Source organism: Mesorhizobium sp. CAU 1732 (assembly GCF_039888675.1).
In the GTDB taxonomy this organism is placed as follows: domain Bacteria; phylum Pseudomonadota; class Alphaproteobacteria; order Rhizobiales; family Rhizobiaceae; genus Aerobium.
In genome coordinates, this window is sequence record NZ_JBDQQR010000002.1 from 488,454 (window position 1) to 546,124 (window position 57,671).

General features: G+C 64.3%; 47 protein-coding genes and 1 tRNA gene (2 of these 48 cut by a window edge). 20 read left to right on the forward strand and 28 right to left on the reverse strand.

Annotation, left to right across the window (positions count from 1 at the left end; translation table 11 throughout):
- Both AAFN55_RS20055 and AAFN55_RS20060 read left to right on the forward strand, forming a co-directional pair.
- Positions 1 to 1,727: the 3' portion of a hydantoinase/oxoprolinase family protein gene (locus AAFN55_RS20055; RefSeq protein WP_347800743.1), read on the forward strand. It extends 343 nt beyond the left edge of the window; the window shows 1,727 of its 2,070 coding nt (coding positions 344-2,070); the start codon falls outside the window, past its left edge; the stop codon is at positions 1,725 to 1,727.
- 208 nt (positions 1,728 to 1,935) lie between these two features.
- Positions 1,936 to 3,666, forward strand: a complete 1,731-nt coding sequence (locus tag AAFN55_RS20060) for a hydantoinase B/oxoprolinase family protein (protein ID WP_347801052.1) — start codon at positions 1,936 to 1,938, stop codon at positions 3,664 to 3,666.
- Here the strand turns inward: AAFN55_RS20060 and AAFN55_RS20065 are convergent, their stop codons facing one another.
- A complete protein-coding gene (locus AAFN55_RS20065) occupies positions 3,667 to 4,218 on the reverse strand; it encodes a TetR/AcrR family transcriptional regulator (RefSeq protein ID WP_347800744.1) in 552 nt (183 codons plus the stop codon).
- A 95-nt stretch (positions 4,219 to 4,313) separates the two neighbouring features.
- Here AAFN55_RS20065 and AAFN55_RS20070 point away from each other — a divergent pair, with 95 nt between their 5' ends.
- Positions 4,314 to 5,813, forward strand: a complete 1,500-nt coding sequence (locus tag AAFN55_RS20070; RefSeq protein WP_347800745.1) for an MFS transporter — start codon at positions 4,314 to 4,316, stop codon at positions 5,811 to 5,813.
- Here the strand turns inward: AAFN55_RS20070 and AAFN55_RS20075 are convergent.
- The 6 genes from AAFN55_RS20075 to AAFN55_RS20100 all read right to left on the reverse strand — a co-directional run bounded on the left by AAFN55_RS20075 (position 5,806) and on the right by AAFN55_RS20100 (position 12,965).
- Entirely contained in the window at positions 5,806 to 6,225 is a 420-nt protein-coding gene (locus tag AAFN55_RS20075) for a MarR family transcriptional regulator (RefSeq protein ID WP_347800746.1), read from the reverse strand. The two genes, AAFN55_RS20070 and AAFN55_RS20075, sit on opposite strands and share 8 nt — an antisense overlap.
- Positions 6,222 to 6,806: an amino acid synthesis family protein gene (locus AAFN55_RS20080; RefSeq protein ID WP_347800747.1), complete on the reverse strand. Its 585-nt coding sequence runs from the start codon at positions 6,804 to 6,806 to the stop codon at positions 6,222 to 6,224. Before AAFN55_RS20080 ends, AAFN55_RS20075 begins: the two co-directional genes overlap by 4 nt.
- The gene (locus AAFN55_RS20085; RefSeq protein ID WP_347800748.1) at positions 6,799 to 7,671 is read right to left on the reverse strand and encodes a UPF0280 family protein; all 873 of its coding nucleotides are present in this window, start codon (positions 7,669 to 7,671) and stop codon (positions 6,799 to 6,801) included. The genes AAFN55_RS20080 and AAFN55_RS20085 overlap by 8 nt, the downstream gene beginning before the upstream one ends.
- Positions 7,671 to 9,197, reverse strand: coding sequence for a 6-hydroxynicotinate reductase (locus AAFN55_RS20090; protein ID WP_347800749.1), 1,527 nt, complete (start codon positions 9,195 to 9,197; stop codon positions 7,671 to 7,673). Before AAFN55_RS20090 ends, AAFN55_RS20085 begins: the two co-directional genes overlap by 1 nt.
- A 172-nt stretch (positions 9,198 to 9,369) precedes the next feature.
- Positions 9,370 to 12,108: a molybdopterin cofactor-binding domain-containing protein gene (locus AAFN55_RS20095; RefSeq protein WP_347800750.1), complete on the reverse strand. Its 2,739-nt coding sequence runs from the start codon at positions 12,106 to 12,108 to the stop codon at positions 9,370 to 9,372.
- Positions 12,105 to 12,965 carry a xanthine dehydrogenase family protein subunit M gene (locus AAFN55_RS20100; RefSeq protein WP_347800751.1) on the reverse strand — a complete coding sequence of 287 codons (861 nt, stop codon included), beginning with the start codon at positions 12,963 to 12,965 and terminating at the stop codon, positions 12,105 to 12,107. Before AAFN55_RS20100 ends, AAFN55_RS20095 begins: the two co-directional genes overlap by 4 nt.
- Positions 12,966 to 13,102: 137 nt before the next feature.
- Here AAFN55_RS20100 and pncA point away from each other — a divergent pair, with 137 nt between their 5' ends.
- Positions 13,103 to 13,702: a bifunctional nicotinamidase/pyrazinamidase gene (pncA, locus tag AAFN55_RS20105; protein WP_347800752.1), complete on the forward strand. Its 600-nt coding sequence runs from the start codon at positions 13,103 to 13,105 to the stop codon at positions 13,700 to 13,702.
- Here the strand turns inward: pncA and AAFN55_RS20110 are convergent, their stop codons facing one another.
- The 6 genes from AAFN55_RS20110 to AAFN55_RS20135 all read right to left on the reverse strand — a co-directional run bounded on the left by AAFN55_RS20110 (position 13,703) and on the right by AAFN55_RS20135 (position 19,937).
- Complete coding sequence (locus tag AAFN55_RS20110) at positions 13,703 to 14,410, reverse strand: ABC transporter ATP-binding protein (protein ID WP_347800753.1); 708 nt, start codon at positions 14,408 to 14,410, stop codon at positions 13,703 to 13,705.
- Positions 14,403 to 15,161, reverse strand: a complete 759-nt coding sequence (locus AAFN55_RS20115; RefSeq protein ID WP_347800754.1) for an ABC transporter ATP-binding protein — start codon at positions 15,159 to 15,161, stop codon at positions 14,403 to 14,405. Before AAFN55_RS20115 ends, AAFN55_RS20110 begins: the two co-directional genes overlap by 8 nt.
- The gene (locus tag AAFN55_RS20120; protein WP_347800755.1) at positions 15,149 to 16,114 is read right to left on the reverse strand and encodes a branched-chain amino acid ABC transporter permease; all 966 of its coding nucleotides are present in this window, start codon (positions 16,112 to 16,114) and stop codon (positions 15,149 to 15,151) included. The genes AAFN55_RS20115 and AAFN55_RS20120 overlap by 13 nt, the downstream gene beginning before the upstream one ends.
- Positions 16,111 to 16,992, reverse strand: a complete 882-nt coding sequence (locus tag AAFN55_RS20125; RefSeq protein ID WP_347800756.1) for a branched-chain amino acid ABC transporter permease — start codon at positions 16,990 to 16,992, stop codon at positions 16,111 to 16,113. The genes AAFN55_RS20120 and AAFN55_RS20125 overlap by 4 nt, the downstream gene beginning before the upstream one ends.
- A 57-nt stretch (positions 16,993 to 17,049) precedes the next feature.
- On the reverse strand, positions 17,050 to 18,354 hold the full coding sequence (locus tag AAFN55_RS20130) for an ABC transporter substrate-binding protein (RefSeq protein ID WP_347800757.1): 1,305 nt from the start codon (positions 18,352 to 18,354) through the stop codon (positions 17,050 to 17,052).
- 158 nt (positions 18,355 to 18,512) lie between these two features.
- Positions 18,513 to 19,937 carry a hypothetical protein gene (locus tag AAFN55_RS20135; RefSeq protein ID WP_347800758.1) on the reverse strand — a complete coding sequence of 475 codons (1,425 nt, stop codon included), beginning with the start codon at positions 19,935 to 19,937 and terminating at the stop codon, positions 18,513 to 18,515.
- Between the two features lie 225 nt (positions 19,938 to 20,162).
- Here AAFN55_RS20135 and AAFN55_RS20140 point away from each other — a divergent pair.
- Positions 20,163 to 20,252 (forward strand) — tRNA-Ser (locus AAFN55_RS20140).
- Between the two features lie 36 nt (positions 20,253 to 20,288).
- Here the strand turns inward: AAFN55_RS20140 and AAFN55_RS20145 are convergent.
- The gene (locus tag AAFN55_RS20145) at positions 20,289 to 21,596 is read right to left on the reverse strand and encodes an MFS transporter (protein WP_347800759.1); all 1,308 of its coding nucleotides are present in this window, start codon (positions 21,594 to 21,596) and stop codon (positions 20,289 to 20,291) included.
- 108 nt (positions 21,597 to 21,704) lie between these two features.
- Between AAFN55_RS20145 and AAFN55_RS20150 the strand changes: the two genes are divergently transcribed.
- The 9 genes from AAFN55_RS20150 (at position 21,705) to AAFN55_RS20190 (ending at position 32,670) form a co-directional block, all read left to right on the forward strand.
- Positions 21,705 to 22,157, forward strand: a complete 453-nt coding sequence (locus AAFN55_RS20150; RefSeq protein WP_347800760.1) for a helix-turn-helix domain-containing protein — start codon at positions 21,705 to 21,707, stop codon at positions 22,155 to 22,157.
- Between the two features lie 329 nt (positions 22,158 to 22,486).
- Positions 22,487 to 23,539: a histidine kinase dimerization/phosphoacceptor domain -containing protein gene (locus AAFN55_RS20155; protein WP_347800761.1), complete on the forward strand. Its 1,053-nt coding sequence runs from the start codon at positions 22,487 to 22,489 to the stop codon at positions 23,537 to 23,539.
- A 72-nt stretch (positions 23,540 to 23,611) separates the two neighbouring features.
- Positions 23,612 to 24,001: a response regulator gene (locus AAFN55_RS20160; protein WP_347800762.1), complete on the forward strand. Its 390-nt coding sequence runs from the start codon at positions 23,612 to 23,614 to the stop codon at positions 23,999 to 24,001.
- A 173-nt stretch (positions 24,002 to 24,174) separates the two neighbouring features.
- A complete protein-coding gene (locus AAFN55_RS20165) occupies positions 24,175 to 25,947 on the forward strand; it encodes an ATP-binding protein (protein WP_347800763.1) in 1,773 nt (590 codons plus the stop codon).
- Complete coding sequence (locus AAFN55_RS20170; RefSeq protein ID WP_347800764.1) at positions 25,944 to 27,320, forward strand: sigma-54 dependent transcriptional regulator; 1,377 nt, start codon at positions 25,944 to 25,946, stop codon at positions 27,318 to 27,320. Before AAFN55_RS20165 ends, AAFN55_RS20170 begins: the two co-directional genes overlap by 4 nt.
- A gap of 248 nt (positions 27,321 to 27,568) precedes the next feature.
- Positions 27,569 to 28,534 (forward strand): TAXI family TRAP transporter solute-binding subunit, encoded by a 966-nt coding sequence (locus tag AAFN55_RS20175; RefSeq protein WP_347800765.1) that lies wholly within the window; start codon positions 27,569 to 27,571, stop codon positions 28,532 to 28,534.
- A 21-nt stretch (positions 28,535 to 28,555) separates the two neighbouring features.
- Positions 28,556 to 29,047: a DUF1850 domain-containing protein gene (locus AAFN55_RS20180; protein WP_347800766.1), complete on the forward strand. Its 492-nt coding sequence runs from the start codon at positions 28,556 to 28,558 to the stop codon at positions 29,045 to 29,047.
- Positions 29,041 to 31,104 carry a TRAP transporter permease gene (locus tag AAFN55_RS20185; RefSeq protein ID WP_347800767.1) on the forward strand — a complete coding sequence of 688 codons (2,064 nt, stop codon included), beginning with the start codon at positions 29,041 to 29,043 and terminating at the stop codon, positions 31,102 to 31,104. Before AAFN55_RS20180 ends, AAFN55_RS20185 begins: the two co-directional genes overlap by 7 nt.
- Before the next feature lie 417 nt (positions 31,105 to 31,521).
- Positions 31,522 to 32,670 (forward strand): LuxR C-terminal-related transcriptional regulator, encoded by a 1,149-nt coding sequence (locus AAFN55_RS20190; RefSeq protein WP_347800768.1) that lies wholly within the window; start codon positions 31,522 to 31,524, stop codon positions 32,668 to 32,670.
- A gap of 63 nt (positions 32,671 to 32,733) precedes the next feature.
- Here the strand turns inward: AAFN55_RS20190 and AAFN55_RS20195 are convergent, their stop codons facing one another.
- The 11 genes from AAFN55_RS20195 to AAFN55_RS20245 form a co-directional block, all read right to left on the reverse strand.
- Positions 32,734 to 34,260: a protein adenylyltransferase SelO gene (locus tag AAFN55_RS20195; RefSeq protein ID WP_347800769.1), complete on the reverse strand. Its 1,527-nt coding sequence runs from the start codon at positions 34,258 to 34,260 to the stop codon at positions 32,734 to 32,736.
- A gap of 105 nt (positions 34,261 to 34,365) precedes the next feature.
- Positions 34,366 to 35,451, reverse strand: a complete 1,086-nt coding sequence (locus tag AAFN55_RS20200) for a chemotaxis response regulator protein-glutamate methylesterase (protein WP_347800770.1) — start codon at positions 35,449 to 35,451, stop codon at positions 34,366 to 34,368.
- A 9-nt stretch (positions 35,452 to 35,460) separates the two neighbouring features.
- Positions 35,461 to 36,321 (reverse strand): CheR family methyltransferase, encoded by an 861-nt coding sequence (locus AAFN55_RS20205; RefSeq protein ID WP_347800771.1) that lies wholly within the window; start codon positions 36,319 to 36,321, stop codon positions 35,461 to 35,463.
- A 22-nt stretch (positions 36,322 to 36,343) separates the two neighbouring features.
- Positions 36,344 to 36,829 carry a chemotaxis protein CheW gene (locus AAFN55_RS20210; RefSeq protein WP_347800772.1) on the reverse strand — a complete coding sequence of 162 codons (486 nt, stop codon included), beginning with the start codon at positions 36,827 to 36,829 and terminating at the stop codon, positions 36,344 to 36,346.
- 1 nt (position 36,830) lies between these two features.
- Positions 36,831 to 38,657 (reverse strand): methyl-accepting chemotaxis protein, encoded by a 1,827-nt coding sequence (locus tag AAFN55_RS20215; protein WP_347800773.1) that lies wholly within the window; start codon positions 38,655 to 38,657, stop codon positions 36,831 to 36,833.
- 218 nt (positions 38,658 to 38,875) lie between these two features.
- Positions 38,876 to 39,361, reverse strand: coding sequence for a chemotaxis protein CheW (locus AAFN55_RS20220; protein WP_347800774.1), 486 nt, complete (start codon positions 39,359 to 39,361; stop codon positions 38,876 to 38,878).
- On the reverse strand, positions 39,358 to 41,454 hold the full coding sequence (locus tag AAFN55_RS20225; protein ID WP_347800775.1) for a methyl-accepting chemotaxis protein: 2,097 nt from the start codon (positions 41,452 to 41,454) through the stop codon (positions 39,358 to 39,360). The genes AAFN55_RS20220 and AAFN55_RS20225 overlap by 4 nt, the downstream gene beginning before the upstream one ends.
- A 26-nt stretch (positions 41,455 to 41,480) precedes the next feature.
- Complete coding sequence (locus tag AAFN55_RS20230; RefSeq protein WP_347800776.1) at positions 41,481 to 41,984, reverse strand: chemotaxis protein CheW; 504 nt, start codon at positions 41,982 to 41,984, stop codon at positions 41,481 to 41,483.
- Between the two features lie 8 nt (positions 41,985 to 41,992).
- Positions 41,993 to 44,020 (reverse strand): chemotaxis protein CheA, encoded by a 2,028-nt coding sequence (locus tag AAFN55_RS20235; protein WP_347800777.1) that lies wholly within the window; start codon positions 44,018 to 44,020, stop codon positions 41,993 to 41,995.
- A complete protein-coding gene (locus tag AAFN55_RS20240; RefSeq protein WP_347800778.1) occupies positions 44,017 to 44,385 on the reverse strand; it encodes a response regulator in 369 nt (122 codons plus the stop codon). Before AAFN55_RS20240 ends, AAFN55_RS20235 begins: the two co-directional genes overlap by 4 nt.
- Positions 44,382 to 44,702 (reverse strand): STAS domain-containing protein, encoded by a 321-nt coding sequence (locus tag AAFN55_RS20245; protein ID WP_347800779.1) that lies wholly within the window; start codon positions 44,700 to 44,702, stop codon positions 44,382 to 44,384. Before AAFN55_RS20245 ends, AAFN55_RS20240 begins: the two co-directional genes overlap by 4 nt.
- A 335-nt stretch (positions 44,703 to 45,037) precedes the next feature.
- Here AAFN55_RS20245 and AAFN55_RS20250 point away from each other — a divergent pair, with 335 nt between their 5' ends.
- Positions 45,038 to 46,738, forward strand: coding sequence for a chemotaxis protein (locus tag AAFN55_RS20250; RefSeq protein ID WP_347800780.1), 1,701 nt, complete (start codon positions 45,038 to 45,040; stop codon positions 46,736 to 46,738).
- Positions 46,739 to 46,784: 46 nt separating this feature from the next.
- On the opposite strand, the gene AAFN55_RS20255 is transcribed toward AAFN55_RS20250, so the two are convergent.
- A complete protein-coding gene (locus AAFN55_RS20255; RefSeq protein ID WP_347800781.1) occupies positions 46,785 to 47,837 on the reverse strand; it encodes an HD domain-containing phosphohydrolase in 1,053 nt (350 codons plus the stop codon).
- A gap of 503 nt (positions 47,838 to 48,340) precedes the next feature.
- On the opposite strand from AAFN55_RS20255, the gene AAFN55_RS20260 reads away from it, so the two are divergent.
- The 4 genes from AAFN55_RS20260 to AAFN55_RS20275 all read left to right on the forward strand — a co-directional run bounded on the left by AAFN55_RS20260 (position 48,341) and on the right by AAFN55_RS20275 (position 54,489).
- Complete coding sequence (locus AAFN55_RS20260) at positions 48,341 to 50,230, forward strand: nucleoside-diphosphate sugar epimerase/dehydratase (protein ID WP_347800782.1); 1,890 nt, start codon at positions 48,341 to 48,343, stop codon at positions 50,228 to 50,230.
- Entirely contained in the window at positions 50,230 to 51,180 is a 951-nt protein-coding gene (locus AAFN55_RS20265; protein WP_347800783.1) for an NAD-dependent epimerase/dehydratase family protein, read from the forward strand. The genes AAFN55_RS20260 and AAFN55_RS20265 overlap by 1 nt, the downstream gene beginning before the upstream one ends.
- A 235-nt stretch (positions 51,181 to 51,415) precedes the next feature.
- A complete protein-coding gene (locus tag AAFN55_RS20270) occupies positions 51,416 to 53,167 on the forward strand; it encodes a type I secretion system permease/ATPase (RefSeq protein WP_347800784.1) in 1,752 nt (583 codons plus the stop codon).
- Positions 53,164 to 54,489: an HlyD family type I secretion periplasmic adaptor subunit gene (locus tag AAFN55_RS20275; protein WP_347800785.1), complete on the forward strand. Its 1,326-nt coding sequence runs from the start codon at positions 53,164 to 53,166 to the stop codon at positions 54,487 to 54,489. The genes AAFN55_RS20270 and AAFN55_RS20275 overlap by 4 nt, the downstream gene beginning before the upstream one ends.
- A gap of 150 nt (positions 54,490 to 54,639) precedes the next feature.
- Here AAFN55_RS20275 and AAFN55_RS20280 read toward each other — a convergent pair whose 3' ends face one another.
- Together AAFN55_RS20280 and AAFN55_RS20285 are read right to left on the reverse strand one after the other, a co-directional pair.
- On the reverse strand, positions 54,640 to 55,908 hold the full coding sequence (locus tag AAFN55_RS20280) for a DUF2793 domain-containing protein (RefSeq protein ID WP_347800786.1): 1,269 nt from the start codon (positions 55,906 to 55,908) through the stop codon (positions 54,640 to 54,642).
- An 82-nt stretch (positions 55,909 to 55,990) separates the two neighbouring features.
- Positions 55,991 to 57,226, reverse strand: a complete 1,236-nt coding sequence (locus AAFN55_RS20285) for a polysaccharide pyruvyl transferase family protein (RefSeq protein WP_347800787.1) — start codon at positions 57,224 to 57,226, stop codon at positions 55,991 to 55,993.
- 280 nt (positions 57,227 to 57,506) lie between these two features.
- On the opposite strand from AAFN55_RS20285, the gene AAFN55_RS20290 reads away from it, so the two are divergent.
- Positions 57,507 to 57,671, forward strand: the 5' end (the start) of a protein-coding gene (locus AAFN55_RS20290; RefSeq protein ID WP_347800788.1) for an ABC transporter permease. It continues 660 nt past the right edge of the window; only the first 165 of its 825 coding nucleotides appear in the window; the start codon lies at positions 57,507 to 57,509; its stop codon lies beyond the right edge, outside the window.

Consider the following 57,671-nt stretch of genomic DNA (forward strand, 5'->3'; position numbering starts at 1 on the left):
GCGTCTTCGTGCCGGTGATCCCGCGCAACCTTCGGCTCGAAGTGCCCGAACGCCTGGAGGCGACCGGCGCGGTGCGTGTGGCGCTGGACGAAGAGGCGGTTCGCGATGCGGTGCGTGCGCTGCTGGACGCCGGCTGCGAATCCCTTGTGATCCATTTCCTCCACGCCTACGCAAACCCGGCGCATGAACGCCGCGCGGCGGAGATTGCGCGTGAAATCTGGCCGAACGAGCATATCACGACCGGCCACTCGCTCCTGTCGGAGGCACGCGAGTTCGAACGCGGCGTCACCGCTGCTGTGAACGCCTCCGTCCAGCCGATCCTGAAGCGCTACGTGTCCCGCCTCGCCGACGAGCTCAACGCGCGTGGCTATCACCGCGACTTTCTCGTCATGAACGGCAATGGCGGCATGATTTCCGCCCGCTTCGTCACGGACGAGGCGGCGAAGACGGTGATGTCCGGCCCGGCATCCGGCGTGATGGCGGCGGCGTATACCGCGCGGCGCGCCGGCTTCGACAATGTCGTCACCTACGACATGGGCGGCACGTCGACCGACGTCGCCCTGATCCGCAATGCACGGCCGGCGGTGTCCAACGAGATCGAGATCGAATATGCGATGCCGATCCATGTGCCGATGGTCGACGTCCACACAGTCGGTGCCGGCGGCGGATCGATCGCGCATGTCGACGATGCCGGATTGATCCGTGTCGGGCCGGAGAGCGCAGGCGCGAAGCCCGGCCCGATCTGCTACGGCCGCGGCGGCACCGAACCGACCGTGTCCGACGCCAATTTGGTGCTTGGGCGGCTGAACCCGCGCAAGCTTCTGGCAGTCGACAACCCTGTTTCCGTGGACGCGGTTCAGGCCGCCTTCGCCGGGAAGATCGGCAAGGCGACCGGCCTCGACGGCGTCGAGGCAGCCGGTGCGGTGCTGCGCCTCGGCAACCTCAAAATGGCCGGTGCCATTCGCATGGTGTCGGTGTCGCGCGGGCACGATCCGCGTGATTTCGCGCTCTTCGCCTTTGGCGGCGCGGGTCCGCTCCATGCATGCGCGCTGGCCAAGGAACTCGGCATTCCGCGCGTGATCGTGCCGGCGCGGCCGGGCATCACCAACGCGCTGGGCTGCGTCGTCGCCGATTTGCGCCACGACTTCGTCCGGACCGTCAATCGACCCGTGGCGGAGATCGATGAAGACGACCTCGCCGCTATCCTCGACGCGCAGTCGCAGGAGGGGCGCAGCCTGATTGCCAAGGAGGCGGTCCAGCCGAAGGAACTGCGGTTCCTCCATTCCGCCGACATGCAGTTCGTCGGGCAGACCCATCTGATCAACGTGACCCTGCCCTCGACGCGGATAGGCCGGGCGGAATTGCAGGCGCTTTTCGAGGCCGCGTATTTCGCGCGGTTCAAGGTGTCGTTGCCGGAAATCCGCGCGAACCTCGTCAACCTGAACACGTCCGTCATCGGCGTGCGCCCCGAGATCGACCTGGCGACGCTGATCGATCCCGCCGGCCACGAGGACACGCTTGAGAAAGCCCTGAACGAGACGCGATCCGTCTGGTTCGACGGCGCCTGGATCGACACGCCCGTCTATGCCCGCGAGAAGCTGCCGCTCGACGCGGTCGTCACCGGTCCCGCGATCCTGGAACAGCTCGACGCGACGACCGTCATCGAACCGGGCGACGTCGCGACCAGCGACCGCGACGGAAACATCATCGTGGAGGTGGGGAGATGAGCGTGACGTTCCGCGGTCCCCCGCGCCGACCTCTGCGCCGACCCCCACCCCTTACCCCTCCCCACAAGGGGGAGGGGGATTCTGGAGCGTGTATGCTCGGAGCCAAAATTCACGGAAGTGACGGGACACCAAGGTCTCCCTCCCCCTTGTGGGGAGGGGTAAGGGGTGGGGGTGCCTGGCGAGGTCCGTCCAGACAGCAGGGCTGCACATCATGACCATCGACGCGATCACCCTGTCGGTCATCGAAGCCGGGCTTCAGCAGATTTGCGACGAAATGGACCTCGCCTTCTCGCGCTCGGCCTTCTCGCCCATCATCGCCGAAGCCAACGACCGGTCGGACGGCATCTATTCGGCCGTGGACGGCTCGCTGATCGCGCAGGGCGCGGGCGGCCTGCCGGTCTTCGTCGGCGTCATGCAATACTCCACGCGCACGCTGATCGAGATGATCGCGAACGGGCGGTGCCTCGCGCCTGAGCCGGGCGACATCTACATCGTCAACGATCCCTATCTCGGCGGCACGCATCTCATGGATGTGCGGTTCGCCATGCCGGTGTGGCGCGACGGGGCGATCTTCTGCTGGCTGTCGAACACCGGTCACTGGCCGGATATCGGTGGCGCGGTGCCGGGCGGTTTCTCGGCATCGGCGACGTCGGTCGAGCAGGAAGGACTGCGGCTGCCGCCGGTCAAGCTGTTCAAGAAGGGCACGCTCGACCCCGAGATTTACGCCATCATCACATCCAACATCCGCGTCGCAGACCAGCGCATCGGCGACATCAGGGCACAGGCAGCCGCCTTGCAGGTCGGGCAGGACCGGCTGTTCGAAATGCTGGATCGTTACGGAGACGATACGGTCACCAATGCGATCGCGGAACTGCGGTCACGGGCAGCAGCCCAGATGCGCGCCAAGATCGCGACCATCGACGACGGCACCTATCAAGGCGTCGCCTATGTCGATTCCGATGGCGTGGTCGATCAGCCGCTGGAGATCAAGCTCTCGATCGATAAAAAAGGCGATACGCTGATCTTCGACTTCGCCGGATCGAGCCCGCCCTGCATCGGGCCGATGAATTCGGTTCTGGCGACGACCTATTCGTCCGTCTATCTCGCGATGCGCCACATCTTCCCCGACGTGCCGATCAGCGCCGGCGCTTTCGAGCCCTTGCAGATCATCCAGCCGGAAGGGACGTTTCTGGACGCCCGCTATCCGCGCCCGGTCTCCGGCTGCGCGGCGGAGGTGTCGCAACGCATCGCGGAAGCGGTCTTCTCGGCCATGGTGAAGGCGCTGCCCGGCAAGGTGACGGCCGCACCCGCCGGTTCGAGCGGCAATTTCGGGCTCGGCGGGTTCGATCCGCTGCGCGGCCGGCCCTTCGTGCTCTACCAACTTTCGGGCGGCGGCTATGGCGGCAATGACGATCATGACGGCCTCTCGAACGGCTGCTCGACCATCGGCATTTCCAAGTCGCCGCCGGTCGAGATCATGGAGCAGGGCTACCCGATCCTCTACAATCACTACCGCCTGCGCGAAGGGTCGGGCGGCGCGGGCCGCCTGCGCGGCGGCATGGGTCTCGACTACGAGATCGAGCTTCTGCGCGGCGAGGCGCGCGCCTCCTTCGTCATGGATCATGGGCGTTTCGGCCCCCAGGGCGCGCTCGGCGGCGCTGACGGCGCGGTCAACACGGTGACGGTGTTCCGCGACGGCGAGGCGCATGTGCCTGCGCATCTGTCAAAGGAGCAGGACATCGCGATGAAAGCCGGCGACCGCGTTCGCGTCGGCACGCCCGGCGGTGGCGGCTATGGCGACCCGCTTGAGCGTGACCCGGAAAAGGTGCTGCGCGACGTGACGCTCGGCTACTACACGGCCGAGCAAGCCCGAACCCTGTTCGGCGTCGTCATCGACGCCGACGGCATCGACCATGATACAGCGGCACGCTTCAAATAGTCAGCTTTTGCCGGATCGGGCCAGCTTCACGATATCCTCGAATACCGACTGCCAGGTCTCCCGGTCGAGATCGATCAGGTTGAAGGATTTGAGGAAGAACAGCCCTTCGATGGCGAAAAGCGCCAGCCTTGCGTCGCGCCCTTCCGGCGTCGACACATCCAGTCCTTCAAGCCTGCTGTTGTACCATTTGCGCGATTCCGCGACCTGATCGGGACTTTGCAGCAGCGCGGTCATCATCACCGCCGCGCGTGAAACCTCTGCGGCGTCCGGCGGACGGCTCGCCTCGACATGCCCCCGGATCACCGCCCGTGCATCCGGCTTTTCGCCGGCGAAATTCATCACGTCCTCTTCGAATGCATCCCCCCACCGCCGGATCATGGCGGCGATGAGGTTGTCCTTGGACCCGAAGCAGTACTGCACGCCGCCCTTGGTGATGCCCGCCTCCCTCGCCACCGCATCGATGGTCAGGCCGCTCGCTCCCGTGCGGGTGACGACGGCCTCGGCAGCATCCAGCACCTTGTCGCGGTCGATGGTTCTCGGTCGCCCCGCCATAAATTTTTCCTTTCAATTCCATACGCGCGTATTTATATAGCGATCACCCGGCGCCGACACAACGTTGCGCCCCGCATTCCATGGGAACAGACACAATGACTTCCGCCAATCGCTGGCTCGTCCTCGCCATCGTTTCAAGCGCGCTTCTCCTCATCGTCATCGACATGACGGTGCTCTACACCGCCCTGCCCCGCCTGACCCATGATCTCGGCGCAACCGCATCCGAAAAGCTCTGGATCGTCAACGCCTATCCGCTCGTCGTCGCCGGCCTGCTTCCGGGTCTCGGCACGCTGGGCGACCGGCTCGGCCACAAGCGGCTGTTCACGGCCGGACTGGTGGTGTTCGGCTTCGCATCGCTGATCGCAGCCTATTCACCGACGCCGTCGATCCTCATCGCCGCACGCGTGATGCTGGCCGTCGGCGCAGCAATGATGATGCCGGCAACGCTGTCGATCATCCGGCTTACCTTCACCGATGAAAACGAGCGCGCCTTCGCCATCGGCATATGGGCAGCCGTTGCCTCCGGCGGCGCAGCGCTCGGGCCGGTCGTCGGCGGCGTCCTGCTCGAATATTTCTGGTGGGGCTCGGTGTTCCTCATCAACGTGCCCGTCGTCATCGTCGCGCTGGTGCTGGCGCTCGTCCTGCTGCCGAACCGGCCCGGAAAGGCCGACCGGCCGTGGGATCTCATCGGCTCTGTCCAGATCATGGTCGGTCTTGTGGGCGTTGCTTACGCCATCAAGGAAGTCAGCAAGCGGGTGCCGTCGTGGGAAGCGGCTGCCATCGCTGCCGTCATCGGCGTGGTCGCACTCGTGCTGTTCGTCCGGCGGCAACGCGCAAGTGCTGCGCCGCTCATCGACTTCACCCTGTTCCGCAACCGCCGGTTTTCGTCGGGAGTCGCGACCGCGCTTGTCGCGTCCGCGGCGCTGATCGGCGTCGAGCTCGTGTTCAGCCAGCGCCTGCAACTGGTTCTCGGTCTGTCGCCGCTTGAGGCTGGCCTCTTGATCCTGCCGATCCCGCTGGCGGCGTTCCTCGCCGGCCCGCTGACCGGTCTCGCTCTGCCGCGTCTGGGCAACGAAACCGTGCTCTGGTCGTCGCTGGCATTATCCGGTGTCGGCCTCGGCGGCTTCCTCCTGACCTACGATCTGAACCAGATCGTGTGGCTCAGCTTGTTGGCCGTGATGGGTTTCGGCGTCGGCGCAGCCATGACGGCTGCATCCACCTCGATCATGCTCAGCGCGCCCGAAGACCGCGCCGGCATGGCCGCATCGGTGGAAGAGGTCTCGTACGAACTCGGCGGCGCAATGGGCATCGCCCTCATGGGCAGCCTGATGTCGGCGCTCTATACGGCCGCTCTGGTGTTGCCATCCGGCATGGATATCAGCGCCACCGCGCGCGACAGCCTCGACGAAGCGCTCATCGCGGCAGAGAGGCTCGACCCGGCAGCGGCGCAAACGCTGGCCGACCTGGCGCGCGGAGCCTTCGACTACGCCTTCATCAGCGTCGTCGCAGCCGCAGTGGTGATGTTGCTTGGCGCCGCACTCGGCATCCGGATCGCGGCAAGGCGTCCGGTTCGCGAGACGGCGAGCGTCAGCTAAGCTTTGCCAGCAACCGCATCAGCGTCTCGATCTCACGGGCGCTGAGCGGCCCGGTGGTCTCCCGCGTGATCGCATGGGCGAGCGGCAGCAGCGCCTCGACGGCCTGCCGCCCCTCCTCCGTGAGGCTGACGACGATCCGCCTGCGGTCTTCCAGATGGCGCTCGATGCTGACGAAACCGCGCAGCTTCAGCCGGTCGATCACGCCCTTGATGGTCGCTGCGTCCATCGCCACCAGCGTACCGAGCTGGTTCTGCGATGTCGCGCCCACTTCGGCCAGCTTGGCGAGTGCTGCAAACTGCGGCGGCGTCAGCTCGGCGATATGCCGCACGAAAATCGCAATGTGCCGCTGGCTTGCCTTGCGCAGCACGAACCCGATCTGCTCCTCCAGCCGATAGGGCGGCGGCGTGCTCACCGAAGCCCGTCCTCACCCTTCACGTCCCAGGCTTCGAGCCCGCCCATGCGCGAATGGATGCGCCCGCCGCAGGCCATCGCAAGCACGAACAGGATTTCGTCCGGCCTCGGACCATCGGGTGCGCGCACTTCGATCGCGTCGAAATGACTGCGCACATAGGCGGCGTTGGTGTGGCCCAGCGGAACGTCGAGCGCCGAGCCGAACGCGCCAACCTTCATGGCGGACGGAACGATCGCCTTCGAGGCGCCGAGGCGCTCGCGCATGGCGTAGCCGCCCGGCACGTGCCAGAGCGCGCCGTGCTCGATCTCGCCCTCCGTGCCGACGATCGCGCCCTTGCCGTAACCGTCGATGGCAGCGACGTCGCCGCCGAGCGCCTCGACCAGGCGTTCGGTCAGAATTCTTCCGAGTGGCTTGAGATCGTCCATCGCGGATTGCAGTTCCTCGGCATGCCGTCCGGCGAACGGGTTTTTCACCAGCGCCATCGACGCGCCGCGACGGCGTGGCGTTGCCGGCGCAGGGCCGCCATCATGCAGGATTTCCTCGGTGAAGACCGCGATCTTGCGGATGATGAAGTCAGGCATGGGCTTCCTCGATTGTTTTGGTCGGCACAGCGGCAAGAGTGCCCGCAAGGTGGCTCTGGCCATCCAGAAACAGCGCCGCCGAGACGATCAGGCCGCGCGAGACGAATTCCTCAGCGACGACAAGGCCATTTCGCAACGCCTCAGCGACGTCGTTGGAAGACAGCACGCCGACGGCGGTCGTCACCAGCCGGTCGCCCAGATCGCTGTCGGGGGCAAGTTCATGAGCCGGCTTTCGCTCGATCGCGGGATGACCCGGCAGATCGACCGCATTGGCGATCAGCGTCGCTGCCGCATCCGCCGCCGCGGCGTCGCGCGCAAGCACTGTCACCGCATCGGCAATGCCCAGCGAATGGCTGCGCCCGCGCCATCCGCTCGTGGCGACGCCGCGAACGGGATCGGTCGAGCGAATGGTGATGCGGTCGCCCATTCCATGGCCCGTTCCGGCAATCGCCGCCTTCATCTCCGCGCCTTGCGACAGGAACACGGCGATGTCGCCGCCATTGTTGACATAGGCGCGATCGAGGGTTCGTCCCTGGATCATCGCGGCCAGCACCTCGTCGGCGACGGAGCCGGCCACCGCCGCCATGGGCGTGATGAAGCGATCCGCGAGCCGGCAGACCGCCTGCTCCATTCGCCTTGCGGTCGGTCCCTGAAAGGGGCGCTGGCGCATCGCCGCCGGTTTCCGCAATTGCGGAAGCTCAGTCACCAATTCAGTCAGAACGGTATCGAAACGATCCTTGGCTTGCGTATAGGCGGCGGCGCATTCCGCCGGATCGCCGAACGCCTCGATGATGAGATCGATTGGCCCATGATTGAGGTGCAGCCGCCTGCCATCGGTCAGCATGGCGGCTTGGGGACCGTCCATCACCCGCGCTCCCGCCGAAGTTGTTGCGAGAGCGGCCATGGATTGGCATCGGGTGCGGGCTTCGCCTCGCGCGGGTTGAAATACTCGCCGCCTTCGGCAAGCACGTCATCGACGGAGCGGACGGCCGAGGCGTAGCCGCCAAGCTGCTCGTAATGATCGCGGCGAAGCGTGAACTCGATCGGCGCGACGAGCGCCGGCGTCGGGACGTAGCCGAACGCGTTGTCGGGCAGGCGCATGACGTCGACCATCAGCGTGATGCCGCCGCCCGGCCAGACATAGACCGGTGCGCCGCCACAGGTGACATAGGTCTGGAGCCGCTGCACGGATCGTGTGAGGTTGACCGGATTCTCGGTGACGCCCGCGCGCAGGCTGCCGCCCGCGCCGCCCATGAACAGCACGGTGCAGAGCGCCGGCTCGCAATTGTCCTCGATCAGATCGACCGACTTGCGCAGCCGATCCGGGAACGGTTTCGCGACCGGCGTGAGTGCGTCGTCCAGCTCGTAATAGGCGAATTGCTCACCTGTCGTGGAGACCATCAGCAGCGACAGGCCGGGACGCGCGCCCTTCTTCGGGTTCCACGGCCCGAGGATTTCGAGCGGGTCGGCAATCGTCGTGCCGCCCCAGCCAAGGCCGGGTTCCGACACCTTGAAATAACGCCCCGGCGTGGAACGCCGGCCCAAAATCTTGATGCCGGTCTCCGCCCAGTCGATCACCTTGCCGGCCTGATGCTCGGAGACGACGCCGGTGATGTGGTCGTCGACGACCACCACCTCGTCTACCAGCCCCTGCCACTGCGTCGCGAACATGCCGATCGTGGCCGACCCGCAGCCGACCCGCATGCGATGCTCGACCGTGCCGTCGATCACCGGCGGCTGCCCGGCCTGCACGATGATGGTCGAGCCGTCATCGATCGTCAGTTCGACCGCCTGCTTGTTGCACAGCGCCAGCATCGTGTCGCAGGTGACGCGGCCTTCGCTCTTCGACCCGCCCGTGAGGTGTCGCACGCCGCCGAGCGACAGCATCTGCGAGCCGTATTCCGCCGTGGTCACATGCCCGACAGGCTCGCCCTGCGCGCGCACGATCGCAGTCTCGGAGCCGATATGGCGGTCGGTGTCGATCTTCACCTTCACGCCGCAATAGGAGAAAATGCCCTCGGTGACGACGGTGACCAGATCGACGCCTTCCACCTCCTGGGCGACGATGAACGGCGCGGGCTTGAAGTCGGGATAGGTGGTGCCGGAGCCGATACCCGTCACGAAACGCCTTGTTGGGTTTACCGGATTGCCGTCCCATTCTCCTTCGCCGGCGAAGGACACGAGTTCGCCGCCGGTCTCCACGCGGTGTTCCAGGATGGTGACCGGGTCGGAGCGAACGATACGGCCGCCGAAATTGCCGTAGCGATCGCAAGCGCCGGTGCGCCCTTCGGCGATGTAGCACATGACCGGGCAGGCATCGCAGCGCAGCTTTTCACCGGCGCGCGCCTCGCCCGGCTCGTGGGTCTCGAAACGTTCGGACAGTTCGCTCATGAATAGCGCCCCTGACGCAAAACACCCCCTCCACCGCCTTCGGCGGTCCACCGTAAACGGGGGAGGATCTGCCGCTGCGGCCGGTCTCCACCGTGGATCCTCCCATGCGAAGCGGGGGAGGGGGACCGCCGAAGGCGGTGGAGGGGGTTTGCAAAAAAGTGCTGATTAAATCTCACCGCTTCGCCTCCCGGATCGCAGCCAGGACGCGGTCGGGCGTTGCCGGTACGCGTTCGATCTTGGCGCCCGATGCGTGCCGGATCGCGTTGAGGATCGCCGGTGCGGTCGGGATCAGGACGTGCTCGCCCAGCCCCTTCGCGCCGTAGGGCCCTTCCGGGTCCGGAACCTCGATCAGGATCGTTTCGATCGGCGGCACGTCGCCGATCGTCGGGATGAGGTAGTCGTGCAGATTCTCGGTTCGGCCGGGCACATACTCTTCCATGAGGGCGAGCCCGATGCCCTGTGCGATACCGCCCTCCACCTGGCCCTCGGCCAGCAGCGGGTTGATGGCGCGGCCGACATCGTGCGCCGCCGTGATCTTGATGAGCTTGACCGTGCCGAGTTTCATGTCGACTTCGAGTTCGGCCATCTGCGCGCCCCAGCCATAGACGGCGTAAGGCTTGCCCTGCCCCTTGGCGTCGAGCGGCACGGTCGGCGGGTCATAACTCTCGCTGGCGGCGAAGACGAAGCCGTCCGCATCGACCGGCAGGCCGCCAAGCGCAATCGTGCGGCTCGCCTCGCCTTCGCGCACCACGACCATCGCGCCATCGAGCGACAGTTCGGCGGCATCCGAAACATTGGCGTAGCGCAGGATCGTTTCACGCAGCGCGCGCCCGGATTTTTCGGCCGCCTTGCCGGAAATATAGGTCTGTCGCGAGCCGGAAGTCTTACCGGCATCGGGCGTCACCGCCGTGTCGCCATAGACGTAGGCGAAATCCGACAGCGGCAGGCCAAGCGCTTCCGCCGCGATCTGCGGGATGACCGTGTTGGACCCCTGCCCGATATCGACCGCGCCCTGATGCATGATCAGCCTGCCGTCGGTCGTGATGCCCATTTTGATGGTCGACGGGTTGGGGATGCCGGTGTTGCCGCAGCCGTACCAGCAGGAGGCGACGCCGATGCCGCGCTTGATATGCTCGTTCCCGGCGTTGAAACGTTCCGCCTCGGCGAAGGCGCGCGCCCACGGCTCCCGTAGCGCCTCCAGGCAGGCGGTGATGCCGATCCCCTCGTCCATCACATGGCCGCAGACGGTCGGCTGGCCGTTGCGCAGCGCGTTCTTCAGGCGAAATTCCAGCCGGTCGATGCAGAGTTTCCCAGCGAGCTCGTCGTAAAGCGTCTCCTGCATCAAGGCTGCCTGCGGTACGCCGAAACCGCGAAACGCGCCAGAGACGGGACCATTCGTATGAACCGCACGGCCAAGCGCATAATAGGCCGGCGTGAAATACGGACCCGAAGCGTGGACAGGAACGCGCGTCGCAACCGTCGGCCCCCAACTGGCATAGGCACCTGTGTTGAAATCGCCCTCGAAGTGCATGCCGGAGATCATGCCATCCGCATCGGCACCGATCGTCGCGGTCATGACGGCCGGATGGCGCTTCGTCGTGGAGGTCATGGAATCCTGCCGCGTGTAGGTCAGCGCGGCCGGCCGCCCCGTCTTCAGCGCGACGAGGCCGATCAGCGGCTGCACGGACAGGTCGAGCTTGGAGCCGAAGCCGCCGCCGGTCGCGGTCGGGATGATCCGCACCTTGTCCTTCGCGAGGCCGAGAGTGGCGGCCGTGTCGTCCCGGTCCATGATCGGCGCTTGGGTGCAGGCCTTGATGACGAGCGTATCGCCATCCATGAATGCATAGCCGGCTTCCGGCTCGATATAGGCATGCTCGACATAGGACGTTTCGAGCGAGCCGGTGACCGTCGCGGCGGAGCCGGCCAACGCGGCTGCAACGTCGCCACGCTCGACCAGACCCTGCGTCAGAATATTGCCCTCGCGGCTCGCATGAAGGCGGTCGAAGCCGTTCATCGCCTTGGCGGTCGTCAGCGCGTGGGGCAGTTCGTGCCATTCGATCGGGAAATCCGCGATCTCCAGTTCCTCGATCGCATCGCGCTCGCCGGCGACCAGCGCGACGGCCTCGCCGCGGAAGAGCGCAGTCCCGTCTGCCAGCGCTGGCTGGTCGGCGAATGGCGGGATCACGCCGAACCGGTTGACGCCGGGAATGTCCCTGGCCGTGAACACTGCCTCGATGCCGGGGCGGGCAGCTATGAAGGCGTCCAGATCACCGAACGAAAACCGCGCGTGCCAGAAGGGCGAGCGGATCACCATCACGGACAGCGCATCATCCGGCCGCTCGTCCGCGCCAAACAGGTCTGTGCCGCGCACCTTCGTCTCGCCGTCGAGACGCGGAATTGCCGCCCCAACCGCATGTCCATTGATCGCCGGTTCGTGCCGTTCGCCGGGCTCCAGCGCCTCCATCACCGCCGCCACGATCTTGCGGTAGCCGGTGCAGCGGCAGAGCACGCCGCCCAGCGCGTCGCTGACCTGCTGCTCGCTCGGGTGCGGGTTGACGTCGAGCAGCGCGGTCGCGGTGATGAGCAGGCCGGGCGTGCAGATGCCGCATTGGGCCGCGCCATGGCGCAGGAAGGATTGCTGCAGGGCCGACAGGCTGCCATTTGCGAGCCCCTCGACGGTGCGGATTTCGGAACCTTCGGCGCTCGCGGCCGGTACGAGGCATGAGCAGACCGGCGCGCCATCGACCAGAACGGTGCAGGCACCGCAGTCGCCGGCGTCGCAGCCGACCTTCGTGCCGGTGAGTTTCAGCGTATCGCGCAACAGCGCGGACAGCCGCATCACGGGCGAGACATCGACGCGCACGGCGTCACCATTGACCGTCAGCGAGATCGGTGCGGATGCCATGCTCATGCCGCCACCTCCTCTGCGATTCCTGCCGACGCGGCAGCGCCCGCCAGCGCGCGGCAGACGATTTCGCGCGCCGCGTCACGCCGATATCCCCCGCTTCCACGCACGTCGTCGATGGGCGAAAGCTCGGCAAAGTCGTAGGCCTCGACGATCTCCCGCACCGACGCGACGGGATGCCCGACCAGATGCTGCTCCAGTGCCTTGAGCCGCACCGCAACCGCGGAACATGCACCGACCGCAATCGCGGCCTCTTCGATCGTTCCGCCCTGCCCGACGACAACCCGTGCGGCGACCATCGCGATCGAGATGACCAGATAGCGCCGCGCGCCGAGCTTGACGAAATGGGACGTGCCGCGCGCGGCCGCTTTCGGTACGCGGACCGCCGTCACCATGTCGCCAGTCCTCAACGCCGTCTTGCGATTGCCCAGGATGAAATCCGAAAGCGGGATCGTTTGCGTACCGCCCAGCGAGCGCAGCTCGACCTCGGCATCGAGCGTCAGAAGCGGCGGCACGCCATCGGCGGCGGGCGATGCGTTGCAGAGATTGCCGGCGATGGTGCCGGTGTTCTGGATCTGGATCGACCCCACCTCACGCGCGGCCTGCTTCAGAGACGCGAAGGCGGGCGGCAGGTCGGCCCGGATGATATCGGTCCATGTCGCGCGCGCGCCGAACACGACATGCGTCGCGTCTTCGTGAATCCCGCGCAGATCGGACAGGCCGTTGATGTCGAGGATGTTGTCCCGGAGCGGGCGCGAGCCCTGTGCTGGATAGAAGTCGGACCCGCCGGCGAGCATGCGCCAACGGTCTTCGCTCAAGAGCGCGAGTGCCTCGTCAATCGACTTCGGTTTCGCGTAGCGCATATCCTGCTCCCACGGCTGAGAATGCGACGAAACTCATTCGCATGCAAATGATATTGCAAGCCCGATGCTTGCCAAGCGGCCATTTTCCCATCAGCCTGATGCAGGCATTGAACTGCGCCGGCTTGAGAGAGGACATCATGAGCGACAAAGCCCTGATCGTGATCGACGTGCAGAACGATTTCTGTCCGGGTGGATTGCTCGCCGTAGAAGGCGGCGACCAGATCGTTCCGGTCGTCAATCGCCTGATCGAGGGCTTCGACCACGTGATCCTGACACAGGATTGGCACCCGGCGGGACATTCCAGTTTCGCTTCGTCACACGCCGGCAAGGCCCCGTTCGACACGGTCGAGATGCCCTATGGCGCGCAGACGCTCTGGCCCGACCATTGCGTGCAGGGAACGGCCGGCGCGCAGTTTCACTCAGGACTTCAGTGGACCAAGGCCGAACTCGTGATCCGCAAGGGGTTTCGTCCGTCGATCGACAGCTACTCCGCCTTCTTCGAAAACGACCACGAGACGCCGACCGGCCTTGCCGGCTATCTGCGCGAGCGCGGGATTTCCGACCTGACGCTCGTGGGACTGGCGACCGATTTCTGCGTCGCCTATTCGGCGCTCGACGCGGTGCGTTCGGGCTTCACCGCCACCGTCCGGCTCGATGCCTGCCGGGCGATCGATCTCGGCGGCTCGCTGGATGCCATGACGGCGAAGATGGCGGACGCGGGCGTCGCGCTCGCCTGATCAGCTTACGCCGACATACCGCCTGACATAATCTGGATCGGCGCGAACCTGCTCGACCGGCACCGTCTCGCGGTTCTGGCCGTTCTCGATGAAGGCCACGCGGTCGGCAAGCGACAGCACCGCATCGACGCGCTGCTCAACCAGGATGGTCGAGACCCCGCGTTCGCGAAGTGCGGCCACCGTCTCGCGGATCTTGGCGATCATCGACGGCATCAGGCCTTCCGTCGGCTCGTCGAGAAGCAGTACGTCGGGCTCGATGCACAGGGCGCGCGCCATGGCGAGCATCTGCTGCTCGCCGCCGGACAGCGTGCCCGATTGCTGTGAAAGCCGCTCGCGCAGAACCGGAAACAGGTCGAGCACGGATTCGCGCGTCGCGCTGCCCTTGCCGCGCGTCATCAGGCCGATCTCGATGTTCTCGGCCACGGTCATTTCGGCGAACAGGCGACGCCCCTGCGGCACATAGGCCACGCCGGTCTTCGGGATGTCGTGCGCCGCCAGTCTGCTCAGGTCCGCGCCATCCTTCATGACCGCTCCCGCGCTCACGGAGACGAGGCCCATGATCGCCTTCAGCGCCGTGGTCTTGCCCGCGCCATTACGCCCGAGCAGGCAGAGAACCTCGCCCTTGCGCAGATCGAGCGACAGTCCGCGCAGCACCTGCACATTGCCGTAGCCTGCATCGAGGCCGGAGATCGAGAGCGCCTCAGCCATCGGCGGTCGTCCCCAGATAGGCGTCCTGCACGGCCGTGTTGGCCCGGATGTCTTCCGGCGTGCCTTCCGCGAGAATGCGGCCCGAACTCATCACGGTGATCTTCTGCGCAAGCTGCATCACGACATGCATGTTGTGTTCGATGAGAAGGACGGTCGCGTCCTTTGCGATGTCCCGGACCAGCGCGACGAAGGTCTCGATCTCGCCATCCGACAGGCCTTGCGTCGGTTCGTCGAGGATCAGCAGGCGCGGTTCGAGCGCCAAGCCCATCGCGACCTCCAAAAGCCGCTGATGGCCATAGGCCATGTTGCCCGCGAGCGTCGTTGCGCGGTCGGCAAGACCCACGCGGCCGAGCGCCTCGATGACGCCGTCATGAAGCTCGGCGGGCTTGATGCGGCCCTTGGTCAGGAGCCGGCGCTGAACCGAGAGCGCGACATTGTCGTAGGCCGACAGTTTTGGAAAGATGCTGGTGATCTGGAACGTGTAGGCGATGCCCGCCAGCACGCGCTTGTGCGCGGGCATCGCCGTAATGTCGGTCCCGTTGAAGGCGATCGTGCCGCTGCTTGGCGCGATGCGACCGCAGATCAGGCTCACGAATGTCGTCTTGCCGGCCCCGTTCGGGCCGATGATGGCGCGGATTTCGCCTTTCTCCAGCTTGAAATCGACGCTCTCGACAGCCTTCAGCCCGCCGAAATGGCGCGACAGGGCCCGCGTCTCGATGAGAGGCATCCCAAGGGGCGTCAGGGCAGCCATGGCAGCCACCTCTCGCGGATCGTACCGAGCAGTCCCTTCGGGAAGAACAGCACCAGCAGGATGAGCGCGACGCCGACGAACAGGAGATACGCCGTCGTCAGGCCGGACGTGTAGTCGATCACATAGAACATGAAGAGCGTGCCGATCAGCGGCCCGAGCGTCGTCGCCGCACCGCCCGCAAGCACCCAGAGCAGCGGAAGGATCGAATACTGGATCGTCGCGAAGCCGGCCCCGACATAGCCGAACAGGATGGCGTATGCCGCGCCGGCCGACGCGCAGAACAGCCCTGACAGAACGATCGCGGACAGCTTGGCGCGAAACACGTCGTAGCCCAGCATGCGCATCCGCTCCTCGTTCTCGCGGATCGCGACGAGCGTGCGCCCGAAAGGCGACCGCACCAGTTTGAGGATCGCGAGCAGTATGACCGAGAACAGGGCCAGCGCGATCAGGTATCGCGTCGAAGGATCGGACAGGCTGATCGCGGTGCCGCCGAGATCGATGCTGCGCATCTGCTGGTTCAGCACCAGCCCTTCCTCGCCGCGCGTCCATGTCGTGAAATAGAGCGAGCCGAGATAGAAGACCTGCGCGAACATCATCGTGACGATCATGAAGGCGACGCCGGTCGTGCGCAGTGCCAGAAGCCCGACGATCGTCGCGACGCCGACACCTGCGACGAGCCCCGTCCCGAACGAAAGCGGCACGCCCCAGCCGAGATGATAGAGCGGAAGCCCCGCGCCATACATGCCGGCGGCGAAGAACATCGCGTGGCCGAGGCTCAGAAGTCCGGTGTAGCCGAACATCAGATTGTAGCCCATCGCGAAGACGGCCAGCACGAGCACGCGCGAGAACACCCCGCGATGGTACTCAGGCAGCAGGAAGTTGGCTGCGAGAAGCACGCCGATCACCGCGAGATGCAGCAGGACGACCTTGCTCGAATTCTGCGCGCCGTTCATCGGGCAGTGGTCCCGAACAGCCCTTGCGGGCGGAAGACGAGCACCATGGCGACGAGGCCTGTCGCCAGCATCTTGGCGAGCGTCGGCGAATAGAACATCGAGATGATCGAATCCGACAGGCCGATGAGCACAGCGGCGACGACGGTGCCCCGCAGGCTGCCCAGCCCGCCGATGATCACGACGATGAAAGACAGAAGCAGCGGGTCGCGGCCCATCAGATAATGCGCCTGCTGGATCGGCACGATCAGCACGGCGGCGAGTGCGGCCAGCATCGCCCCCAGCGCGAACACGCCCGCATAGACACGATCGACGGGAATGCCGAACGCCTGAGCCGTCTCGCGATCGTACTGCGTGGCGCGCATGACGAGACCGATCTTCGTCCGTGTCAGCACGAACCAGGTGACGATCATCATGGCGATCGCGGCAAAGATGACGAACAGCTTGTAGCCCGAGAACCCGAACCACGGCAGCGGAATGCGGATGTTGAACGGCGGCTGCACCGGCCGCGCATCCGCGCCGTAAAAGGTGAGCGCCAGTTGCTGGATGATGTAGAGCATGCCGATCGTGGCGACGATCGTCGCCTCCGGATCGTAATTAAGCCGGCGAAGCACCAGCCGTTCCGACAGGAGGGCCGCGGCCCCCACGACCAGCGGCGCGACCAGAAGGGCGGCCGTGAAGCCGATCGCCGGATGCCCCGCAAACGCCGTCGAGACGCCCCAGGCCAGCACCGCGCCGAGCATGAAGAACTCGCCATGCGCGACATTGACGACGCGCATGACACCGAAGACGAGCGACAGTCCGAGCGCCGTCAGCGCCAGAACGGCCGCTGTCACCAGCCCCTCGAGAGAGGCGAGCAGGAGATAGGGACCAAACCCCATCAGCCGGCCTGGAAGCGCTGTGTGCGCCCTTCGAACACCATCCTCACATCGATCCGATCAGAAGGACTGCGTGGTGTAGTCGGCCTCCGCCTCGTACATGCCGTCTTCGATCGTCGTGCGGTGAACGACGTTGAGCTTGCCGCCCTCGACCACCGAAATGCTCTGGCTGCCATAGACCTGATGGTTCTTGCCGTTGAACACCTTCGCGCCCTGCGGATGCTCGGGCCCGGCCGGCAGGTCGGTCATCGCCTCGGTCGCCTCGATCAGCTTCGCGCGATCCTCGGGGCCCTTGTAGTCGGCGGCTTCCATCGCGGCCTTGATGACGTAGAGCGTCTCCCAGCAGCCGAACATGTGCGCGGCGGTCGAGACGTCCTTCGCGTCGTTGACGCTGGCGCCATTGTCGTCGAGGCCGACGGCAGTGCGATAGGCTTTCTCGTCTTCCGACGCGTCTGCCTGCAGGTAGCGCGGCATGCCTTCCCAGAAATGCGTGCCTTCGAGGAATTCGAGACCCGGGCTCTTGATGTCGACCGCCTCGAGCGAGTCGATGAAGCCGAAGAGCTTCGGTCCGCTGTTGCCGTAGAACTCGCCGAGTTCCTTGACGAAGGTGAGCACCGCCGGCCCCACCATCACGTGATAGATCACATCCGTGTCGGACGGGATCTGCGGCAGGTAGCGGGTGAACGAGCTTTCGGTCGGCGGGATCGGGATCTGCGCGACGATCTCACCGCCCTGCTCGGTTGCCGCGGGTGCGAAGAAGTCGCGATGGTCGTGGCCGAACGCATAGTCGGGATAGATCATCGTGATCTTCTTGCCGACATTCGACGTGATCCAAGGGGCCACCGCGCGGCACTGCGCGCGCACGTCGGTGATGCCCGGCTGGATCACGTAGCGGTTCATCTTGCCCGACGCCACGTGATAGCCCTCGCTGACCACGTAGTACGGCATCTTGAGCTCGCCCGCAGCCGGCGCGGACCCGACGACGACATGGCTGAAAAGCGTGCCGTAGACGATATCGACCTTGTGCTGGTTGGCGAATTTCTCGATCACCTCGGCGCCGCGCGCAGCGTCCGTGCCGTCATCTTCGGTGATAATCTCGATCGGCCGTCCGTTGATGCCGCCGCCATCGTTGATCAGCTTGACGGCAGCACTCGTGGTCCGCTCATACCAGCGGCCATAGGCGGCGCCGATGCCCGTGCGATGCGCCTGGAAGCCGATCTTGATCGGCGCGGACGACTGCGCCTGCGAATAGCGCACGAAGCCGGGCGCCGTGCCGATCGCGGCGGCGGCACCCAGACCCTTGAGCGCGCTGCGTCGTGAAATACCAGTCGTGAGGAGGCGTGATGGCTTGAAAATGTCAGTCATGAGGGTTCCCCTTGTCGCGTACCGTTGACCGAACGTTTCGCCGATTTTCCGGACAGTTCCCGATGCCCGAAAATCGCTTGTGTACAAACTAAATCATCAAACCATTCACGTGGCAACTGCTCTGTTTCCGCAGCGGAAGAAGATCGCGACATCGCGCCTCATCCCGCCGTCGGTGACGACAGCAGCCACAGGCCGAAAACGGTGTAGGCCACCATCAGAATTGCCAGTGGAAGCTGGCTGCGGGTTGCCGCTCCGCCCGTGCCATGCAGGCGCAACGCGATCACATGCGCGACCAGGATCGCAAGCAGATGCCCCCCAATGATCGCCGCCGCCTGCAGGTTCCAGACGAGCCACGCGCCATCGGCCCCCATCAGGATGCCCGCCTGCACGTTGAACGTCACCGTTCCCAGGAGGTCGGCGCCCGTCGCGAAGGGGTCGGAGAGTGCAGCCAGCGCATATTGTCCGTTGATTACCAGCGCCGCGAGATAGTGCGAGAAATGGTAGGCCATCGAGATCGGGATGATCGACCAGACCAGCGCGCCCGCCGCATCCGCCACGGCTCGGTTGCCGGACATTCGCGCCGCCAGCGCGACCGCGCCGAAGAATGCAGATGCGAGAATCGTAGCCGTCAGGAGCAGGCCGTAGCTGCTGATCCAGAGAACGGCGGTGCGCCCGGGAAATTCGAGCGGGTTGATGCCATTGAGGCCGAGCCAGAAGAACGTGCGCATCAACCCGTCGAACGACACAGACCCAAGCGCAAGGAGCAGGAACACGACACCCGACAAGGGCAGCGGCGCGGCATCGGCGAGTTTGGCTCCGGGCAGGCACAGCGCGATGGCGCGCCGCTTGCCGACAGGCCGGCTGCCATCGACGATTGCCAGCCGCGAGATCATGCGCAGGAAGACCGACAGGCATTCGCCCTGCCGCATCCAGGCCTCATAGCCGAAGGTCAAGGCGGCAAAGAGGTTCAGCACGAAATAGACCGCGAGCACGGTGGCGAGGCGCGCGGGATCGTCGGGCGCGGGATAGACGAGTTCGAACCAGGCGAAGGCCGCGAAGAGGGCGACCGCCGGCCAGTAGCCGACCCGCCCCGGCAGCTCAGGAGCCTCTCGCCGGCCCGTGACACGGGAAAGAATGCGCCACGGTGCGTACCACGGATTGATCCACCACCAGATGTTCCCGAACACGCCCTGCGCCAGCGTCAGGCCGACCCAGAACACCGTCCAGACCATCAGCGGCAGCGGATTGGACAACGGGTCGCGACTGCCGAACCACCCCGCCACGAGAAGCCCGACGAGAAGGAAAAAGCAAAGCGCGCTCGCCGCAAGCCTCGGCCATGTCGGCAGACTGCCGATGCGCAAGCGCAGCCGCGCGAGATCGTCGAGCGGTCTGGCCGGAACGAGCGCCAGGACCAGAAAGGTCAGCGCCACCGCAATCGCCCCGCCGAAGATGTAGTGGCCCGTCGGCAAGAGCAGCACATGCCCGCGGTCGCCCGCATGCGCAAACGCGTCGCCGGCCCATATTACGGTCGAGAGCGTGAAGGATGCTCCGGCGAAAATCTGCAGGCACCGCCTCACAGCCACCGGGCGTACCCGTTCGATCGTCTCGTCATGCGCCGCCCCATCGACTCCCCGCGCCGTAATGCATGGCGGCAGACTAGGCCATCTGCGCGCAATCTGTGAACCGCCAATCGTGACGACCGGCAGCGGCTGCGAAATTCGCCACGCACTGCGCCGACTTTGCTCTTGTCGGACGCCGCCACAATGGTTATGTGTGCGCCGCGCCGGAAACGGCTGACCAAGCTCCGCGGAGAGGTGGCAGAGTGGTCGAATGCACCGCACTCGAAATGCGGCATGGGTGCAAGCCCATCGGGGGTTCGAATCCCTCCCTCTCCGCCATTTGCCCGCATCACAGGGCACGGATGTGCCTATATTTCACTCCACGACCTTTTGGGTGGCCACAGCAGGTATCCACCGTTGGGTAAGTGCCCAAAAAACGATCGTGGTGAGGCTGATACCTGCTCCTGCAATGCAGACACCTTCCCATCCGACATAGGCGTAGATGATCGTTGAGGTGGATGAGCCAATTGCGCTGCCGATCGAATAGAACATCATGTAGGCGGCCGTGAGACGATTCTGCGCTTCCGGCCTGACGCGATAGATCATCGCCTGATTGGTGACATGGGTCGCCTGCAGCCCGAAATCGATGATGATAACCCCTGCGATCAGCCATAGGATCGAGTGATCCAATAGCGAAATCGGCAGCCAGGCGACCAGCATCAGGCCGAGCGCCACCCCCGTGGTGCGTTCGCCGTGCCCCCTATCGGCCCAGCGTCCCGCTCGCGCCGCACCGAGCGCGCCCGCCGCGCCCGCAAGCCCGAACAGACCGATCGCGGTGTGGGACAGGGAATATGGCGGCGCGCTCAGCGGCAGGACCAGCGGTGTCAGCAGCATCGTGACGTTGGCGAAGATCAGCATGGCGATCACGGCACGGATGCGCAGGACCGGCTCCTCGATCAGGAGCGTAACGAGAGACCTGATGAGGCCCGTATATGTCAGGCTCGTGCGCGGCCTTTCCTGTCGCGGAAGCGCTCTCCAAAGCAGCAGCGCCACCACGAATGTCAGCAAAGCAGAAACCAGGTAAACCGTCCGCCACCCGGAGAGATCGGTTAGAACCCCCGCAACGCTACGGGCCAGCAGGATACCGAACACGATCCCGCTCGTGACCATCCCGACGAGATGGCCGCGTTCGGATGGCCGTGCGAGGCTGGCGGCATAGGCGACCAAGGCCTGCGTAACGACGGCCAGAAACCCCATTGCCGCCATGGAGACCAGCAACATGGCCGCGGTCGTCGAAAAACCCACGCAGATCAGGACCAGAACGGACAGGAGCGACTGTGCGACAATGAGCTTGCGACGATCGATCAGATCACCGAGCGGCACCAGCAGGACAAGGCCCAAGCCATAGCCAAGCTGCGTCATCCCCACGATCAGGCCTGCCAGACCGTGCGAAAGCCGAAGATCGGCGGTCATAACGTCGAGAAGCGGATGCGCGAAATAGGCGTTGGCGACGGCAAGACCGCTGGCGACAGCAAACAGGAAAATGGTGAAGCGGGTAACCGGCGGCGTGCTGGCTGGAGATACGCCGGCAGGCCCGTTCGCATCGCCAACGTCCTGTCTGGCCCGGGCGCGCGCGCCATTGCCCGCGCCGCCCGCAGGCGACGCGCCTTGTTCAGTGCTCATTGCAAGCTCCTGTCGAATGGTTTAATAATGAAACCATCTTCGGGTAACTTGATCGGTTTAATTATGCAACCATATTTTTTCCCCCTGAATCGAGTTTCGGACTAGGCGATGGTCGCGCGAAAGAGCCTCAAGGGTGACTATTGCCCCAGCGCACGCTCCCTGGACGTAATCGGGGACTGGTGGTCATTGCTGATCGTGCGTGACGCTTTTGACGGGCTTGCGCGCTTCGGCGAATTTCAAAAGAGCCTCGGCATCGCCAAGAACATTCTCACCGAACGCCTGCGGGCGCTGGTCGCGAACGGCATTCTCGAACTCGTATCGGCGAGCGAAGGCGGGACGCGCATGGAATATCGTCTGACGGCTAAGGGAAAAGATCTGTTTCCGGTGATGGTGGCGCTCAGGCAGTTTGGCGAGCGCCACCTGTTTGCCCCCCAGGAGGCGCATTCGCTCCTGGTAGAGCGTGCAACCGGCCAGGCGGTTCGACTGGAGGTCCGAACTCAGAGTGGCCGGCCGATTAGCCCCGACGAAGCTGTGATCCTGAAGGTGCCGGAAGGGGAATAAAGCGGCGACCGGAGGATTTAAGGAGAACAATGGAGGGCTAAGCGGTGCGCTTGCGGTACGGCTAAAACTGCGGTTCACGCCCCCCAACCGGACGGTATGGCCTGCGGATAACCGCCGGTTGTACGCCAAAGCGGGGAGATTTCGAGGGTAATCACGGTTCGCAGAATGCGAGATACAGTTGGTCTCGGCCCATGCCTATTAAGTGTGGTGCTGGTCAGTAGCGAACGTGATAGGGTGCCTTAGAGCGTCAGCCTTAGGGTCTGTGTTTGACGGCGTTCCTGCCGAGTGATGGCTCGCCCCGCGAGTTTTCGGCCCACAAGGGCCATTTCATGCCAAAAGAACCGATTGCGCATTTCGAAGCGGCGAGCACGCTTGCCGTGGTGGTTTCATCGAACGAGCCGCTGTTATTCCTGTCCGCAGACCAGAAGGTCATCGCAGCGAGCACATCGTTCTGCCGCGTCTTCGAAATCGATCCGGCGACAATTCCCGGTCAGCCGCTCAGTGAGCTTGGAAACGGAGAATGGGCGATGTCCAAGCTCGCCTCGCTGCTGAAAGCGACGGCTTCGGGAAGTGCCCAGATCGAGGCCTACGAACTCGACCTCAAGCGGCCAAACCAGAAAACACGGAACCTGATCGTCAATGCACGCACGCTCGATGACGGCATCAAGGATCACGTTCGCCTCCTGCTGGCGGTCACCGACGTGACCGTCGCGCGCGCCCAAGCTCGGCTGAACGACGATCTGCTTCGCGAGAAGGCCATCCTGATTCAGGAAGTCCAGCATCGCGTCGCGAACAGCCTTCAGATCATCGCGAGCGTTCTCATGCAGAGCGCACGACGGGTCCAGTCGGAGGAAGCGCGCGGGCACCTGCAAAACGCGCATCATCGGGTCATGTCCATCGCAGCCGTACAAAAGCAACTCTCGACATCGCCAGGCGGCAATGTCGAACTGCGCCCCTATCTGACGCAACTCTGCGAAAGTCTTGCCGCATCGATGGTCGCCGACCCGGATCATCTCTCGATATCAGTGACGGTCGATGACAGTGCCGTGGAGGCCGACACGTCCATCAGCGTGGGACTTATCGTGACGGAACTGGTGATCAACGCCATCAAACACGCCTTCCAGGATCAGCCAATGGGCACGATCGTGATCGACTACAGCTCGGCCGGCACCGATTGGACTCTTTCCGTGACCGACAACGGTATCGGCATGCCGACCGGCAGCGATGCGCCCAAGGCAGGATTGGGCACCGGCATCGTCGAAGCGCTCGTCAGGAACCTGCAGGGCGAAATCCAGTTGAGCGATGCAGACCCAGGCACCGCCGTGACGATCACTCATCGTGGGGCACCGATCGCCAATGCCGACCTTCCGCCAGCCGCGTAGGAGCTATCATGCCGCCGAAGCGCTATGCTACCGGGAGCCGAAGAAGCTCCTCGTCTCCTACACGAGTGACAGATGAACGAAGGTAAGGCAGTCGTCCTCGTGGTCGAAGACAGCGCGCTCATCAGGATGGGCGCGGTCGACCTGGTGGTGTCCGCAGGTTACGAGGCGCTGGAGGCACACGATGCGGATGAGGCGATCCGCATCCTGGAATTGCGACCCGACATCGACCTGGTGTTTACCGACGTGCAGATGCCGGGGACGATGGATGGCATCAAGCTGTCCCGCTACATCCGCGACCGATGGCCCTCGGTGAAGCTGATTCTCGCTTCCGGCACGGCAATCCTCGAAGAGAGCAGCCTTCCCGAGGGAAGCCGATTTTTCTCGAAACCCTATACCGACCATGCCATTGCAGACGCGATGGCTCGCATGCTTTCGAACGAGAACAGCTTTCCTGCAACTTAGCGTGAGGCGCGAGGATCGTCCGGCGGCAACCGCTTTCAAGACGGGACCAGGCCGTCCCGCCGCAATCGTCGATCGCGCGCGGTTTGTACTCCGCTACCCTGATGATCTATATCCGGCCGGTGCCAGATTTTTCTTCCCTTCGACGCCCGGTGCTTGCGCTTCTGGGGCTTGTCTTGATTGTCGCGTCCTCGATCGCGGCGGCGATCGCCTGGGAGGCTGCTGCCGAGCGGTCGCTGCGGTCTGCGGGCGATCAGCGATTGAGCCTTGTCGCTGCGTCGGTGCGCTCCACGGTGATGCAGAACGATCATCTGCCGCTCGCCATCGCCCTCGACCCGGATTCCCGGCAGGCATTGCTGACGCCCGGCGCCCCCCGGATCATCGGCGCGCTCAACCGGAAGCTGGATCTCCTCTCCAACGCATCGAGCGCGGCGGCGCTTTACGTCATGGACATGAACGGGCTCACCATCGCGGCCAGCAACTGGAACGAGCCGACATCGTTTCTCGGCCAGAACTACAGCTTCCGGTCCTATTTCACCCAGGCGATCGAACAGGGGCGCGGCGCATTCTACGCGATCGGCGCCACGACCAGCCGGCCCGGATACTTTCTGTCCCGGTCCATTCAGGATGGCGACCGGACCATCGGGGTTGCCGTGGTCAAGGTCGAGTTCGACGATGTCGAGGCCGTGTGGGCCGCGGCGGATGAATCCGTGCTGGTGACGGACGGCAACGACATCGTGTTTCTGGCGAGCGATACCGGCTGGAAATACCGCGCGCTCTCGCCGCTCACCGAAGACGTGCAGGACGACATCGCACGCACGCAGCAATATACCGACCTGCCGCCGACAGCCATGTCGATGGAAACCGTGGGCGGAAGCGCCGAAGCCCCGCATCTGCGCATCGACGGGCGGGAGGATGTCTTCCTGTCGCAATCCGCGCCGCTGCCGGAACTGGGGTGGGTCGTCCATCATTTGACCGGAATCCATCCGCTCGGCCTCGCCCGCCGTGACGGCGCCATCATCGGCGGCAGCGCCTCGGCGTTGCTGCTCGCATTGGGACTGGCGTTCCTGCAACGCCAGCGGATTTTGAATGACGAGCGACACGCCCGTGGTCGCCTCGAGGAGCGCGTCGGCGCGCGCACCATCGAACTCACCGAGGCCAACCGGCAATTGCGCACCGAGGTTGCCGAACGCGAGCGCGCCGAAGCCGGGCTGCGGGCAACGCAAGCCGAACTCGTCCAGGCGGAGAAGCTTGCCGCCCTCGGGCGCATGTCGGCGGCGATCGCGCATGAGGTCAATCAACCCTTGAGCGCCATCCGTACATCGGCTGCGAGCGCCGCCCTCCTCGTCGAGCGCGGCGATGCATCGGAGGCCGGCGCGACGCTGGAGCGGATCGGCACGCTGGCCGCGCGTGCTGCGACCATCACCAGTCACCTGCGCGCCTTCGCGCGCAAGGGCGGACAGGGCGTACGCAAGCCATTCCGTGTCGATGTCGCGCTCACCCGGGCGCTCGATCTTTCGCGCGACGCGATCGAGATGGGCGGACTGGACCTGGCGACCGAGATCGCGCCGCTCACCGCTCTGGGAAGCGATGTCCCGTTCGAGCAGGTGGCGGCGAACCTGATCCGAAACGCCGTCGATGCCGTCGCGCAGACGACAGCCCCTCGCATAGAAATCAGTACGGCACTGGTTGCCGACCACGTGTTCGTCACGGTCAGCGACAACGGGCCCGGGTTCCCGGAGGCAAGCCTCGACAAGGTGTTCGACCCGTTCTTCACCACGAAGGATGTCAATGAGGGGATGGGCCTGGGGCTGTCGATCGCCTACGGCATCATCCGGGAGTTTTCCGGCTCCATCCGCGCGGAGAACCTGCCCGGCGGCGGCGCGCGGGTGACGGTGACGCTCGACGCCGCACCGGGACTATCACCATCCAAGGAGATGACGCGATGAGCCAGAAAGCGGACGTGCTCTTCGTCGACGACGATCCGGCCATGCGCCAGTCGGTCGAGCAATTCCTGCGGCTCGCCGGCTTCAATCTCACGGCGATCGATTCCGGCGCGGACGCGCTCGCCCGCCTGTCCGCGAACTTTCCGGGCATCCTCGTCACCGATTTGAAGATGCCGGGAATGACCGGGGCGCAGCTTCTGGACGAGGCACTGGTCATCGATCCCGAACTGCCCGTCGTGGTCATCACCGGCCATGGCGATGTCGAGACCGCCGTCGAGATGATGCGGCGCGGGGCGTATGATTTCATCGAAAAGCCGTTCGATCCGGTTCGCTTTTCGGAAATCCTGACGCGGGCGGCAGAGAAGCGGCGCCTCGTTCTGGACAATCGCCGGCTTCGGCGCGCGGTATCGGACGGGTCGCTTGCCGGGCGCATTCTGGGCACGTCGCGCGCCGCGCAAACCCTGCGCGACGCCGTCGCCGAGATCGCCGCGACCGATGTCAGCGTCGTCCTGCTCGGCGAAACAGGCGTCGGCAAGGATCTCGTCGCGCGCGCCATCCACGAGACGAGCCGCCGCGCCGCCGGCAATTTCGTTGCGATAAACTGCGCGGCCATTCCTGAAACCATGGTGGAGAGCGAGCTCTTCGGCCACGAACAGGGCGCGTTCACAGGCGCCGTGCGTGCGCGCACCGGGAAGATCGAGCACGCCGATGGCGGAACGCTGTTTCTTGACGAGGTGGAGTCCATGCCGCTGGCCATGCAGGCCAAGCTGCTGCGCGCCCTGCAGGATCACGAGGTCGAGCGGCTCGGCTCCAACCGGACCGTTTCGGTCGATCTGCGCACCATTTCCGCAACCAAGAGCGACCTCTTCCAGGCCGGCCGCGCGGGTACGTTCAGGTCCGACCTGTTCTACCGGCTCGCGGTCGTCGAACTGCGCATCCCTCCATTGCGCGAACGCAAGGACGACCTCCTTTTGCTGTTCGACCATTTCGTCGCGCGCGCGGCGCATGCGCATGACCGTGAACCCAGGCCCCTCACCGACGCCGTCGCGGCCAATCTCCTCGCGCACGACTGGCCCGGCAATGTGCGCGAACTGCGCAATGCCGCCGAACGCTTTGCACTTGGCTTCGCCAGCTCGGCAGCGATCGGCGGCGTGGCATCGCCATCGGACGAATTGACCAACCCCACCCTTGCCCAGCGGGTGGAGGCTTTCGAACGGTCCGTGATCGAACGCAGCCTTGCGGAGGCGAAGGGATCGATCGCCGACGTCATGGCGGCGTTGCAGGTTCCGCGCCGAACCCTGAACGAAAAGATGGCGCGTCATGGGCTGTCGCGGCCTCGTCCGGACGGCGTCGATCGGCAAGATTCCGCCGACTGAAACTCGCCTGTCGGCACAAATCCGCCGACCACGTCACGGAACCCGCTGAAAACACGTCGCTTTTATGCTGGCACGCCCCTTGCTCGGTGATCGGCGAGGGCCGCTTTGCGGTCATCACCGCCTTGGCACGCGCCGGGGCACGACATGGGGAGGAGGTCCGGCTGCGCCGGACGGTTCGAAGGGTCTTCGAACGGCCTCCAGTGGCTGTCGCGAGCGTGCCTGAAAGAAAACCCAAGGGAGGTTTCAGCATGAAAATCTTGAAAGCGGCGTTGATCGCCGCATCCGTCGCGATTGCCGGTCCGGCACTCGCGCAGCAGCAACTGTCCGTCGCAACCGGCGGAACCGGCGGCGTCTACTATCCGATCGGCGGCGGTCTGGCGGAACTCATCAACCAGCACATCGAAGGCTATGCCGCCGTGGCCGAAGTCACCGGCGCCTCCGTGGAGAACGTCGCGCTGATCCATCGCGGCGACAGCGACATCGCCATCGGCCTCGGCGACAGCGTCTATCAGGGCTACACCGGCACCGGCCAGTTCGAGGGCCGACAGGCGGATTCGATGCGCGTTCTCGCGTCGGTCTACCCGAACGCGGTGCAGATCGTCGTTCCGGCCGATTCAAACATCCAGTCGCTCGAAGACCTGCGCGGCAAGCGCGTGTCGGTCGGCGCACCGGGCTCGGGCACGGAACTCAATTCCCGTGCGCTTCTCGAGGCTGTCGGCATGACCTATGACGACCTCGCATCCGCCCAGCGCCTCAACTTCAACGAGACCGCCGACGCGCTGCGCGACAACGACATCGACGCAGGCATCTGGAGCGTTGGGCCGCCCACCTCCTCGATCATGAACCTTGCCGCGACGCGCAACATCCGCCTCATCCCGGTCACCGAGGAGCAGGTGGCGGCCGCGCGCGAGATCGAGCCGATTTTCGCGCCCTACACGCTGCCTGCCGGCATCTATGACGGCGTCGCGGAAGACACCGGCACGGTCGGCATCCCCAATGTCTGGTTCGTCAGCGACGAGATGGACGAGGAACTGGCCTATGCGATCACCGAGATGATCTACGAGCGCCATGCCGATCTGGTGGCCATCCATCCGGCCGCGAACGACACGACCGTGGAGTTCACCATGGCCTCGAGCCCCGTGCCGCTGCATCCCGGCGCGATCCGCTACTACGAGGAAATCGGCGCGGACATCCCGGACAATCTGCGGCCGTAAGCGCGGCCACAGGTACTCGCCATGCAATGGCGTAGACGGCACCACGCGAGGTGCGGGCTCCTGCCCGCCCTCGCTCTTTCGCTTCTGGCGAGCACCGCTTCTGCCGGAACTGTCGACGTCGTCGACGCCACCGGCACGCGCATCGCGCATGTCGATGCAAGCCGGTGGTGCATCGTCTGGAACCACTCGGTCGCAGGTTTTGAAGTCAGCGACTGCTACGAACTGCGCGACGACCAGATGGTTCTGTCACGCAGCCACCAGCCGGATTTCGCGGCGGGTCTCGGCCACATCGCCGGTCGAGGCACGCAACGCTCGGACGGCGCCGGTGGATACTGGATAGAGGGCATCGACGAGGTCGTGCCCGGAAACTGCTACCGCCTGCGCGTCGGATCGGCCTTCGTCGATCACCGTATCGTCGCGGGCGACACCACAATCAGCCTCTCGGCACTGGCAGCGGGCGAAAGCGTCGCCATACGCGCCGGCACTGCCACAAAGGGAAAACGCACATGTTGAACAGGTTTTGGGGATCGCCCCAGGCGAAATCCGCCGTCGCCGGCGATGTCGGTGCCGGACTCGTCGAGCCCCCTGCACTGCAACAGCCTTGGCTGGTGGCCAAGCTGATCATCGTCCTGTCTGTAGGCCTTTGCCTCTTCCAGCTCTACGGGGCGGGCATTCAGCCCATGAGCCTCTTCTACCAGCGCTCGATCCATCTGGCGTTCATCATGATGATCGCCTTCCTGATGTTTCCCGCATTCGGGCGGCATAAGGAGCGCGGCATTTCCGGCGCGCTGATCGACACGGCGTTCTTCATCGCCGCGATCGTGTCGGGCTTCTACATCACCCTCAATCTCGACGCGATTTTCGCGCGCGCCGGTTTCTGGACGCAGACGGATATCGCCGTCGGCGTGCTGGCAGTGGTCACATTGCTCGAAGCCAGCCGCCGTGTCGTCGGGCTTGGCATCACGATCATCGGGCTGGTGTTCATCCTCTACGCGCTGGCAGGCCCGCGCGGGACGTTGCCATGGCTGGGCGAGTGGTTGCCGGGCATCCTTTCGCATCGCGGCTACAACGTCGAGCGGCTCGTGGCACAGCTCTATCTCGGGCAGGAAGGCATCTTCGGCCTGCCGCTCGGTGTGGCTGCAACCTATGTCTTCATCTTCGTGCTGTTCGGCGCGGTTCTGGAAGTCACCGGTGCCGGCAAGTTCTTCATCGATCTCGCCTATGCCGCGACCGGCCGCAAGCGCGGTGGTCCGGCCAAGGCGGCCGTGCTTGCATCATGCGGCATGGGCTCGATCACCGGCTCGGCGATCGCCAATGTCGCGACGACCGGCCCCTTCACCATCCCGTTGATGAAGCGCCTCGGCTACAAGCCCAGCCAGGCGGCCGGCGTCGAGGCCGCCGCGTCGACCGGCGGCCAGATCACACCGCCGCTGATGGGCGCAGGTGCGTTCCTGATCGCTGAATATACGGGCATTCCGTATATCGAGATCGTGATGGTCTCGATCTATCCGGCCTTCCTCTACTTCCTCACCGTCTATCTCTTCGTCCACATCATCGCCATCAAGCAGGGCATGAAGGGGCTTCCCGCCAGCGAACTGCCTTCGGTTCCGAAGGTCATGCGCGAGGGCTGGCATTTCCTGGCACCGCTCGCGCTGCTGATCTGGTTGCTCGTGATGGGGCTGTCGCCGATGCGCGTCGGCTTTTATGCGATCCTTGCGATCCTCGCCGTCACTGGCGTGCGATTTGTCGTGGATATTGCCATGGCGCGCCGGCACGGCTCCACGCCTGCGGCCCGTCTCGCGGATTATGGCGGCTCGCTGGGCATCGCGCGCAACACGACATCCAAGCTGATCGAGGCCTGCGAGGTCGGCGTGCGCTCGGCGCTGACCGTGTCGCTGGCCTGCGCCGTCGGCGGCATCATCGTCGGCGTCATCGGGTTGACCGGCCTCGGGCTGAAATTCTCCTCGCTGATGATGAGCTTCTCGCAGGGCAACATCGTGCTCGCCCTGCTGCTGGTCCTGATCGCCAGCCTGGTGATCGGCTTCGGCCTGCCGGTCACGGCGAGCTACATCGTGCTGATCATTCTGGTCGGTCCGGCCATGAGCGCCGAGTTCGGCATCCCGCTGCTGATCGTCCATCTGGTCGTGTTCTGGTACTCGCAGGATTCCAACGTGACGCCGCCGATCGCGCTGGCGGCCTTCGCGGCATCGGCGATCGCCGGATCGAAACCGGTGGAGACCAGCTTCCAGGCTTGGAAGTTCGCCAAGGGGCTCTACATCATCCCGCTCTTCATGGTCTTCAACCCGGAGATCATCATCGGCGGCCCGGTGCCGTTGGTGATCTGGAACGGTGTCGTCGCCCTGGTTGCGCTGGTGGCGTTCGTCGCTGTGCTGGAGGGCTATCTCTTCGAGCGCATAGGCCTCATCGAGCGCGGCATTCTCACGGCCGCCGGCATCGGTTGCCTGTGGCCAAGCATCCCGGCCGAGATCGTCAGCGTCATCGCGATCGTCGCCATCCTCGGCCGCAACTACGTGACGGCACGCCAAACCGGCGCGCTGTTGGAGGTTTAGCCGACGCGCTCAGCCACCGACGCTGAAAACAAGCGGCGCATGCAACGCTTTGGCAGGCATGCGCCGCAACCAGGAACTGGGCATCCTGGAAAGACGGTCAAATTCGACATGACCAGGATCATGGCGAAGATCAAGGCGCGCAACCGGGTCGAGGCATCGTTGATCGCGCGGCGGGAATGGGGAAACGGCGACTGATGCAGGTCGCCAACAGCAGCCCCACATCCGAGTTGCAACCGCTCCGGGAAAGATACATCATTTGCATGATGCGAGGCCCATTTGCCTCGTGGAAAGTGCTCATCGATTGAGATTGCTCGTCATGAATCCCTTCGAAACGCAGTCGGATACGACTGTTCCGCCAGTTGCGTTCGAGGCACATGCCGAAAATCGTCCGGGTTCGGGTTTCGGGGAGACGTCATCTTGCAACGGTGGAATGTCGAGCAGATCGTCAAGCTTGCCGGCGACATCTACGAGGTCGCCAACAACCAGAGTGAATGGATCGTGGCGCTCGACCGGATGTGTGACGCATTCGGCGGCTCGCGTACCTGCATCCAGCGCTTCGACGGCATCGCGATGCCGGGGCATAGCGAAAGCAACGTTCACGAAACCAGCGGCTTGAAGGAAGAGCTGGCTTCCGGCGGTTATTCCTACGTGATGCCGCTGACCCAAATCCTGATCTCGATGCCGCACGGCTCGACATATCACGAACGCAGCCGCATCGATTGCAAAGCCTGGCACAGTACGCCCGTATGGCAGGATTTGATGGCGCCACGCGACATGTATGGCGGCGCGGGCTGCCGGCTGAACGGCGCGCACGGCGCCGACGAATGGTGGATATTCGACATCCAGCGCGGGCGCAGCCAGGCGGACTTCAGCGCGGAGGACATGCGCGTCCTCGACATGTTCGTTCCAGCATTGAGCAGGGCCTTTCAGATCGGGCCGACCGCACGGCACGACCGGGCTTCCGGCTTCATCGAAACCCACACCTTCGATCGGCTGCCGACAGGGATGGCAGTGGTATCGAAGGACCTGAAGACCCTTCGCCTCAATCAGGCCGCCGAAACCCTGATCGAACGCTATGGACTGCGCGTCTCCCACGGAATGTTGATGACCGGAGACGCGGCTGCGACGCGGCAGTTGCATGCACTGGTCTCGGACGCATGCTACGTCATCGACGGTCTGCCGGGCTCGGGCGGGGACATGCTGCTGAAGAGCCGCGATGACGAAACGGCGGGGCTGATCCTGTCGATAGTTCCAATGGTCAGCGGCAGCGGACACGCGCAGTTCAACCCGACGGCGGCGATCTATATGCGCGAGACGCACGCGAAGCCGGACGCAGGCTTCGCGCGGCGCGTATCCAGCCTGTTCGGCCTGAGCCAACGCGAGAGCGAAGTTGCCGAGCGCCTCGTCGAAGGCCTGTCCCTGAAGGAAATCTCGGAAGCCCAGGCGGTGAGCATCACCACCGTGCGCACCCACGTCGCCAGCCTGTTCCGCAAGACGGGCACGAACCGGCAAAGCCGCCTCGTCGCCATGCTGGGCCGCATATCGGAACTTCACCACATCCACTGAAGCAGCACGTATGGGCCTCGGAGGGGTGTCGTCACATGCCGGCGCGGTACGGGTTGCGCACCCTCACGTCCCGCAGAAGGTCTGCAGCACCCGTTCATGCATCTGCGGCGGCTCGGCATAGGCTGCCATGTCGGGCTGCTCGTCGAACGGTTTCGTCACCACTGCCAGCAACTCTTCGAACGGCTGATAGTCGCCTTGGTCGACCGCAGCCGCGATCACCGCCTCGACGCGGTGGTTTCGTGGGATGTACTTCGGATTGACGGCGTTCATCGCCGCGCGCCGTGCCGAAGCATCTCCCGGCTCTTGCGCCAGTCGATCCCGCCACAATGCCGCCCAGGCGTCGAAAGCCGCCGGGTCCGAGAACAGCGCCCGCGTCTTGCCGTTTGCCGTCCCGTCGGCAAGCGCCAGGACGTCGTCTCCGAGTGACCGGAAGGTGAGCGTGAAGTCTGCGCCGCCTTTGGCCATGGTGTCGAAAAGACCGCGAGCCAGTGCGCCGTCTTCCTCGCGTTCGGTGAGCAGGCCGAGTTTGGCCCGCATGCCTTTCAGGAACGTCTCTTCGAACCGCGGTTTGAACTCGCCCAGTATCGACTGTGCGCGCTCGACGGCAGCATCCTGGTTCTCGGAGAAAAGCGGCAGCAGGGTCTCGGCGAAACGAGCAAGGTTCCACTGCCCGATCGGCGGCTGATTGGCGAAGGCATAGCGGCCATACTGGTCGATCGAGCTGAACACGGTCGCAGGGTCGTAGGCATCCATGAACGCGCACGGCCCGTAGTCGATCGTCTCGCCGGAGATTGCCATGTTGTCGGTGTTCATCACGCCGTGGATGAAGCCCAGATGCATCCAGCGCGCGATGAGGTCGGCCTGCGCATTCACGACCGCCGCGAAAAGGGCCGCGTAGCGGTCCGCGCCCTGCGCCAAAGCGGGGTAGAGGCGGGCGATGACATGATCGGCGAGGATCTTGACGCCATCGGTGTCGCCGCGCGCGGCAAAATACTGGAACGTACCGATCCGCACATGACTGGCGGCCACGCGCGTGAGGATGGCGCCCGGCAGCCGCTGCTCGCGATAGACCGGATCGCCGGTCGCGACTGTGGCCAGCGATCGCGTCGTTGGCACGCCGAGCGCCGCCATCGCCTCGCTGACGATGTACTCACGCAGCACCGGCCCAATCGCGGCCCGTCCGTCGCCGCCGCGCGAAAATGCCGTCTGGCCCGAGCCCTTGAGCTGGATATCGCGCCGCCTGCCGTGAATGTCGGTGACTTCGCCGAGCAGGATGGCGCGGCCGTCCCCCAGTTGCGGAACGAAATTGCCGAACTGGTGTCCCGCATAGGCCATGGCGATCGGCCGCGATGACGCCGATACGGCGTTGCCGGAAAACAGCGCCGCGAGATCGTCTGTCGCGAAGCCACCGAGATCGAGCCGCAGCTCGTACGCCAACGCCTCGTTGAGCTTGATGAGCATCGGCGCCGAGACCGGCTCCGGCAGGGCGCGCGCATGGAAGCGGTCGGGCAGCGTCGCGTAGCCTTCGACGAGCCCCGGGAGGCTGGGGCCCGTTACCGCTTCCCGTGCTGGCGTTTGAAGATCGGTCATCTCGAAGTCCAGTTCCGGTTCCCGCCGCGCTGCCCACGCCGTCGATGGCACTGCGCCACATATGGGTAGCAATGCGCCGTCGAGAAAGGGCTAAGGCTTGATCGGCTACCAGCTTTCCGTGGATTGCATGATCTCGCGCGCCATATGTTCCAGCGGCAGGACCTTGGCTGCCGCGCCGCGTGCGATCGCCTCCCTGGGCATGCCGAAGACGACGGATGTGGCCTCGTCCTGCGCCACCGTATGCGCGCCGGCATTCTTCATCTCCTCGAGGCCGCGCGCGCCGTCGTCGCCCATGCCCGTCAGAATGATTCCCACGGCATTCGCGCCGGCAGACCGCGCGGCCGACCGGAAGAGCACGTCGACCGATGGCCGGTGCCGCGAGACCAGCGGCCCGGTTCGGACGGAGACGTGATAGCGCGCGCCCTGCCGCTCCAGCAGCGTGTGGCGATCGCCCGGCGCGATGAGGACATGCCCGCGCAACACCGGGTCGCCATGTTCGGCCTCCTTGACCTCGACCTGGCAAAGGCTGTTCAGGCGGCGCGCGAAGGCGGCGGTGAATTTTTCGGGCATGTGCTGGACGATGACGATGCCGGGCGCGTTGGCCGGCAACGCTTCCAGCACTTCGCGCAGGGATTCCGTGCCGCCGGTCGATGCGCCGATGCAGACGACCTTTTCCGTCGTCTTCGCCATCGCCCGCCCGGTCGGCGGCGGCAGCACCGCATCGGCCGTCAGCTTCTTCGTCGTCCCTGATGCGGACGCGCCGTGTGTGCGGCGCACGTTTCCGAGGCGCGCCTGCGCGGCTGCCTTGACGACATGCCTGATACGATCGCCGATCTCGTTGAGGTGGTCGGCCGCGGCGATCTTCGGCTTCAAAATGACATCGACCGCGCCGGCTTCGAGCGCCTGCATCAGCGTTTCCGACCCCATTTCGGTCAATGACGAGCACATCACCACCGGGATCGGCTTCTGCGACATCAGCTTGCGCAGGAAGGTGATGCCGTCCATGCGCGGCATCTCGACATCGAGCGTGATGACGTCCGGAATTTCCTCCTGGATGCGCCGTGCGGCGACGAAGGGGTCAGGAGCAACGCCCATGACCTCGATGTCGGGGTCAGCCTCGAGAACGGAGACCAGCGTCTGGCGGACGCTTGCCGAGTCGTCGATGACGAGAACGCGTATCTTTTTGCGCATGCGGGGCCTTCAGGTGCGCTGGAAGACCGTGTTCGCCACGGTGCGAACCGGCAGGTCGAGGCCGGCGATGGTTTCGGAATGCCCGATGAAGAGATAGCCGCCCGGCACGAGACAGTCGCACAGCCGGTTCAGCACCTCGCCCTGCGTCTTCTTGTCGAAATAGATCAGCACGTTGCGGCAGAAGATGATGTGCATGGGTTCGCCGACATTGTAGCGCGAATCCATCAGGTTGAGCCGACCGAAACCGATCTTGGAGCGCAGATAGGGTGTAACCCGTACATCCCGCCGCGTCTCGTTGGCGGCCTTCAGAATGTATTTGCGACGCATGTCTTCCGGCACAGGATCGACGATCTCGCTGGCGTAGATGCCAAGCCGGGCCTTCTCCAGCACATCGGTGCTGAGGTCGGTTGCGAGGATGGAATACGAGCCGTCCCGCTTGTTCTCGAAAAACGTGTCGAGAACCATGGCCATCGTATAGGGTTCGGCCCCGGTCGAGCAGGCGGAGCTCCACGTCCTGATCGATTTGACGCCCTTGCCGACGAGCGCCGGGAGTGCAAGGTCCTTCAGGTAGTCGAAATGCTTCGGCTCGCGAAAGAAGTCGGTCTTGTTCGTCGTCACTGCATCGACGAGATGGACGAGTTCCGTCTCCAGCCCGCCATGGTCGAAGACATAATCGCAGTAATCATCGAAGGCCGGAATGCCGGTTGCCCGGAGACGGCGACGCAGCCGCCCCTCAAGCATCGTATGCTTGGCCGGAGGCATCTTGATGCCGCTGTAACGGTAGATGAATGCCGACAGTCTGTCGAAATTCCGCTTGCTGAGCCGATCATTCATCGGCTGTAATCTCATTGCTGCGGTTGCCATACTCACACCCAAACGCTGTACACCTGAATCAGGCCGCTTCCGGCTGGCGCGCCAGAAGAACCGTGTCGTGCTGCGACAGGAGCTTGGCGAGATCGACCAGGACGACGAAGCCCTGGTCGCGCCGCACCACGCCGGCGATGTAGTCCGAGCGCCAGTGGCTGCCGATGTCGGGAGCCTGCTCGATCTGGTCACGCCGGAACGGCGTGACCTCGTAGACCCGGTCGGCGACCATGCCGAGCGTCAGCAGCCTGTCTTCCATCGGAATGTCCATGACGAGCACCCGCGTATGCGGCGTCGGCACGGTCCTGGTCAGTCCGAGCTTGAGCCGCAGGTCGATCGTGGGCACACCTTGCCCACGCACGTCCCTCAAGCCCAGTAGGTAGTCTGGGCCATTGGGAATCTTGAAGGCTTCCTCATGGTCCAGGATTTCCCGCACGACTTCGACAGGCACCGCGAAGACTTCATCGCCGAGGCTGAAGGTGACGAACTGGGCTTCGAGAGACGTGGCGGACATCTTATGCAGACTCCTTGAAGTCGACGTCGTGCTCGTCGGGGCCGCCCATGGCCATGTCGAGCGCGAAGCCCCTGACACGTTCCTGCTGCGCGGAGACGGAGTTGCGGGCCGGCGCCGCAGGCTTGCGGTAGGTCGGCTTCGCGGACGGCTTGATATGCGCGACCGTGGGCTTGGCGGCAGCCGGCTTCTGGGCGGGCGCGGCACGACGGGTGCCCGCATTGTCGGTGCGGAAGAAGGCGATCGATGCCTGGAGCTCTTCGGCCTGCGCCGCCAGCTCTTCGGACGTCGCCGACATCTCTTCCGATGCGCCGGCATTCTGCTGCGTCACCTGGTCGAGCTGCTGGATCGCCTCGTTGATCTGGGCCGCCCCTATATCCTGTTCACGGCAGGCCGCGCTGATCTCGGAGACAAGTTCGGCTGTCTTGCGGATATCGGGAACCAGACGCGTCAGCATCTCGCCCGCTTCGGCCGCAACCTTGACCGTGTCGTCGGAAACGGCGCTGATTTCCGCTGCTGCGGTCTGGCTGCGTTCGGCGAGCTTGCGCACTTCGGACGCGACGACCGCAAAGCCCTTGCCATGCTCACCGGCGCGCGCTGCTTCCACCGCAGCGTTGAGTGCGAGCAGATCCGTCTGGCGTGCGATCTCCTGCACGATGCCGATCTTCTCCGCGATGGTGCGCATCGCCTGAACGGCGCGGGTCACCGCCTCGCCGCTGGCTTCCGCGTCCTTGGAGGACTGGCGGGCCATCTTCTCGGTCTGGGCCGCGTTGTCGGCGTTCTGCTTGATGTTTGCGGCCATCTGCTCCATCGAAGACGATGCCTCTTCGGCAGCCGATGCCTGTTCCGTCGCGCCTTGCGAGAGCTGTTCCGAGCTCGACGACAATTCCTGGCTTCCCGACGAGACGTTTTCGGCAGCCGCCGCAGCGTCCGCCACGACGGAACGAAGACGTTCGACCATGCTTTGCAGCGACAGGCCGAGCGTGTCCTTGTCGGAGAGCGGCGTTGGACGAACGGTCAGGTCGCCTTCCGAAATCTGCTCGGCGATGCGCGCCGTCTCGCGCAGGTTCGCCGTCATCGTGTTGACGTTGTCGACGAGGTCCTTGATCTCGTCGTTCGTGGTGACATCGACCTTCTGGTTCAGATCGCCGATCGAAACGGCCTTGGCCAGATCGATGACGCGGGCCAGACCGCGGCTGATGCCGAGCGCAATCCACAATGCGATGCCGATGCCGGCCACGAGCGCCACGCCGGTGATCGCAAAGACGATATTGCGCGTGTTGGCGTATAGTTCGTCGGTGACGCGATCGGCTTCGACCATCGCGACCTTGTTGGCCTCTACCTGCGTGCTGATGATGCCTTCGATCGCATCGGTGATCGGGCGGCCTTCCACGCGCGTCAGGCGAACGGCTTCGGCAGTGTTGCCGGAACGCGAGGCGCTGCGGATGCGGTCGTCCACCTGAACCAGCCGGTCGAATTGCGTGCGAACGTCAGCCCACTGGCGGGCGGCGTCCTCGCTGGCTGAATTGTCCCGCAGCCACTGGACTGTCTCCAGAAAATTCTGACGGTTACGGTCGCTCGCATCCGTATAGCTCTGGATTTCCGCAGGCGTCTCTGAATTCGCCAGGTTGAGCTGCGCGCGAGCGATGCGGAGCTGGTAGTCTCCGAGGTTTTGGGCCCGCTCCAGCCGAGCGGCCGGTCCCTCCACCATTTCGGTGATGGACTGGTTGAGATTGGACAGGCTGTAGATTCCGTAGCCTGCCGTTATGCCGAGCATGAGGATCAGCAAGCCGAACCCCAAGGCGAGTTTCATTTTGATGGTGAAGCGCATTTGATCTGTAGCCCCAAAAAGATCGTAAGTTTGCTGTGACGCGGCGCGCCTGTAGTGGCGTGTCGGTGGTGAAAGAACGTGCCGGTCGCGGCAGGGGAAGAGTGCAACTCCACTGCCTGGATGGCCCGTGCATGAAGCCGGACGCCTGTACATTCCCGCCTGTCTTTATCTGGCTCTTGTTTGCGGGAATGCCGTGTTCATACCTGCTCAATCAGGTTTCAGGCCGCCGCAGACGCGTCGGCCAGAAGTGTCGTATCGCGCTCCGAGAGAAGGCTTGCGAGGTCGATCAGGACGACGAAGCCCTGGTCTCTCCGCACGACGCCGGCGATGTAGTCGGATCGCCAGCGGCTGCCGATGTCGGGAGCCTTTTCCACCTGGTCACGCCGGAATGGCGTGACCTCGTAGACCCGGTCTGCGACCATGCCCAAAGTGAGCATGCGATCGTCGAGCGGGATATCCATGACCAGCACCCGCGTGTGCGGTGTGGCCACCGTCTTCGTCAGGCCGAGCTTGAGGCGCAAATCCATGACCGGAACGCCCTGGCCTCTCACATCCCGCAGGCCCAGCAGGTAATCCGGACCGTTGGGAACCCTGAAGGCCTGCTCGTGGTCCAGGATTTCCCGGACCACGCCGACCGGCACCGCGAAGACCTCATCACCGAGACTGAAGGTGACGTATTGGGCTTCGTCGGAGCCGGACATCATGCAGACTCCCGGAAGTCGGCGTCATGCTCGTCCGGTCCGCCCATCGCCATGTCGAGCGCAAAGCCCTTGGCGCGTTCCTGCTGGGCATGGACCGGGTTGCCGGCCTGCTTCTTGAATACCGGCTTTGCAGCCGGAGACTTGCGAGGTGCCTGAGCCGGCGCTGCCATCTTGGCGGCGGGAGCGCTTCGCTTCGCGTTCGCAGCTTCGATGCGGAAGAACGCGATGGAAGCCTGGAGTTCCTCGGCCTGTGCGGCGAGTTCTTCCGACGTCGCCGACATCTCTTCCGATGCGCCCGCGTTCTGCTGCGTCACCTGATCGAGCTGCTGGATCGCCTCGTTGATCTGGGCAGCGCCGATATCCTGCTCGCGGCAGGCGGCACTGATCTCGGAGACGAGTTCGGCGGTCTTGCGGATATCGGGAACCAGACGCGTCAGCATCTCGCCCGCTTCCGTGGCGACGGTCACGGTGTCGCCCGACAATGCGCTGATCTCGGCTGCCGCAGCCTGGCTGCGTTCGGCAAGCTTGCGCACTTCGGAAGCAACGACCGCGAAGCCCTTGCCGTGCTCGCCGGCGCGGGCAGCTTCGACAGCCGCGTTGAGCGCCAGCAGATCGGTCTGACGTGCGATTTCCTGCACGATCCCGATCTTTTCCGCGATGGTGCGCATCGCTTCCACCGCACGCGTCACGGCAGCGCCGCTGCTTTCAGCATCCTTGGAAGACTGACGCGCCATCTTCTCGGTCTGGGCTGCGTTGTCGGCGTTCTGCTTGATGTTGGCAGCCATCTCCTCCATCGAGGACGAGGCCTGTTCGGCAGCCGAAGCCTGCTCGGTGGCGCCCTGCGACAACTGCTCGGAGCTCGACGACAGTTCCTGACTGCCTGCCGAAACGTTCTCGGACGCGGCCAGAGCATCGCCCACGACGCCGCGCAGACGCTCGATCATCTTGTTCACGTGGCCGAGCAGGTCGCCGACCTCGTCACGCGTGGTGATGTCGGCATAGCGCGTCAGATCCCCCTCGGCGACGGAGCGGACCGCTTCATTGGCATTGCGCAGACCGCGTCCGATGGAGACGACGATCCAGAACGCCGCAACAATTGCGATCAGGGTCGAAAGCGCAAGCAGACCCATCAGCATCATGCGGCTGTTCTCGTAGGTCGCGTCCGCTCCGGCGATGCCCTCAAGCTTGAGCTGGCGGTTGAACTCGACGAGTTCGTTGAGCGATTCCACTGCCGCGGCACGAGCCTCACGCATCTCGCCATTCGCAAGCAGCGTGGATTCGTACGTGCTGCGCTGGATGGCAACAGCATTGGAACGATCGGCTGCGCCCTTGACCGTGGCAAACGCGGCCTGCATGGCCTGCACGGCAGCGCGCTGCTGACCCTGCGCAGATGCCAGCAATGCGGAAATGTCCGTTTCGATCTCCGTGGCGGCGGCGTCATACGCCTTCATCCAGTCGGCCTGCCGGTCGGGATCGCTGCTGGCGAGGAGAATATTGCGGTGCTGGCGGAAGAAGTTACCGACATCAGCCCGGATTTCCGAAGCCCGCTCATAGTTCTCCAGGGCACCGACGTCTCCGCGCAGCACGGATTCCCGTATCGTTCTGGAAAGCGTTACCGCGGCTTCCTCGGCGGCGCGGTAGGCGACTGTGCCGTCCGTCGTCGATATGTTGAACGCTTCAAAATCCGTGTTCTTCTTGGTGATCTCCTGCAAGGTCAGGTTCTGGGCCCAATAGGACGACCACTTTGTCGTGAAATCGTTGAGCAAACCATGGCCCGTTTGGGTGGTGAGCTTGCTTCTGACGTCTTCGGTAAGCTTCGCCAGATCCGCGTTACGTGCAGCCAGGGTCGTGGAAATCTGGTCCATTTCCGCGGCGTCGTTGGTGAGGATCATCTGCCGTGTCTGCGAGCCGATTTCGCCGGTAAGCGTTTCAAGCCCGCTGAGGCCGAGCGTGGCTTCGCCGGTTACGTTCACGAGCCGGTCCATGGTCTCGTTGAGCTCGCCAAGACTCTGGACAGCAACGAACATACTGACGCCGGACAGCAGAATGACCGTTGAAAACGTCGCTATGAGCTTGGTTCTGATGGTTAATCGCATTTGAATCGTCCCCCGTGAATGAACCGTCAGTTGACGGTGCGTGCGGCGCCGGGTGCAGGCGCGTCGTGATGATCGAAGATGGCTTGCAGGTTCGGGAGGATGATGAATTCGCCCCCGCGCTTGAAAAGCCCCTCGATGTAATCAGGCCGCCAGCGCATACCGACGCTGGGTGGCGGTTCGCTCGCCTTCATGGCGAGAGTCGTCACTTCATTGACCTTGTCGGTCCGGAGGCCGATCAGGGTCGTTTCCCCTTTCAGGTCGAGCTCGATGACGACGATGCGGCTGTCGATCGTCGCCTCCGTCGCATCCATCCCGAAAGCCAGCCGAAGGTCAGCCAGCGGGATCACCCGTCCGCGAAAGTTGATGACGCTGCCGACGAAACGTTCCGCGCCCGGAACCCGCGTCTCGGGCAGCATGTCGAGGATTTCCTGCACCCGCATCGCCTCCAGCGCGAAGGTTTCGCCATGAAGGTTGAAGGTGAGGACTTCCATTTCGTCGCCGGCAGGGCCGGCATCTGTTGTCTGCTGCATCATCGCAATCACCCTGCAGCGCGCAGTCGCGCTTCCTGTTGCTGGCCGGCCGCCACGAGATGGGCGACGTCGAGAATGAGCGCGACGGTGCCGTCGCCCAGGATCGTCGCGCCGGAAAAGGTCGCAACGTCGGCGTGCAGCTTCGACATCGACTTGATGACGGTCTGGTGGTCGCCGATGATCTGGTCGACCACGAGGCCCACGCGCTCGGAGCCCGTCGAGATGACCACGATCTTCTGATGCGGGTCGGGTCTCGTGCCGGTATCGAAGAGTTCGCGCAGGCGCAGGAACGGAACCAGCGCGTCGCGCAGCGAGATGAAGGACCGGCCCCGCGAGCGCAGATCGTCTTCGAGCGACAGTTCGATGCATTCCTCGACCGCGGCGAGCGGGATCACGTAGCGCCCCTCGCCGACGCGGACGAGCAGCCCGTCGATGATCGCCACCGTCAGCGGAATGCGAAGCGATATCTCCGACCCCTCGCCCGCCTTGCTGGTCATGTCGATGGCGCCGCGCAGCGACTCGATCGTACGCTTCACCACATCCATTCCGACGCCGCGCCCGGAGAGGTTGGTGACCTTCTGCGCCGTCGAGAAACCAGGATGGAAAACGAACTGCAGGAGTTCCTGATCGCTCACCGCCTGGCCCGGCTCTATCAGCCCCGATGCTTCCGCCTTGGCGCGAACCTTCGCCCGATCGATGCCACGGCCGTCGTCGGTAATCCTGATGATGACCTCGCCGCCGGCCTGTCGGGCAGACAAGCGGATCGTTCCCATGGACGGCTTGCCGGCAGCCTCGCGATCGCCCGGCAGTTCGAGCCCGTGGTCGATGGAGTTCCGCACGAGATGCACCAGCGGGTCGGCCAGCCGCTCGATGACGGTCTTGTCGACCTCGGTGCTCTCGCCCTCCGTGACGAGCTCGATCGCCTTGCCGGTCTCCCGCGCAAGGTCATGCACGAGCCGCCGGAAACGGCCAAACAATGTCGCGACCGGCACCATGCGCAAAACCATCATCGTATCGCGCAACTCGCCGGACAGCCGCTCGATCTCCTCGGAGACCGAGCGCAGATGCAGGTCCGCGCTGCTGGCGGCCAACTGGCTGAGGCGAGACTGCGCGATGACGAGTTCGCCGACGCGGTCCATCAATTCGTCGAGACGTTCGGCGGGAACGCGGACGTTCTCGGCAGACTTGGCCTGACGAGCCTCGGCCGTCATCGTGACCGGCGCGAGGTCGACCGGAAGTATGGCAGGACGCGGATCGTTCGCCGGGACCGCAACCGGAGGCGCTGCGACAGCAACCGCCTGTACCTCGCTCGAAGCGACCGGTGTTTGCTCTCCGCCCAGTTCCTCGATGCGAATCTGCATGTCGTCCATCACGAAAATGAACACGTCCTCGATCGCCGCGCGCGGCTGGTCCGTCTCGACCGTCACGTCCCAGGCGAGGTGGAGATCGGTTGGAACGAGCGCCTCGATGGGCGGGACGGCGGAGACGTCCGCCTTGATCGTTGCGGGACCCAGATCGCGGATTTCGGCCAGCAGCGCCAACGGGTTCGTGCCGTTCGACATCGAATTGACCGGCAGGCTGAACCCGACCTTCCAGCCCTTGCGGCCGCTCTGTGCGGGTGTGTCCGTCACAGGCGGAGGCGTGGCCGCCGCCCCGGTCTCGGCACCCTCGACGGCAGCCCTGAGTGCGCTCAGGAGGCCCTCGCCCCGCTCCAGATGGGCGGGCGTCACCGCGTCTTCCACCAGCGAGCGCATGTGGTCGCGTGCTGACAGAACGGCAAGGACGAGCTCGACGGTCGCCGGCACTTCGCCTTTGCGCACGCGGTCGAATGCCGTCTCGCAATGATGCGTGAACGCGGCCAGCGCCTCGAAGCCGAACATCGCGCCGGAGCCCTTGAGGGTGTGCAGCCCGCGAAACACGGCATCGATGAGGTCCTTGTCGGCAAGGCGGTGCGTGAGATCGAGCAACCCCTCTTCGACCTGCTCCAGAAGCTCGGCAGCCTCGATACGGAAAGTCTCGACAGGATCCATGCTCATCGGCCCAGCACCTTCCTGACGATCCGGACGAGCTGTTCGGAATCGAACGGCTTGGTCAGCCAGCCGGTAGCGCCCGCCGCCTTGGCGCGCTGCTTCATGCCCTCGTCGGATTCCGTGGTGAGGAAGATGATCGGCACGCCCATATGGGCCGGCGACTTGCGCAACTCCTCGATCATGGTCAGCCCGTCCATGACGGGCATGTTCAGGTCGGTGACGATGAGGTCGTAGTGGTTCGCCTTCGCCTTCTCGATGCCCTGCGCGCCGTCGGCGGCTTCCGCAACCGTGTAGCCCGCGCCGCTGAGAGCGATCTTGATCGTCATGCGTATGCTGGCCGAGTCATCGACCGTGAGAATGGAAGCGCTCATTGCAGAACCCCTTCTGTGGTCCAGAGGCCGGCGATGTCGCTCTCGAGGAAGCCGCCCCGCGTGAGAACATCGAGCAACGGGCCCTGCGGATCGTGCGCAAGCTTAACCGCTTTACCCGATGCCCTTGCACTGACCTGAACGGAGATTAGAAGCTGAACGAAGCTGATATCAGCCTCGACATCCGAAGGTATCTCGATGTCTATTGATTGATGTGATGCCAGAGACGACGCCAATACTTCTTTCAATTCAGAAATATATCTAATCGTCAACGGGCCAGACAAGCGGATGTAATCCGCTTCTGCGCCAGTATGTTCCAATTTTGCCCCCGAAAACTTGAATTTCCGACTCGTAACCCGAGGCGGATAGACTCATTTCTCGGTAAAAAATTTATGAAGCGCTGGGGGTGACTCTACGCCCGCCCAAGGTGAGGCTTAGTCGCGATCTTGCCTTCGGACTGCACATATCGATCGCAGATGATGCATTCTGATACATCTTCACATGATCCCAGCTATCCGACTCCCCAACTCTTCCACCCCAGAAATGACTCCTCTCTGGGCCAAGTCATTTAATCGAATAGGCCACGCAATTTACCGGAAATTCGCAGTTGATCGGCATAACTCGCCCCAGATCCAGCATGTGCGAGTAGTGTAGAGTGAATCCACAGATCGACGTCACCAGTTCCGCCCCGTCGAGCGCCCACCTCGGCGATCGCCTGGAGCATGCGCGAAGCCGGCTGGAACAGCGTTTCCTCGATGGCGGCACGGTGCTGGCATCCGCGCTCGAACAGATCGGCGACCTGATCGGCGCACTCGATCAGGTCACCGGATCGCTGGGCGAGGATGCCGTCAACGCGACGATCGGAGACCTGACGGACACGGCCAATCAGCTTCTCGGGCTGCCCGCGCTGCAGACTGCGCGCCAGGACAGCATGCGCGAACTGGCGCAGTCCGGTGCCGTGCTTGCAGGACACGTCGATACGATGCTTGAGACGCTGCGCTATCTGCGCACCTTCGCGGTCACAGTGAAGATCACCGGCGCGGGCGCCATCGAGTTCGCGGGCTTCGCCGATGAAATGCTGGACAAGATCCAGAGCGGGCGAAACCAGGTCGACGGCTTTTCCGCCCGCCTCGTCCAGCTCTCCGCGCAGGTCAAGGCCGCGATCGCGTTCGGCACAGAACTCGACAAGCAGTATCAGGGCATCGTCCCGCAGGTGACCCGCGACCTGTCCGGCGATGCCGTGCGCATGGGCGACTATCACCGCGACGTGGCGGACGTCGCCCGCGCGCTTGCCAGGCTGGTTCACGCCGTCCAGAGCAAGGTCGCCAAGGTGCTGTCGGCGCTTCAGATCGGCGACATAACCCGCCAGCGCATCGAGCATGTGCAAGCGGGCCTGACCATCGTCGACGAGATCAGGAGCGACACTGCCTTCCCGCAGGCCGACGCGCAGGCGATCCTCCGTTTGCTTGCCGATCAGACCGAAGACCTACTCGAGGAATTCCACGCGGGATGCCAGGTGGTGACGTCGAGCCTCGCCGGCCTCGCTGCGGATACGAAGGAAATCCTGGCACTCGGCAAAAAGGCGCGGGGCGATGCATCGGGCGGAAGCGAGAGCTTTTTGCGCGCGCTCGAAACCAGCGTCGGTGCCGCTCGCAGGCTCGTGGACAAGGTGGAGGCATCGGGCGCACGCGCCGACGATGTGAGCCGTTCGGCCGGATCGACCGCGCAGGAACTGATCGACGGCGTCGACAGCATCCGGGCGATCAAGACCGAAATCCAGCACATGGCCATCAACACCAGCCTGCGTTGCAGCCGCATGGGCGAGGCCGGCAAACCCATGAACGTCGTGGCTTCGGAACTGCGCATCTTCGCGGACCAGATGGAGACCGTGTCTTCGCACATTCTGGGCTGTCTGGATCATCTCAGCGCCCGCGCCAAGGGCCTGTCCGGCGACAATTCCGGGCTCACCCCGCGCATGGGCGAGACGCTCGATGGTGCCCTGTCTCACATACGCCAGTCCGGCGAGGAGATGGCCGGAAACCTGAAGGAACTCGCGATCCGCGGTGATCAGGTCGCAAAGAGCGTCGCGCAGAGTGTCGCCAAGCTCGACTTCACGCGCGAACTCGGCGACGTTCTCGAAGAATGCGCCGTTGCATTGGACACGGAGGCTGCGGGCCCTGTGTCGGCAGAAGACCGGGTCAGCGGCGATGGACCGTTGCACGGCATCGCCGAGCGCATTTTCGCGACCTACACGATGGCCAGGGAACGCGACGTGCACAGGCGCCACTTCGATCAACCGGCGGCGGGTCATGCGCGCGCGGTCACCGCGCCCGACCTCGACGACGTCTTGTTCTAGCAAGGACCGGCATGGGCGGCGCGGCCGCCCGCCTCACCGCTGACGATCACGCGACCTGCTGGGCCGGGTGGTTCGTCACTGCCTCGAACAGGGGCCGGATGTCCGGCCACTTCGCCTTGAACGCCTCCACGCAGGCCGGGTCGAAATGCGTGCCGCTGCAACGCAGGATCTCGTCATAGGCATCCTGTATCGGCCATGCACGCTTGTAGGGCCGCTCCGAGCAAAGCGCGTCCAGCACGTCGGCAATCGCGACGATGCGCCCTTCCATGGGGATCGCCTCGCCCGCCAGACTGGCGGGATATCCGCTGCCGTCCCACTTTTCGTGATGCGAGGCGGCGACCGTCGCCGCCATCCTGATCAGGTCCGACGAACCGCCTTCCAGGATCCGGCAGCCATATTCGACATGGCGGCGCATCGTCTCCACCTCGTCCTGCGTCAGCCGCCCCGGCTTTTGCAGGATGGCATCCGAAATCCCGATCTTGCCGATATCGTGGAGCGGAGCAGCGAGATAGAGGATGCGCGCGCGCTCTTCCGCGAAGCCCATTCCCTCCGCGATCAGGCGCGACACCGTCGCGACGCGCGAGACGTGTTCACCCGTTGTCCCGTCGCGATATTCGATCGCGCGCGACAGCCGCCAGATCACCTCTTCCTCGCGATCCATGATGTGCCGCGTGGCGGCATCGACCTCGCGCGCAAGCATCCGCGCACGCTCCGCGAGCTCAAGCTGTGCCCGGCGCAGCGCAAGCAGGTTGCGAACCCGTGCCTGGAGTTCGATCCAATCGAAAGGCTTGTTCAGGAAGTCCGTCGCCCCGACCTCGATCGCATGCAGACGCAGCTTCTGGTCCTCATCCGACGTGATCATGATGATGGGGACGAGACGGTAGGGTTCGCTCGCCCGCAGCGCGGCGATGAAATCGACGCCGTTCATCTTCGGCATCACGTAATCGACGAGCAGAAGGTCGAACTGGCTATCGGCACAAAGCCTCATGGCAATCTCGGCGCTGAGGCATGTCTCCACCGCGCAGTCGCCAAGCTGTGCAACCACGCCGGCAATAGCCGCAAGACTGGAGCGACTATCGTCGACAACGAGTACTTTCACCGAACACCTCGCAGGAGCGCGCAATCAACTCACGGCGTATACCTTATCCATTGCATGTGTTTCCCAGAGGTAACTTTCGGCATCAATTCTCGCTCTTTGCGGTTCAATCGTGAAAAATAAGGTGCGGGATATGGCGCGCGACAGCACGTTGGAGGCCTCTCGATGGCACCCTGTTCGCCGATCGACACACAAGATCGGACATTCACCAACCCCGATCGTGAAATTTTCAGCGGGTGGATGGCACCCTCACCGGTTGGATATGTTGCCATTGACTGCCGGATTGTCTATGGGGCGATTGGGGGCGAAATCGACGGATTATCCGGTAGCCATGCACCCGTACGGGTTGTCACAGCCGACCTGCCATAGACGGCCAACGGCCGCTGGGCATTTGCTATGGAACTTGAAGACCGCTCAGGTCTTAAGTGCGAAGTCCGGCCGTGAGGTGGACTTGTGAACGTGTTCCACAGGCATCACAGGATAACGACGCGAATGGCTGCGTGAGCATGACGAAGTTCCCCGTAGTTCCGTCGCTATCGAGGCTTCGCGACCAGATTTCGGCGGGCGGGCGCGCGCCCAAGCGTTTGGCCCTGATCATCTTCGACGCGACAGCCCTGACGTTCGTTTGCTGGCTCAGCTTCACGCTGCGTCTTGGCCACACATTCGTGCCGAATGCGGGTCAGACCGCGATCATACTGGCGGCGCCCGCGCTTGCCATTCCCATCTTTGCCCGCATGGGCCTGTACCGGGCGGTGCTGCGCTACCTTCCGGACCGCGCGGTCTGGACGATCGTTCAGGTCGTCAGTCTCGCGGTGCTGGGCTGGGTGGCACTCGCCTTCCTGACCGCGATGACCGGAGCACCCGGCGTGCCGCGCTCCGTGCCGGCGATCTACTGGATGCTGTCGCTCCTCGTGATCACCGGAAGCCGTTTCGGTGCGAAGTGGCTGCTGTGGCGCAACCCGTGGCGCACGGATGAACGCGTCAAGACACTGATCTACGGGACCGGCGACGCCGCCACCCAGCTTGCGGACGCGCTGCGTTCGTCGGGCGGGCGCGACGTAGCGGGATTCATCAGCAAGGACGCGTCCCTCTACGGACTCGACATGATGGGAATCCGGGTCTACCCGCCTGCCGAATTGAGGCGTCTCGTCACCAACATAGGCATCGACGAGATCATCATCACGACGCCTTCGGTCGGCGGCGCCAGCGGGCGCGCGCTGATGGCGGAGTTGAGTTCCCTGCCGGTCAATGTGCGCATCCTGCCTCCGATCGCCGATCTGGCCGAGGGCAAATATCTGGTCAGTCACGTTCGCGATATCGACATCGACGATCTGCTCGGGCGCTCGCCGGTGCCGGCCGACCCTGCTCTCCTGCGCGCCATGATCCATGGCCGCTCGATCCTCGTCACCGGCGCTGCAGGATCGATCGGCTCCGCGCTCTGCCGCATCATCGCGCGGCTGCAACCGGCGCGGCTTGTCCTTCTGGAAACGAACGAGCACGGCCTCTACCAGATCGACCGAGAATTGCGGCAGGACGCGGCGTTTCCGATCGTTCCGGTGCTCGGGTCGATCGGCGACTCCAGGCTGGTTCAGCGCCTGCTCGCCGGCAATGCCGTCGAGACCATCTATCACTGCGCCGCCTACAAGCATGTCCACCTCGTGGAGGCCAACAGTCTGGAGGGCATCCGCAACAACGTGCTGGGCACCCAGGTGCTCGCGGAAGCGGCCGTCGAGGCGCGGGTTCCCAACTTCATCCTGATTTCGTCCGACAAGGCCGTGCGGCCCGCAAGCGTGATGGGCGCGACCAAGCGCTGGGCCGAGAAGATCGTGCGCTTTCACGGCACGAAGCCGTTGGCCGATCCCTTCACGCGCAACTATGCGTGCGTGCGTTTCGGCAACGTCATCGGCTCCAGCGGGTCCGTTGTGCCACTCTTCAAGGAGCAGATCGCTTCGGGCGGGCCCGTCACCATCACGGACGAGAAGATGACGCGCTACTTCATGTCCGTCCGCGAGGCGGCCGAATTGATCGTGCAGGCGGGCGGCCTGTCGCAGAGCGGCGATATCCTGCTTCTCGAAATGGGCGAGCCTATCAGCATCCGCGATCTTGCGCAGGACATGGTGGCGCTGGCCGGCCTGACCGTGCGTGACGCACGCCATCCCGAAGGCGACATCGAGATCGTCACCATCGGAATGCGCGAAGGCGAAAAGCTGCACGAGGAATTGTTCTATGATCCCACGGGGGTCAGCGCGACGGCGCATCCAAAGATCCTACGCGCCAAGCGTCAGAACGGCGGCCACAGCAGCGTGCCGGACATGATGGCCGACCTGCGCGCCGCCATGGATGCCATGGATTCCGATGCAACGGTGAACGTGCTCTTCAAGCACACCGAGCAGTGATGACCCGCGCCGTTCTGGTGACCGGCGCTTATGGTTTCATCGGCAGTGCGGTCACGCGCCGTCTCACCGATGCCGGGTGGACCGTGAAGGCGGCGACGCGTGATCCCGGTCGTCACCCCTCGACGCTTTCCGCGCCCGTTCGCCTGCCCGACCTCGAGGCTGACCCTGTCGCCTGGGACGCGCTTCTGGATGGCGTCGATCACGTGGTGCATTGCGCGGGCATCGCGCAAGCCTCGGACGCCCTGTCCGATGCCGACTATCGCGCAGCCAATGTCGATCTTACGGAAACCCTCGCGAAGGCAGCCTTGCGCCGCAGCAAAGGTCGCTTCATCTTCCTGTCCTCGATACGGGCCGTGACCGGCCCGGTCGCTCCGGGCGTCATCGACGACACGACGCCCCCTGCACCGAGCGATGCCTATGGCCGCTCCAAGCTTGAGGCGGAGCGGGCGCTTCGAGCCATGTTCGCGGGCGACGACGCGAAACGTCTGGTCATCTTCCAGCCGGTTCCCGTCTATGGCAACGAAGCGCGCGGCAATCTGCACGCGCTGCTGCGCCTCGCGTCCCTGCCGATACCGCTCCCGATCGGGCGGCTGACCGCGAAACGGTCGCTGCTCCACGTCGAAGCGCTCGGAGGTGCGGTCCTGCACATGCTGGACCAGCCTGACGTGGAAGGCGGCATCTACACGATCTGCGACAGCAAACCGCTGTCGATTGCCGAGATCGTTGCGGCCTTCCGCATGGGACAGGGGCGCAAGCCACGCATTCTCGCCGTTCCGCCGTCGATCCTGAGCAGCGCCTTGACGCTGCTGGGCAAGGGTGCGCTGTGGCAGCAGCTTTCCGGCGCGCTCGTGGCCGATGCATCGCGCCTCGAACGAACGGGGTGGACGCCGACCGACGACACCGTGCAACGTCTCTCCGCGCTGGCTGCCGCACCGCACAGCGCCGACTGAACAGCAACGGCCGCCGCATCATCCAATTGAATGATGCGGCATCACTGATTGTCGTATACGATATCAACGTCGCATCATATTGGTCTGTGGGTAGCGGCCACATAGGCGATGCGCTGATTTTTCGGCACCGAACCGCAAATTGAATGCACTGGACTTTTGTCGATTCTAGACTTCAATTCCCAGATCGGGCTTGGGCGATATGCACTGTCCGCCGGGGTTTCAGGGGAGTGCTCAGTTGAAGACAGGGATCCGCCCGCTCGTAATCCGCAGCGTGATCGAGATCGGTATCTTCTCCGCCGTCGTCAATCTGCTGCTGCTGGTTCCGCCACTCTACCTCTTGCAGGTCTATGATCGCGTCCTGCCTTCCAGCAGCCTCAGCACGCTGATCTACCTGTCGCTTATCGCGCTTGGCGCGCTGGCCGTGCTGGGGCTTCTGGAGATCGCGCGCAGCCTCTATGCCGGCCGGGTCGCTTCGCGCCTTGCGGTCAAGCTTGGCCCGCAGGCCTTCGTCGTGGCGATGAACGGCGCGCGCGCCGGCTTCGGCGACGTCCAGCCACTGCGTGACCTTTCTGTGGTGCGAAGCTTCGTCGCCTCGCGCGCACTGACCTTCCTGTTCGATCTGCCGTTCGGGCCGCTGTTCATCGCGATCATGTACCTGATCCACCCGCTCCTGTTCCTGATCACACTGGGCGGCGGGGTGGTGATGGTGGCGATCGCAATCCTGAACCAGATGGCCACCAGCCGCAGGGACCGCGAGGCGTCCGAGGCGCTTTCCGGTGCGACCAACTCGGCGCAGACCTTCGCGCGAAATTTCGAGACCGTGCGTGCGTTGGGCATGACCGACAACGCGATGGAACGCTGGGGCTCGCTTTATGGCGACTCGCTCAACGCGACCGACGGCGTCGGACGCATCAACGGCATCTTCAGCGGCATCTCACGCACCGTGCGCATGGTCCTGCAACTGCTCATCCTGTGCGGCGGCGCCTATCTCGTCCTCCAGCAGGAGATCACCGCGGGCATGATCTTCGCCTCCGCGATCATCTCGGGACGCGCCCTCCAGCCGCTCGACCAGATCATCGGAAGCTGGCAGCAGATCATCGAGGCCGGTCGCTCGTGGAAAAGGCTGTCGTCGCTCGAAGGATTGGCCGACGAGGAACGCTTCGAGCTTCCGGCGCCGAAGGGCCGCGTCTCGGGCGAGAACATCGTCTACTACCCGCCCGGCGCGGACGCGGCCACCGAGCCTGTCATTCGCCGCTTGAGCTTCATCATCGAGGCAGGCGAGACCGTCGCGATGATCGGACCGAGCCAGGCCGGCAAGTCGACGCTCGCGCGCATCATCGTCGGCGCGATCCGGCCCCGATCGGGCGTGCTGCGCATCGACGGCGCGGACATCGCCACATGGGATCCGGATTCGCTCGGCAAACATCTCGGATACCTGTCGCAGGAAGTGGAATTGTTCCCCGGCACGATCGCCGAGAACATCGCACGCTTCGATCCCGATGCGCGTGAGGAAGACGTCATCGCGGCGGCACGGATGGCGCATGTCCACGATCTGATCCTCGGCCAGAAAAGTGGCTACGGCACGCAGATCGGTCCGGGTGGCGTCAGGCTTTCGGGCGGCGAACGCCAGCGCATCGGGCTTGCGCGCGCCTTCTACGGCGATCCGCGCCTCATCGTTCTCGACGAGCCGAACGCCAGTCTCGACAATGAGGGCGAGGCGGCGCTCGAGAGCGCCATGCGGAAGGCCAAGGAGCGCGGCACGACGGTGATCATCATCACCCACCGCCCCACGATCGCATCGGGGTGCGACCGGATCATGATGCTGCGCGCCGGCCAGATCGAACTCTACGGTCCGACCGCCGAGGTGCTTCAGCGCCTGCAGCAGGGGGCCGGCGCGACCCAGCAACCGGCGCCCCCGACGAAACCTCAACCCGGCAATGTCACTGCGACCTTTGGCAACACGATCCGTGCGGGTGGCCAGACATGAAGACGAGCGAGACCGGCTACAAATGGCAGAAGCGGATCGCGACCCGCACCGGCGGCGTTGCGATACTGGGCTATGTGACCATCGCCCTGTTCGGCGGCGGGTTCGGTGTGTGGGCGGCCACGGCGCCGCTGGCGGGCGCGGCGATCGCGCCGGGTGTCGTCGCCGTCGCGGGCCAGAACATCATGATCCAGCACCAGGAAGGCGGCACCATCACCAAGATCAACTTCCGCGAAGGCGAGACGGTTCGTGAGGGCGACGCGCTCTTCGCGGTCGATTCGACGATGACGCGGGCGCAGCTCAACCGCCTGGTGAGGCAGTTCGTCGCCCAGCGTGCGAAGGCCGTGCGCCTGGAAGCCGAGCGCGACGGCCTCGACCGGCTGACGATGCCCGACGACATCGCCCGCTTCGGGGACGGCTTCGGCCATGAAGACATTTTCCATGAGCAGGAAAAGGAATTCACCGCCCGCCTGTCGCGATACCGCGCCGAAGCCGAGATCCTCGTGCAGCGCAAGCTGGCGCTCGACGAATCCATCAAGGGTCTTCGCGCCCAGAAGACCGCGTTCGAGGAGCAGATCGCGATCGTCAAGGATGAGACACAACGCAAATCCGACCTGCTCGACCGGGGCCTGACCAACCGTTCGGAATATTCCGAACTGCTCCGTGCCGGCGCGTCGCTGCTCGGACAGGCCGGCTCGATCGAGGCGCAGATCGCCAGCACGATCACGCAGCTTGCCGAAGCGGGCCAGCAGACCGAACGCCTCACCACGAGCCGCGTCGAGGAAGCCGTCGGCGAGTTGAACGAAGTGCGCACCGCCCTCTTCGACCTCGAAGAACAGATCGTCGCCGCTCAGGCGGCGGTGGCGCGCTCCGTCGTCCACGCGCCGACCGATGGCGTGGTCGTGCGCATGCATCACAACTCGCGCGACGGTGTCGTGAGGCCGGGCGAAGTCGTGATGGAACTCTTGCCCACGACCAGCGAACTGATCGTGCAGGCGCAGGTGTCTCCGCAGGATATCGACAAGATCCATATCGGCCAGCCGGCGAAGATGATGTTCAGCGCGCTCAACCAGCGCACGACCCCGCAGGTCGCCGGCGAGGTCTTCTATGTCTCCGCCGACCGGCTTGTCGATCAGCGGACCGAAATGCCGTATTACACGGTCAGGCTCAGGATTGCGGGCGCCCTCCCGGACGAGATCAAGCCCGAGCAGGTCTATCCCGGCATGCCTGTCGAAAGCTTCATCTCGACCGACGAGCGAACCTTCGTCTCCTATCTGGCACGCCCGATCATGGATTCGTTCCAGAAGGCGTTCCGCGAGGAATAGCTGCCTGAACGCCGTCCGGAGCGTCGCGGCATGCGGCGCTCCGTGGAGGTGGACCTCAAAATTCGGCATTCGCCATGACCTTGAGCTGCACGCTGGCGGAACTCGCCGTCACATTGGCGACGAAAAAGAGATGCGCCCCTGTGGTGCGGCTCAGCCCGCTGGACGTATAGGCGGACGTGACCGTCGGCACGCCTGACGAGAACTCGACCTGATCGATCGAAACCAGCGGCACGATGCGTTTCGCCACGGTATAGGGCGCGACGACCCGGAAGGTGCGCCGCTGACGGTCGCGCCGCTGAAGACCGGATGCACCGCCTCGAAATAGCGGCGGCACAGCACCTCCTCCAGCGCAGCCGGTCTTGCCTCGAACGGTGTGGGTCGGGGGCCCCGTTCGACCTGGACCTCGCCGAAGGAGGTCGACGACGTTACCTCTATCACGAGCTTGAGGTTGTCAGGCTCCCCGGTTCCAAGCGAGAGCGTGACGTGACGGCGCCCCGAACCGGCCGGGATCGTGCCGGATTTGCTGCCCAGCGTGACGTGAAGCGGGTTGCTGGGTGCATCGACGGAGATCGTGACGACAGACCCCGCGAGCCGCGCATTCTCGATCGTCTGGCTGATCGCTCCGGTCAGCGTGAAACGGCCGGCGGCCACCGAAACCGTGCACCCGCTCCCTTCCGACCGCCAGCGGTCATATCCGTATCCTGCCAGCGCGCCGCCAGGGAAACCGCGCTGGTTGATGGCGCCGGTTCCGTTGATGACCGCGTTCCTGAACCCGGCGAGGGGCCCGGAATTGAGGCTGCCGAGGCACACATCGCCGCTCGCTTTGTCGACGCGAAGCGCTTCGACGAAATTGGCCCCGTCGGCACTGACCTTGAAGACGAGATCGTCGTCGCCGACGAGTCCGATCTCGGCGCGCCCCTCATAGCCGCTTTGAAAAACGAGGGTGGCGCGCGCAGGTGCGTCCGCCTTGTTGACGGTCAATTGGTGGTCGCCGCCGTCATGCGTGAACAGCGATGCCGGGCTCGCCACGGCAAGCTTGTTCACCGCGTCCGGTGTGGCGTTCACGCCGAGCGACGTCAAGTTCTCCGCGACGCTGTGCCAGCCGCCATCGCGCCGCACATAGAGGCGGCCCTCGTCGCGAACCCACGCCAGCCATCCGTCGCGCGGCACCAGACAGCGCCAGCCGCCGTCGATCATGCAGGCGACCTCGCCATCATGGCCAAGCCATTCACCGTCGGCATTGGTGCCGACAATGTGGCGGTCGCCTTCCCCCGGGCTTTCCGGTGGCGTCGCCAGGTCGCGGCTCTCGACTGCAAGCTGCACGATGAAGTCGAGCACTAGCAGCGCTTCATTGTGCGTGACGTGCTTCTGCGCCTGCGACGGCATCAGATAGGGAAGCTTGAGGTGACGAGTATCCATGGCTGCGATTCCTTCTGTGGGATTCGCAGTGTCCGCCGAATGCCGGACAGGTGGATAAATCTCGGTCGTTTTTACCGCGACGTTAAATCTTGAGCGTGTGGGTCAGCCCGTTTTCTTCAAAGAAATCAATGAACCCATCGTAGATCGTCGGCATCAAGCGCTCGAATTCACTCCAGTCGGCATTCTCGATGTCGAAATCCGTTTCACCCCTGTCGAAAGCCATGTGCGGCAGTTTCAGGAACTCCACCATGTCCTTCAGCCGGTAATCGTGAACCGCGTATACAGCCGGCGTCCCTTGCGAAATCGCGATGATGTTGCCGTGGAGACGCGTACCGACGATGAGCGACAGGTCTCGCGAACGCCGCAGATATTCGGGAAGCTGCGTCGAGAAAAAACCGCGCTCCTTGATGTTCCGGCGCAACGTTTCCGGCAGTTCGCGATAGTACCAGTCGACACTCTTTGCCTTATCCTCGATGGAATAGCGCGTGACATAGGACTTCATCAATTGACCGGGCTTCAGGCCGCCGGAATAGTCGGTTTTCGCGACTTCGCTCGTATGGCCTGTCATCCCCTCGACCAGATAGTCCTCCCTCAGCGAGGGGTGCACCCCATCGCGCAGCGTCAGATAGTCCTGCAGGACGTATTCACCGCCCTGCGCGACCAACGAGAAATTCTTCGCTCGGTCGAATACCTTTTTCATGATGTCGAACTGGAACGCGTGCAGGACGGGGATTGCGCCCATGTCGGTGATCGTGAAGCCGACATTGTCGTAGCTGGGGGGCTTCAGCTTGAGGTCCCGCTTGCCCGACCACAACAGGCTCGGGCAGCCCAGAACACGGGTGTTGTGAATGCCGTAGCGCGCCAGCAATTCCTGGCTCATATGGCCGCGAACCTGGGAACTCGCGGCATTGTCGTGCAGCCATTTGAGCGAATCGACGTCTTCCGGCGTCAGTTCGATCGTGTCTCCGAACCGGAACTGAACGCCGAGCGACAGCAGGATGACGGGGATTTTGAGCTGCTTCAGGTATGAAACCGGGAGCTGCGTGCCAAAGAATCCCGGATAGAGCGCGTTCTGCATCACGGCGATGACGGCATGGCATTCATTGTTGATGATATCGAACTGCTCGGGCGTCGCCTCGCGGGTCAGCGTGTAGAACTCGTCGAAATCGAGGGCGCGGCCAAGCGCCGATGCGACGAACTGATCGCCGACATTGTGCGGCCAGCGGCCGAGAAACGGGTGCCCACGCTCGTCCCCAGGCGGAACCACATAGCCCGCTCCGCGCCCGTCGATCAGGGAATGACGCGAGAAAATCGCCAATCGCGGCTTTCCCGATGCAGTCCTCGAATTCTCTCTCGGCGTCATGGCATTCCCGTTGCGGCGTGTCGGTTGCGCACTGTACTGCTGCAATTGCTTCGATCTTGCAACCGAAGCGAGGCGAGCGTTTGGCTTCCGTTTCCGCGGTTTGGGGCCATCACCCATTTGGACGCAGGCCGCAGGTGTTTGCATCGCGCACGAATTGTCGTAAATGGCGGGCGGGAGACGACGCCCGCGGCAATCGCGCAGGAGCGTCGCCGGTTTATGAGAGCACGTCGCCCAATTGAAACAGTCCCCCCTCTACGAGGCCACCGCCGGCCGAAGTCACCTTGCCGATGGCTTGAAGGATATCCGCGAAGGCTTCGAAAGCCGCGCCATCTGGCGCGAGCTCGTCCGTCGCGATCTCTACGCCAAGACCAAGGGCGCATCGCTTGGCAAGTGGTGGATC

Bases quoted from the DNA above. Each gene is read 5' to 3' on its own strand.
- AAFN55_RS20155 (WP_347800761.1), top strand. From the start codon at position 22,487: ATGCCAAAAGAACCGATTGCGCATTTCGAAGCGGCGAGCACGCTTGCC.
- AAFN55_RS20185 (WP_347800767.1), top strand. From the start codon at position 29,041: ATGTTGAACAGGTTTTGGGGATCGCCCCAGGCGAAATCCGCCGTCGCC.
- AAFN55_RS20160 (WP_347800762.1), top strand. From the start codon at position 23,612: ATGAACGAAGGTAAGGCAGTCGTCCTCGTGGTCGAAGACAGCGCGCTC.
- AAFN55_RS20210 (WP_347800772.1), bottom strand. From the start codon at position 36,829: ATGTCCGCCACGTCTCTCGAAGCCCAGTTCGTCACCTTCAGCCTCGGC.
- AAFN55_RS20260 (WP_347800782.1), top strand. From the start codon at position 48,341: ATGACGAAGTTCCCCGTAGTTCCGTCGCTATCGAGGCTTCGCGACCAG.
- AAFN55_RS20115 (WP_347800754.1), bottom strand. From the start codon at position 15,161: ATGGCTGCCCTGACGCCCCTTGGGATGCCTCTCATCGAGACGCGGGCC.
- AAFN55_RS20170 (WP_347800764.1), top strand. From the start codon at position 25,944: ATGAGCCAGAAAGCGGACGTGCTCTTCGTCGACGACGATCCGGCCATG.
- pncA (WP_347800752.1), top strand. From the start codon at position 13,103: ATGAGCGACAAAGCCCTGATCGTGATCGACGTGCAGAACGATTTCTGT.
- AAFN55_RS20065 (WP_347800744.1), bottom strand. From the start codon at position 4,218: ATGGCGGGGCGACCGAGAACCATCGACCGCGACAAGGTGCTGGATGCT.
- AAFN55_RS20110 (WP_347800753.1), bottom strand. From the start codon at position 14,410: ATGGCTGAGGCGCTCTCGATCTCCGGCCTCGATGCAGGCTACGGCAAT.
- AAFN55_RS20220 (WP_347800774.1), bottom strand. From the start codon at position 39,361: ATGATGTCCGGCTCCGACGAAGCCCAATACGTCACCTTCAGTCTCGGT.
- AAFN55_RS20175 (WP_347800765.1), top strand. From the start codon at position 27,569: ATGAAAATCTTGAAAGCGGCGTTGATCGCCGCATCCGTCGCGATTGCC.
- AAFN55_RS20280 (WP_347800786.1), bottom strand. From the start codon at position 55,908: ATGGATACTCGTCACCTCAAGCTTCCCTATCTGATGCCGTCGCAGGCG.
- AAFN55_RS20240 (WP_347800778.1), bottom strand. From the start codon at position 44,385: ATGAGCGCTTCCATTCTCACGGTCGATGACTCGGCCAGCATACGCATG.
- AAFN55_RS20235 (WP_347800777.1), bottom strand. From the start codon at position 44,020: ATGAGCATGGATCCTGTCGAGACTTTCCGTATCGAGGCTGCCGAGCTT.
- AAFN55_RS20265 (WP_347800783.1), top strand. From the start codon at position 50,230: ATGACCCGCGCCGTTCTGGTGACCGGCGCTTATGGTTTCATCGGCAGT.
- AAFN55_RS20150 (WP_347800760.1), top strand. From the start codon at position 21,705: ATGGTCGCGCGAAAGAGCCTCAAGGGTGACTATTGCCCCAGCGCACGC.
- AAFN55_RS20070 (WP_347800745.1), top strand. From the start codon at position 4,314: ATGACTTCCGCCAATCGCTGGCTCGTCCTCGCCATCGTTTCAAGCGCG.
- AAFN55_RS20180 (WP_347800766.1), top strand. From the start codon at position 28,556: ATGCAATGGCGTAGACGGCACCACGCGAGGTGCGGGCTCCTGCCCGCC.
- AAFN55_RS20095 (WP_347800750.1), bottom strand. From the start codon at position 12,108: ATGAGCATGGCATCCGCACCGATCTCGCTGACGGTCAATGGTGACGCC.
- AAFN55_RS20215 (WP_347800773.1), bottom strand. From the start codon at position 38,657: ATGCGCTTCACCATCAAAATGAAACTCGCCTTGGGGTTCGGCTTGCTG.
- AAFN55_RS20200 (WP_347800770.1), bottom strand. From the start codon at position 35,451: ATGCGCAAAAAGATACGCGTTCTCGTCATCGACGACTCGGCAAGCGTC.
- AAFN55_RS20225 (WP_347800775.1), bottom strand. From the start codon at position 41,454: ATGCGATTAACCATCAGAACCAAGCTCATAGCGACGTTTTCAACGGTC.
- AAFN55_RS20085 (WP_347800748.1), bottom strand. From the start codon at position 7,671: ATGGACGGTCCCCAAGCCGCCATGCTGACCGATGGCAGGCGGCTGCAC.
- AAFN55_RS20145 (WP_347800759.1), bottom strand. From the start codon at position 21,596: ATGAGCACTGAACAAGGCGCGTCGCCTGCGGGCGGCGCGGGCAATGGC.
- AAFN55_RS20130 (WP_347800757.1), bottom strand. From the start codon at position 18,354: ATGACTGACATTTTCAAGCCATCACGCCTCCTCACGACTGGTATTTCA.
- AAFN55_RS20090 (WP_347800749.1), bottom strand. From the start codon at position 9,197: ATGAGCGAACTGTCCGAACGTTTCGAGACCCACGAGCCGGGCGAGGCG.
- AAFN55_RS20230 (WP_347800776.1), bottom strand. From the start codon at position 41,984: ATGCAGCAGACAACAGATGCCGGCCCTGCCGGCGACGAAATGGAAGTC.
- AAFN55_RS20195 (WP_347800769.1), bottom strand. From the start codon at position 34,260: ATGACCGATCTTCAAACGCCAGCACGGGAAGCGGTAACGGGCCCCAGC.
- AAFN55_RS20100 (WP_347800751.1), bottom strand. From the start codon at position 12,965: ATGCGCTACGCGAAACCGAAGTCGATTGACGAGGCACTCGCGCTCTTG.
- AAFN55_RS20120 (WP_347800755.1), bottom strand. From the start codon at position 16,114: ATGAACGGCGCGCAGAATTCGAGCAAGGTCGTCCTGCTGCATCTCGCG.
- AAFN55_RS20080 (WP_347800747.1), bottom strand. From the start codon at position 6,806: ATGCCTGACTTCATCATCCGCAAGATCGCGGTCTTCACCGAGGAAATC.
- AAFN55_RS20125 (WP_347800756.1), bottom strand. From the start codon at position 16,992: ATGGGGTTTGGTCCCTATCTCCTGCTCGCCTCTCTCGAGGGGCTGGTG.
- AAFN55_RS20275 (WP_347800785.1), top strand. From the start codon at position 53,164: ATGAAGACGAGCGAGACCGGCTACAAATGGCAGAAGCGGATCGCGACC.